Annotated in this window: 52 protein-coding genes and 1 tRNA gene (1 of these 53 cut by a window edge); 30 read left to right on the forward strand and 23 right to left on the reverse strand. The window is 71.4% G+C overall.

Going from position 1 to position 55,885, the window contains the following annotated elements:
* Positions 1–507 (forward strand): M10 family metallopeptidase C-terminal domain-containing protein (locus tag EOE48_RS15160; RefSeq protein WP_127730557.1); only part of this gene is annotated, 507 nt, incomplete at its 5' end.
* Between the two features lie 740 nt (positions 508–1,247).
* Entirely contained in the window at positions 1,248–4,289 is a 3,042-nt protein-coding gene (locus tag EOE48_RS15165; protein ID WP_187371430.1) for a family 16 glycosylhydrolase, read from the forward strand.
* 160 nt (positions 4,290–4,449) lie between these two features.
* On the opposite strand, the gene aptA is transcribed toward EOE48_RS15165, so the two are convergent.
* Positions 4,450–5,787 (reverse strand): omega-aminotransferase AptA, encoded by a 1,338-nt coding sequence (gene aptA / locus EOE48_RS15170; RefSeq protein ID WP_127730561.1) that lies wholly within the window; start codon positions 5,785–5,787, stop codon positions 4,450–4,452.
* Positions 5,788–5,947: 160 nt separating this feature from the next.
* Here aptA and EOE48_RS15175 point away from each other — a divergent pair, with 160 nt between their 5' ends.
* A complete protein-coding gene (locus EOE48_RS15175) occupies positions 5,948–6,499 on the forward strand; it encodes a cupin domain-containing protein (RefSeq protein ID WP_127730563.1) in 552 nt (183 codons plus the stop codon).
* A gap of 75 nt (positions 6,500–6,574) precedes the next feature.
* Here the strand turns inward: EOE48_RS15175 and EOE48_RS15180 are convergent.
* Positions 6,575–6,650: transfer RNA gene (locus EOE48_RS15180), tRNA-Ala, on the reverse strand.
* 116 nt (positions 6,651–6,766) lie between these two features.
* Between EOE48_RS15180 and EOE48_RS15185 the strand changes: the two genes are divergently transcribed.
* The 4 genes from EOE48_RS15185 to EOE48_RS29220 all read left to right on the forward strand — a co-directional run bounded on the left by EOE48_RS15185 (position 6,767) and on the right by EOE48_RS29220 (position 11,111).
* Positions 6,767–7,054, forward strand: coding sequence for a YggT family protein (locus EOE48_RS15185; RefSeq protein ID WP_127730565.1), 288 nt, complete (start codon positions 6,767–6,769; stop codon positions 7,052–7,054).
* Positions 7,055–7,073: 19 nt separating this feature from the next.
* On the forward strand, positions 7,074–7,382 hold the full coding sequence (locus EOE48_RS15190) for a DUF167 family protein (RefSeq protein ID WP_127730823.1): 309 nt from the start codon (positions 7,074–7,076) through the stop codon (positions 7,380–7,382).
* A gap of 109 nt (positions 7,383–7,491) precedes the next feature.
* Complete coding sequence (locus EOE48_RS15195; RefSeq protein ID WP_127730567.1) at positions 7,492–8,538, forward strand: MaoC family dehydratase; 1,047 nt, start codon at positions 7,492–7,494, stop codon at positions 8,536–8,538.
* Between the two features lie 752 nt (positions 8,539–9,290).
* A complete protein-coding gene (locus EOE48_RS29220) occupies positions 9,291–11,111 on the forward strand; it encodes a Hint domain-containing protein (RefSeq protein ID WP_127730569.1) in 1,821 nt (606 codons plus the stop codon).
* Positions 11,112–11,126: 15 nt separating this feature from the next.
* Here the strand turns inward: EOE48_RS29220 and mntR are convergent, their stop codons facing one another.
* A complete protein-coding gene (gene mntR / locus EOE48_RS15205) occupies positions 11,127–11,588 on the reverse strand; it encodes a manganese-binding transcriptional regulator MntR (RefSeq protein ID WP_127730571.1) in 462 nt (153 codons plus the stop codon).
* Between the two features lie 105 nt (positions 11,589–11,693).
* The gene (locus tag EOE48_RS15210) at positions 11,694–12,746 is read right to left on the reverse strand and encodes a hypothetical protein (protein ID WP_127730573.1); all 1,053 of its coding nucleotides are present in this window, start codon (positions 12,744–12,746) and stop codon (positions 11,694–11,696) included.
* Positions 12,747–13,294: 548 nt separating this feature from the next.
* Between EOE48_RS15210 and EOE48_RS15215 the strand changes: the two genes are divergently transcribed.
* From EOE48_RS15215 to EOE48_RS15245, 7 genes are all read left to right on the forward strand, one after another.
* Positions 13,295–14,335, forward strand: coding sequence for an ABC transporter substrate-binding protein (locus EOE48_RS15215; protein ID WP_127730574.1), 1,041 nt, complete (start codon positions 13,295–13,297; stop codon positions 14,333–14,335).
* Complete coding sequence (locus EOE48_RS15220) at positions 14,332–15,087, forward strand: ABC transporter permease (protein ID WP_127730576.1); 756 nt, start codon at positions 14,332–14,334, stop codon at positions 15,085–15,087. The genes EOE48_RS15215 and EOE48_RS15220 overlap by 4 nt, the downstream gene beginning before the upstream one ends.
* Entirely contained in the window at positions 15,075–15,833 is a 759-nt protein-coding gene (locus EOE48_RS15225) for an ABC transporter ATP-binding protein (protein ID WP_127730578.1), read from the forward strand. Before EOE48_RS15220 ends, EOE48_RS15225 begins: the two co-directional genes overlap by 13 nt.
* A 49-nt stretch (positions 15,834–15,882) precedes the next feature.
* Positions 15,883–16,608: a YoaK family protein gene (locus tag EOE48_RS15230; protein WP_127730580.1), complete on the forward strand. Its 726-nt coding sequence runs from the start codon at positions 15,883–15,885 to the stop codon at positions 16,606–16,608.
* A gap of 84 nt (positions 16,609–16,692) precedes the next feature.
* Entirely contained in the window at positions 16,693–16,908 is a 216-nt protein-coding gene (locus EOE48_RS15235; RefSeq protein WP_127730581.1) for a hypothetical protein, read from the forward strand.
* Positions 16,909–17,033: 125 nt separating this feature from the next.
* The gene (locus tag EOE48_RS15240) at positions 17,034–17,534 is read left to right on the forward strand and encodes a DUF3016 domain-containing protein (protein ID WP_127730584.1); all 501 of its coding nucleotides are present in this window, start codon (positions 17,034–17,036) and stop codon (positions 17,532–17,534) included.
* An 83-nt stretch (positions 17,535–17,617) separates the two neighbouring features.
* Complete coding sequence (locus tag EOE48_RS15245) at positions 17,618–17,929, forward strand: hypothetical protein (RefSeq protein WP_127730586.1); 312 nt, start codon at positions 17,618–17,620, stop codon at positions 17,927–17,929.
* Between the two features lie 165 nt (positions 17,930–18,094).
* On the opposite strand, the gene glpK is transcribed toward EOE48_RS15245, so the two are convergent.
* From glpK to glpD, 10 genes are all read right to left on the reverse strand, one after another.
* Complete coding sequence (gene glpK / locus EOE48_RS15250) at positions 18,095–19,588, reverse strand: glycerol kinase GlpK (RefSeq protein ID WP_127730588.1); 1,494 nt, start codon at positions 19,586–19,588, stop codon at positions 18,095–18,097.
* 11 nt (positions 19,589–19,599) lie between these two features.
* Positions 19,600–20,034: a type II toxin-antitoxin system VapC family toxin gene (locus EOE48_RS15255; RefSeq protein ID WP_127730590.1), complete on the reverse strand. Its 435-nt coding sequence runs from the start codon at positions 20,032–20,034 to the stop codon at positions 19,600–19,602.
* A complete protein-coding gene (locus tag EOE48_RS15260) occupies positions 20,031–20,270 on the reverse strand; it encodes a type II toxin-antitoxin system Phd/YefM family antitoxin (protein WP_127730592.1) in 240 nt (79 codons plus the stop codon). The genes EOE48_RS15255 and EOE48_RS15260 overlap by 4 nt, the downstream gene beginning before the upstream one ends.
* Before the next feature lie 92 nt (positions 20,271–20,362).
* Positions 20,363–22,108, reverse strand: a complete 1,746-nt coding sequence (locus EOE48_RS15265) for an ABC transporter substrate-binding protein (RefSeq protein ID WP_127730825.1) — start codon at positions 22,106–22,108, stop codon at positions 20,363–20,365.
* Positions 22,109–22,181: 73 nt separating this feature from the next.
* A complete protein-coding gene (locus EOE48_RS15270; protein ID WP_127730594.1) occupies positions 22,182–22,463 on the reverse strand; it encodes a DUF2160 domain-containing protein in 282 nt (93 codons plus the stop codon).
* A gap of 15 nt (positions 22,464–22,478) precedes the next feature.
* Complete coding sequence (locus EOE48_RS15275) at positions 22,479–23,276, reverse strand: carbohydrate ABC transporter permease (protein WP_127730596.1); 798 nt, start codon at positions 23,274–23,276, stop codon at positions 22,479–22,481.
* Complete coding sequence (locus EOE48_RS15280; protein ID WP_127730598.1) at positions 23,276–24,250, reverse strand: carbohydrate ABC transporter permease; 975 nt, start codon at positions 24,248–24,250, stop codon at positions 23,276–23,278. Before EOE48_RS15280 ends, EOE48_RS15275 begins: the two co-directional genes overlap by 1 nt.
* On the reverse strand, positions 24,247–25,341 hold the full coding sequence (locus EOE48_RS15285) for an ABC transporter ATP-binding protein (protein WP_127730600.1): 1,095 nt from the start codon (positions 25,339–25,341) through the stop codon (positions 24,247–24,249). The genes EOE48_RS15280 and EOE48_RS15285 overlap by 4 nt, the downstream gene beginning before the upstream one ends.
* Before the next feature lie 14 nt (positions 25,342–25,355).
* On the reverse strand, positions 25,356–26,441 hold the full coding sequence (locus tag EOE48_RS15290) for an ABC transporter ATP-binding protein (RefSeq protein WP_127730602.1): 1,086 nt from the start codon (positions 26,439–26,441) through the stop codon (positions 25,356–25,358).
* Between the two features lie 19 nt (positions 26,442–26,460).
* Positions 26,461–28,008 (reverse strand): glycerol-3-phosphate dehydrogenase, encoded by a 1,548-nt coding sequence (gene glpD, locus EOE48_RS15295; RefSeq protein WP_246154437.1) that lies wholly within the window; start codon positions 28,006–28,008, stop codon positions 26,461–26,463.
* A 397-nt stretch (positions 28,009–28,405) separates the two neighbouring features.
* Between glpD and EOE48_RS15300 the strand changes: the two genes are divergently transcribed.
* Positions 28,406–28,615, forward strand: coding sequence for a hypothetical protein (locus EOE48_RS15300; RefSeq protein WP_127730606.1), 210 nt, complete (start codon positions 28,406–28,408; stop codon positions 28,613–28,615).
* Between the two features lie 57 nt (positions 28,616–28,672).
* On the opposite strand, the gene EOE48_RS15305 is transcribed toward EOE48_RS15300, so the two are convergent.
* Positions 28,673–28,900, reverse strand: a complete 228-nt coding sequence (locus EOE48_RS15305; RefSeq protein ID WP_127730608.1) for a hypothetical protein — start codon at positions 28,898–28,900, stop codon at positions 28,673–28,675.
* A 201-nt stretch (positions 28,901–29,101) separates the two neighbouring features.
* Positions 29,102–30,229, reverse strand: coding sequence for a helix-turn-helix transcriptional regulator (locus tag EOE48_RS15310; protein WP_127730610.1), 1,128 nt, complete (start codon positions 30,227–30,229; stop codon positions 29,102–29,104).
* 384 nt (positions 30,230–30,613) lie between these two features.
* Here EOE48_RS15310 and EOE48_RS15315 point away from each other — a divergent pair, with 384 nt between their 5' ends.
* The gene (locus EOE48_RS15315; protein WP_127730612.1) at positions 30,614–35,767 is read left to right on the forward strand and encodes an Ig-like domain-containing protein; all 5,154 of its coding nucleotides are present in this window, start codon (positions 30,614–30,616) and stop codon (positions 35,765–35,767) included.
* Between the two features lie 45 nt (positions 35,768–35,812).
* Here the strand turns inward: EOE48_RS15315 and EOE48_RS15320 are convergent, their stop codons facing one another.
* Together EOE48_RS15320 and EOE48_RS15325 are read right to left on the reverse strand one after the other, a co-directional pair.
* A complete protein-coding gene (locus EOE48_RS15320; protein ID WP_127730614.1) occupies positions 35,813–36,952 on the reverse strand; it encodes an iron-containing alcohol dehydrogenase in 1,140 nt (379 codons plus the stop codon).
* 84 nt (positions 36,953–37,036) lie between these two features.
* Positions 37,037–38,080: a hypothetical protein gene (locus EOE48_RS15325; protein ID WP_127730616.1), complete on the reverse strand. Its 1,044-nt coding sequence runs from the start codon at positions 38,078–38,080 to the stop codon at positions 37,037–37,039.
* A gap of 290 nt (positions 38,081–38,370) precedes the next feature.
* Between EOE48_RS15325 and EOE48_RS15330 the strand changes: the two genes are divergently transcribed.
* Together EOE48_RS15330 and EOE48_RS15335 are read left to right on the forward strand one after the other, a co-directional pair.
* Positions 38,371–39,318, forward strand: coding sequence for a M20/M25/M40 family metallo-hydrolase (locus tag EOE48_RS15330; protein WP_127730618.1), 948 nt, complete (start codon positions 38,371–38,373; stop codon positions 39,316–39,318).
* Positions 39,319–39,450: 132 nt separating this feature from the next.
* Positions 39,451–40,197, forward strand: coding sequence for a YebC/PmpR family DNA-binding transcriptional regulator (locus tag EOE48_RS15335; RefSeq protein WP_127730620.1), 747 nt, complete (start codon positions 39,451–39,453; stop codon positions 40,195–40,197).
* A 163-nt stretch (positions 40,198–40,360) separates the two neighbouring features.
* Here the strand turns inward: EOE48_RS15335 and EOE48_RS15340 are convergent, their stop codons facing one another.
* A complete protein-coding gene (locus EOE48_RS15340; RefSeq protein WP_127730622.1) occupies positions 40,361–41,077 on the reverse strand; it encodes an RluA family pseudouridine synthase in 717 nt (238 codons plus the stop codon).
* Between the two features lie 87 nt (positions 41,078–41,164).
* Between EOE48_RS15340 and ftsY the strand changes: the two genes are divergently transcribed.
* The 5 genes from ftsY to EOE48_RS15365 all read left to right on the forward strand — a co-directional run bounded on the left by ftsY (position 41,165) and on the right by EOE48_RS15365 (position 45,767).
* Positions 41,165–42,406, forward strand: a complete 1,242-nt coding sequence (ftsY, locus tag EOE48_RS15345) for a signal recognition particle-docking protein FtsY (protein WP_127730624.1) — start codon at positions 41,165–41,167, stop codon at positions 42,404–42,406.
* A 38-nt stretch (positions 42,407–42,444) separates the two neighbouring features.
* Positions 42,445–43,053, forward strand: a complete 609-nt coding sequence (locus tag EOE48_RS15350; RefSeq protein ID WP_127730626.1) for a septation protein A — start codon at positions 42,445–42,447, stop codon at positions 43,051–43,053.
* A 40-nt stretch (positions 43,054–43,093) separates the two neighbouring features.
* On the forward strand, positions 43,094–43,861 hold the full coding sequence (locus tag EOE48_RS15355; protein ID WP_187371431.1) for an endonuclease III domain-containing protein: 768 nt from the start codon (positions 43,094–43,096) through the stop codon (positions 43,859–43,861).
* 140 nt (positions 43,862–44,001) lie between these two features.
* Positions 44,002–45,045: a tryptophan--tRNA ligase gene (trpS, locus tag EOE48_RS15360; RefSeq protein WP_127730628.1), complete on the forward strand. Its 1,044-nt coding sequence runs from the start codon at positions 44,002–44,004 to the stop codon at positions 45,043–45,045.
* A 20-nt stretch (positions 45,046–45,065) separates the two neighbouring features.
* Positions 45,066–45,767 (forward strand): haloacid dehalogenase type II, encoded by a 702-nt coding sequence (locus tag EOE48_RS15365; RefSeq protein WP_127730630.1) that lies wholly within the window; start codon positions 45,066–45,068, stop codon positions 45,765–45,767.
* 16 nt (positions 45,768–45,783) lie between these two features.
* Here EOE48_RS15365 and EOE48_RS15370 read toward each other — a convergent pair whose 3' ends face one another.
* A complete protein-coding gene (locus EOE48_RS15370) occupies positions 45,784–46,101 on the reverse strand; it encodes a hypothetical protein (RefSeq protein ID WP_246154441.1) in 318 nt (105 codons plus the stop codon).
* A gap of 101 nt (positions 46,102–46,202) precedes the next feature.
* On the opposite strand from EOE48_RS15370, the gene EOE48_RS15375 reads away from it, so the two are divergent.
* The 4 genes from EOE48_RS15375 (at position 46,203) to EOE48_RS15390 (ending at position 49,669) form a co-directional block, all read left to right on the forward strand.
* A complete protein-coding gene (locus tag EOE48_RS15375) occupies positions 46,203–46,805 on the forward strand; it encodes a hypothetical protein (protein ID WP_127730632.1) in 603 nt (200 codons plus the stop codon).
* A 390-nt stretch (positions 46,806–47,195) separates the two neighbouring features.
* Entirely contained in the window at positions 47,196–48,278 is a 1,083-nt protein-coding gene (locus EOE48_RS15380) for a transglycosylase SLT domain-containing protein (protein WP_127730634.1), read from the forward strand.
* A gap of 97 nt (positions 48,279–48,375) precedes the next feature.
* A complete protein-coding gene (locus tag EOE48_RS15385; protein WP_187371432.1) occupies positions 48,376–48,696 on the forward strand; it encodes a hypothetical protein in 321 nt (106 codons plus the stop codon).
* 166 nt (positions 48,697–48,862) lie between these two features.
* The gene (locus EOE48_RS15390) at positions 48,863–49,669 is read left to right on the forward strand and encodes a transglutaminase-like domain-containing protein (RefSeq protein ID WP_127730636.1); all 807 of its coding nucleotides are present in this window, start codon (positions 48,863–48,865) and stop codon (positions 49,667–49,669) included.
* A gap of 15 nt (positions 49,670–49,684) precedes the next feature.
* Here the strand turns inward: EOE48_RS15390 and EOE48_RS15395 are convergent, their stop codons facing one another.
* A complete protein-coding gene (locus tag EOE48_RS15395; protein WP_127730638.1) occupies positions 49,685–50,647 on the reverse strand; it encodes a C45 family autoproteolytic acyltransferase/hydrolase in 963 nt (320 codons plus the stop codon).
* A gap of 232 nt (positions 50,648–50,879) precedes the next feature.
* On the opposite strand from EOE48_RS15395, the gene EOE48_RS15400 reads away from it, so the two are divergent.
* Positions 50,880–51,524, forward strand: a complete 645-nt coding sequence (locus EOE48_RS15400) for a L,D-transpeptidase (RefSeq protein ID WP_127730640.1) — start codon at positions 50,880–50,882, stop codon at positions 51,522–51,524.
* Positions 51,525–51,612: 88 nt separating this feature from the next.
* Here the strand turns inward: EOE48_RS15400 and EOE48_RS15405 are convergent, their stop codons facing one another.
* A complete protein-coding gene (locus tag EOE48_RS15405) occupies positions 51,613–51,915 on the reverse strand; it encodes a hypothetical protein (RefSeq protein ID WP_127730642.1) in 303 nt (100 codons plus the stop codon).
* A gap of 160 nt (positions 51,916–52,075) precedes the next feature.
* On the opposite strand from EOE48_RS15405, the gene EOE48_RS15410 reads away from it, so the two are divergent.
* Positions 52,076–52,282, forward strand: coding sequence for a hypothetical protein (locus EOE48_RS15410; protein WP_127730644.1), 207 nt, complete (start codon positions 52,076–52,078; stop codon positions 52,280–52,282).
* Positions 52,283–52,467: 185 nt separating this feature from the next.
* Here the strand turns inward: EOE48_RS15410 and EOE48_RS15415 are convergent, their stop codons facing one another.
* Complete coding sequence (locus tag EOE48_RS15415; RefSeq protein ID WP_127730646.1) at positions 52,468–52,956, reverse strand: phasin; 489 nt, start codon at positions 52,954–52,956, stop codon at positions 52,468–52,470.
* Positions 52,957–53,188: 232 nt separating this feature from the next.
* Between EOE48_RS15415 and EOE48_RS15420 the strand changes: the two genes are divergently transcribed.
* Positions 53,189–55,885, forward strand: the 5' portion of a protein-coding gene (locus tag EOE48_RS15420; RefSeq protein WP_246154444.1) for a histidine kinase dimerization/phospho-acceptor domain-containing protein. The gene runs 291 nt beyond the window's last position; 2,697 of the gene's 2,988 nt are visible here — the first part of the coding sequence; the start codon lies at positions 53,189–53,191; the stop codon falls past the right edge of the window.

Raw genomic sequence — 55,885 nt, forward strand, 5'->3', positions numbered from 1 at the left:
GGCAGCGCGGCGGCCGACATCCTGCGCGGCGGCGGCGGCGGCGACACGCTGGCCGGCCTCAACGGCGCCGACCTGCTGTTCGGCGAGGACGGTGACGACCTGCTCCTCGGCGGAGCCGGCAGCGACATGCTCGACGGCGGAGCCGGCAACGACCGGCTGGCGGGCGGCGCCGGCTACGACCGGCTCACCGGCGGGGCCGGCGCCGACACCTTCGTGTTCGCCGCCGCGGACGGCAAGACCTCGTCCGACACGGTGACGGACTTCACGTCGGGGGTGGACAAGCTGGAGGTGCAGCTGTCGGGCCTCGTTGATCCGTCGCGCCTGTCGGGGATCCGGCTGCTGACCGGGATGGCGGTTCCGACGAGCGCGCCGTCGGCGGCGCTGTTCTACGAGACGGGCTCGGGCCGCCTGTGGTGGGAGCCGGGCGGGGCGGCGAGCGGCAACGTGCTGCTGGCGACCCTGTCGGGCACTCCGACGCTCACCGCCGGCGACGTCACCATCGTGTGAGGGAGCCGGAGGCTCCACACACCTGAGCGAGGTCGGTTTCCGCATCGCGAAGCGATGGCACGGCAATCGCCACGATCCCGCAGGGATCGCCGAGCGATCGATCGGACATCGTAGGATCGGACACTGGTGACCCGGCCGAGCGGCCGGGGGACGATGCGAAAGGCGCGGAGCCCGGCTCCGCGCCTTTCGTCGTTGGTACCAGCGGAAATTCGAGAGCAGAACCAAAGGTCATCTTCAATGACCGTTGGTATCGTGCGACCTCCGCATCATGCGTCGCAGCGGCAATCGACCGGATCGCGGCCGATGGTCGTGACGAAGTCGCCGTCGCCGGGACGAAGATCGCCGAGGCCGCGCCGGCCTCCGCGCCGGCGCGGATCTGCGGCTCATCTGTTGCAACGCCGACACGCGACATCCCGCGCGGCACGCGATCGCAGCTCATCGCCTCAAGATTGCGAGAGACTGTCATAAGTGAGTTGACACCGCCTGGAATTGCTGCGCGTTCTCTGCGAGTCATCGGGGACGATTCGGAAGCAGAGCGTTAGAGCTATTCGATTACAAGTTTTTGATCTCCCCGCGGGACGATCACAAGTTGTCAATCGTGCGTTCTGGCCGTGCCGGCATCGGTGAGATCTCCCGACGAATTGCGACGATCACGCGGTCAATCGAGGTCAGCGGTAGCTATGTCGGATACGCAGACGCCCATCTGGACCGCTCCGCCCCCGAGCGCGATCCCCGGTCCCATGGTCCGGGCCCGGGACGGCTTCAACGACCTTGTCGTCGGCACTCCGGACAACGACGCCCTCGCCGGCCTCAGCGGCGCCGACACCATGGTCGGCGGCCTCGGCGACGACACCTACTACGTCGACGATCCCGGCGACGTCGTCGACGAGGACGAGAACGGCGGCATCGACACGGTCATCTCGTACCTGCCGACCACGGTCCTGGCCCGGAACGTCGAGAACCTGACCCTGTCCGGGTCGAGCAACAAGTCCGGCTACGGCAACGCCCTCGCCAACATCGTCCGCGGCCACGCCGGCAACAACGTCCTCGACGGCGGGGCCGGCGACGACCTGCTCTACGGCGGCGGCGGCACCGACGTGTTCGTGGTCCGTGCCGGCAACGGCTCCGACGCCATCGGCGACTTCAAGGCCGGGCCGACCAGCGCGTCGATCGTCAGCCTCGTCGGCTACGGGCTCACCTCGTTCGACCAGATCAAGGCGGCGATGGTTCAGGACGACACCACCGTCGTCCTGAACCTCGGCAACGGCGAGACGCTGCGCTTCCTCAACCAGGCCGTCCAGAACTTCAGCGCCGACGACTTCAGGTCCGGCCTCGACACCTCGAAGTGGACCCAGACCTTCGGCGACGAGTTCGACACCTTCGACCGCTTCAACGGCGTCGACGGCACCTGGACGACCCGTTTCCCGCGGGACGGCTTCTCCGGCTTCACCAATCCGACCCGGGGCGAGCAGCAGGTCTACGTCGATTCCGAGTTTCGCGGCGCCCCGGCGAAGTCGGCGCCGGAGGCCCTCGGCCTGAACCCGTTCTCGGTGCAGGACGGCAGCCTGGAGATCACGGCGCGCGAGACTCCGGCCCAAGCCCTGTCCTGGGCCGGGAACCGCAAGTACTATTCCGGCCTGATCTCGAGCTTCTCGTCGTTCCAGCAGACCTACGGCTACTTCGAGATGCGCGCGAAGATGCCGGCCGGCCAGGCGCTGTGGCCGGCATTCTGGCTGCTCCCGGTCGACGGCGGCGCGATCACCGAACTCGACGTGGTCGAGATGCTCGGGCAGAGCCCGTTCAACTCCCTCGTGGCCGCGCATAGCGGCGTGACCGGCAAGCGCACGGCCGACACGTTCCTGAACCTGACCCCGGACCTCAACGCCGACTATCACACCTTCGGAATGGATTGGGGCCCGAAGACCATCACGTGGTACTTCGACGGCGTGGCCGTCGGCAGCGCCGCGACGCCGGCCGACCTCCAGAACCGGTCGATGTACATGATCGCCAACCTCGCGGTGGGCGGCAACTGGGCCGGCCTGCCGAATGCCGGGACGCTCGCCGACGATCCGAGCCTGCGCATCGACTACATCCGCGCCTACGCGACCGAGAACACCGTGTCGACCGGCGCGGTCCGGCGGTCCCGCGGCGGGGTGGACGGCGTCATCGACGACCTGTTCGGCACCGCCCTGAACGACAGCCTCTCCGGCAACGACCAGAACGACAAGCTCAGCGGCGCGGCCGGCGACGACACGCTCTCCGGCGGAGCCGACAACGACACGATCGGCGGCGGTGCCGGCAACGACGTGATCGACGGCGGCACCGGCATCGACGTCGCGCTCTACGCGGGCGACCTGTCGCGGCTGGTCGTCGTGCGCGACCTCGACACCGACGTCTACACGGTGATCGACACCGGCTCCGTCGACAACCAGGGCACCGATCAACTCACCGGGATCGAGACGCTGCGGTTCCGCAGGATCGACGACGTGTCGGGCGATGTCCTGGGTTCGACGGACGTCGCCCTCACCGACGCGGTCGACGCGGTGGTGCGGCGCAATCCCGACGGCAGCCGCGTCCTGACGGTCGGCGACGCCTCGGTGGCGCCGTTCCTGCCGGCGACGGCGGGCATCGACACCGTCGAGTTCACCGGCCGGGGCGTCATCCGGCTCGCCGACGGGTTCGAGACCCTCACCAGCACCGCGACGCCGTACGGCACCACGCTGATCGGCAACGCCGGCGCCAACACCCTGCGCAGCGGCCCCGGCGGAACGCGCTTCGTCGGCCTCGCCGGCGACGACCTGTTCGTCGGGTCGAGCCCGCTCGCCTCCGACACCGTCGATTACAGCCTGGACGCCGCCGACGGCGGGACCGCCGGCGTTTCCGTCAACCTGGCGGGAGGTCTCGCGACGGACGGTTTCGGCGGCCGCGACACCCTGGTCGGCATCGCCCATGCCACCGGCACCGCCTCCGGCGACACGATCGTCGGCTCGGGCTTGGCCAACGTCCTCCAGGGTCTCGGCGGCAACGACATGCTGTCGGGCGGTGCCGGCGACGACCGCCTCGACGGCGGCGCCGGCGACGACACCCTCGACGGCGGCGCCGGCGCAGACCAGCTCATCGGCGGCGACGGCGCCAACACCGCCTCCTACGCCTCCGCCGCAGCCGGCCTCACCGCCGACCTCGGCAATGCCGCCAACAACACCGGCGACGCCGCCGGCGACCGCTACAACCGCATCTCGGCCCTCGTCGGCTCGGGCTACGACGACAGCCTCACCGGCAGCGCGGCGGCCGACATCCTGCGCGGCGGCGGCGGCGGCGACACGCTGGCCGGCCTCAACGGCGCCGACCTGCTGTTCGGCGAGGACGGTGACGACCTGCTCCTCGGCGGAGCCGGCAGCGACACGATCGACGGCGGAGCCGGCAACGACCGGCTGGCGGGCGGCATCGGCTACGACCGGCTCACCGGCGGGGCGGGCGCCGACACCTTCGTGTTCGCCGCCGCGGACGGCAAGACCTCGATGGACACGGTGACGGACTTCACGTCGGGGGTGGACAAGCTGGAGGTGCAGCTGTCGGGCCTCGTCGATCCGTCGCGCCTGTCGGAGATCCGGCTGCTGACCGGGATGGCGGTTCCGACGAGCGCCCCGTCGGCGGCGCTGTTCTACGAGACGGGCTCGGGCCGCCTGTGGTGGGAGCCGGGCGGGGCGGCGAGCGGCAACGTGCTGCTGGCGACCCTGTCGGGCAACCCGACGCTGACCGCCGGCGACGTCACCATCGTCTGAATCCGTCTCGGGCAGAGCTCCGCTTCCCCCGCCCGAGCGGTCATCCCCCGCGCTGGCCGCACCGCTCCCGCGAGCCGTGCGGCCGTGTCGCGTCCGCGGCACGGCATCCACAGCCGGTCGTTGCCGTGGAGGCTCTCGTCGAACAGGTCGAGGATCGGGATCACGCCGCCCGCTTCAGCGCGTCGCCGAGCATCGACACCATAGTGTCGATGTCGGCGCGCTCGGCGATCAGCGGCGGCGACAGGGCGACGATGTCGCCGGTGACGCGGATCAGCAGGCCCTTCTCGAAGCAGTCGACGAACACGTCGTAGGCCCGCGACCCCGGCGCCCCGGCGCGCGGGTCGAGCTCGATGCCCGCGACCATGCCGATGGTGCGGACGTCGATGACGTGCGGCGCCCCGCGCAGGGAGTGCATCGCGTCGTGCCAGACCTCCTGCAGCTCCGTCGCGCGGGTGAGCAGCCCCTCCTCCTCGTAGATGTCGAGGGTGGCGAGGCCGGCCGCGCAGGCGACCGGGTGGCCGGAATAGGTGTAGCCGTGAAAGAGCTCGATCGCGCCCTCGGGCCCGTGCATCAGCGCGTCGTGGACGTGGCGGCCGGCGAAGACCGCGCCCATCGGGATCGTGCCGTTGGTGATGCCCTTGGCGGTGGTGACGAGGTCCGGGACGACGCCGAAATAGTCGGTGGCGAAGGGCGCGCCGAGGCGGCCGAAGCCGGTGATGACCTCGTCGAAGATCAGCAGGATGCCGTGGCGGGTGGCGATCTCGCGCAGGCGCTCGAGGTAGCCCAGCGGCGGCACCAGCACGCCGGTCGAGCCGGCCACCGGCTCGACGATCACCGCGGCGATCGTCTCGGCCCCGTGCAGGGCGACCATCCGCTCGAGGTCGTCGGCGAGCTCGGCGCCGTGCTCGGGCTGGCCGCGCACGAAGGCGTTGCGGGCGAGGTCGTGGGTGTGGCGCAGGTGGTCGGCCCCGGGCAGGAGCGGGAACACCCGGCGGTTGTTGACGAGGCCGCCGACCGTGATGCCGCCGAATCCGACCCCGTGGTAGCCGCGCTCGCGCCCGACGAGCCGGGTGCGGGTGCCCTGGCCGATGGCGCGCTGGTAGGCGAGCGCGATCTTGAGCGCGGTGTCGACCGATTCGGAGCCCGAGCCGGTGAAGAACACCCGGTCGAGGCGCTGTCCGTCCGGCCCCGGCGCCACGGCGGCCAGCCGCTCGGCGAAGGCGAAGGCGGCCGGGTGGCCCATCTGGAACGAGGGCGCGAAGTCGAGGGTGGCGAGCTGGCGCTCGACCGCCTCGGCGATCCGGCGGCGGCCGTGGCCGGCATTGACGCACCACAGCCCGGCGGTGCCGTCGAGGACGGTGCGGCCGTCGTCGGCGGTGTAGTGCATGCCCTCGGCCGCGACGAGCAGGCGCGGCGCGGCCTTGAACTGGCGGTTGGCCGTGAACGGCATCCAGTAGGCGTCGAGGCTCGGGCGGTTGGTGCGGATCGGGGCGTTCATCGGGGCGTTCCTGGTGGTCCCGCTCGCGGGATCGGTCGCCGCCAGACTCGCCGTTCCGGCGCGGCCAACAAGACCTTTTCTCGTCGGCCGCAAGCCTTTGACACGGCTCGGGGAGCGCCGCAGTGTTGCGGCTTGCGCAACACCCTCAACAGGAGCCGGGGTGAGCAACGACGAGGTGGGGGCGCGGCTGCGCCTCGTGCGAATCCGCTACGGCCTGTCGCAGCGGGCGCTGGCCAAGCGCGCCGGGGTGGTGAACTCGACGATCTCGCTGATCGAATCCGGGCAGAGCAACCCGTCGGTCGGGGCGCTCAAGCGCATCCTCGACGCGGTGCCGATCGGGCTGGCCGAGTTCTTCTCCCTGGCGCCGGAGCCGGCCGAGCGGGCGTTCTACGCCGCCGAGGACCTGGTGGAGATCGGCAAGGGCCGGATCTCCTACCGGCAGGTCGGCGACAGCCTGTTCGGCCGCGCGCTCCAGATCCTCCGGGAGCGCTACGAGCCCGGCGCCGATACCGGGCGGGTGCCGCTGGTCCATGACGGCGAGGAGGGCGGGATCGTGCTGTCGGGGCGGCTGGAGGTGACGGTCGGCGACGAGCGCCGCATCCTCGGACCGGGGGACGCCTACTACTTCACCAGCCGCCGGCCGCACCGTTTCCGCTGCGTCGGGCCGAACCCGTGCGAGGTGGTGAGCGCCTGCACGCCGCCGACGTTCTGAACGGTTCGATTGTTCGGGTTACCAACCGGTCTCACCAACCGCCGTCAGGAACGATCAACCGTTCCGCGGGGTGGTTGGTGGAGCTGAGGGGATTCGAACCCCTGACCTCCGCAGTGCGATTGCGGCGCTCTCCCATCTGAGCTACAGCCCCGTCCGGGGTGGGCGCCTTATGGACGGCCCTCCTCAGCGTGTCAATTCCCTTCCCGCATCGACCATGCGCTCCGCACCGCGCAGCGACGGGCCGGGCAACGAGGACCTACGCCGCGCATGCGCTCGCTTCTCTGGCTCATCGACAACATCATCACGATCTACGTCTACCTGCTGATCGCCAGCGCGGTGCTGAGCTGGCTCGTCGCGTTCAACGTGGTCAACGTGCGCAACCCGATCGTGTCGCAGATCGGCGACTTCCTGTTCCGGGTCACCGACCCCGTGCTGCGTCCGATCCGCCGCGTCCTGCCCAATCTCGGCGGCATCGACATCTCGCCGATCATCCTGGTCCTCGGGCTGTTCTTCCTGCGCAACCTGATGTTCGAGCTGTTCGCCGGCCTCGCCTGAACGCGTGAGCGCGCCCGCCCTGCCCTGGCAGGTCCGGCCCGAAGGGCTCGACCTGCGGGTGCGCGCCACGCCGCGGGGCGGGCGCGACGGGATCGACGGCATCGAGGTCCGGGCCGACGGCCTCGCCGTGCTGAAGGTCCGGGTCCGGGCGGCGCCGGAGGACGGCGCCGCCAACGCGGCGATCCGGGCCGTGCTGCGGCAGGCCCTCGGCTGCCCTGCCGCGGCGATACACCTCGCCGCCGGCGCCACCGCCCGGATCAAGACCTTCCGCATCGTCGGCGACGGCCCCGACCTCGCTCGCCGCCTCGCCGCCGCGGCCGGCGGCTGATCCGATGCGAGGATCGACGAAAGAACCTGTCGCGGCCTGACGCGCGTCATGCGACATCCGCTCTCGACAAGCGGGGCTGCGCGCGGCCCCTCCGCACCCAGGGGCGACGATGAAGACCAATCCGGGCCGCTTCTTCGAGGATTTCCGTCTCGGCGAGACCATCCGCCACGCCACGCCGCGCACCGTTACCGAGGGCGACGTGGCGCTCTACACCGCGCTCTATGGGCCGCGCTTCGCGGTGCAGTCCTCGGACGCCTTCGCGACCGGCTTCGGCTACCGGCGCGCGCCGCTCGACGATCTCCTGGTGTTCCACGTCGTGTTCGGCAAGACCGTGCCGGACATCTCGCTCAACGCGCTGGCCAATCTCGGCTATGCCGAGGGCCGCTTCCTGCGGCCGGTCTATCCGGGCGAGACCCTGTCCTCGGTCTCCGAGGTGATCGGCCTCAAGGAAAGCTCCAACCGCCAGACCGGCGTCGTGTACGTGCGCTCGACCGGGTACGACGCGGCGGGCGAGGCGGTGCTGAGCTATTGCCGCTGGGTGCTGGTGCGCAAGCGCGACCCCGCGGCGGCCATCGCCGCCGAGGCGGTGCCGGACCTCGCCAAGGCGGTGGCGCCGGCCGACCTCGCTGCCAGCCTGCCGCTCCTCGACCCGGCGGCCTACGACGCGGCGCTCGCCGGCAGCCCGCACCGGTTCGGCGACTATGCGCCGGGCGAGCGCATCGACCACGTCGACGGCATGACCGTCGAGGAGGCCGAGCACCAGATCGCCACCCGGCTGTTCCAGAACACCGCCAAGGTGCATTTCGACGCGCTGGCGACCAGGGACACCCGGTTCGGGCGCCGGCTGATCTATGGCGGCCACGTCATCTCGCTCGCCCGGGCCTTGAGCTTCAACGGGCTCGCCAACGCCTTCTCGATCGCCGGCATCAATGCCGGGCGCCACGTCGCGCCGCTGTTCTCCGGTGACACCGTCTACGCCTGGAGCGAGGTGCTCGACGTCGCCGACCTGCCCGGCCGCAGCGACGTCGGGGCGCTGCGCCTGCGCACCGTCGCGACCAAGAACCAGCCCTGCGGCGCCTTCCCGGACAAGGTCGGCGACGGGGTCGACCCGGCGGTGATCCTCGACCTCGACTACTGGGTGCTGATCCCGCGCTGAGGCGGCGCACCGGCGGCGGAGCCGGACAATCCCCTCGACCACGCCCGCCGGCCCAGCCCGGCGGGTTTCGGGCCTTCTGGCGCCGACCGCCTGCGTCCAGGCATCGGCCGCCGTCGTCCCGGTGGATCCCAGGTCGTCGAGAGCATTGCGCCGCAAAGGCACACCGCGTCCGACATTGTTGCTCAGTGTTGCGATGACGGAACCACGACGGTTCGATCGCAGAACGACGCCATCGATCGCTGCTTTGCCACAGGCTTGCAGCATCGTGGCGACAGCTCCGTAGGTATCAGATCGGCAGTACTATAAGTATTGGCCGGCCTCATCCGAAAAGATGATGTCGCAAAATTGGCACGTTCGAGTCACGTGCATCGGATGATGCGAGGATCCGGCTGGACCGGATCCTCATCATCCCGTTTAAATCGCGCCGAGAACCAATCCGATGGCCGATCGCCGCGCTCCGCCCGACCTGCGGGCGACGCGGTCCTCGACTTGCGCATGCATCCCATGACTACACCGGCGAGAATCCGCGATCGGCCCGCAAGTCATCCTCCCGGCACGGATCGCCGCGACCCTGCGGCATGCCTGCCCGGGCTGTCCCGCGGGCGGGTCTCGTCTCCGGCGACGATCCCACTCCGCGACGGCGGATCCCGGCCGGCGGCCGATGATCGACCCACCCCCGACTCGACGACGCCCCCGATCCACGATCCAGCCCGGGCCGGCCGACGCCGCGTCGCGCGGAGAGGACACAGCCGATGAGCATCACCCGCGCTTCGACCAACCCGGACGGATCCCAGAGCGACGGCTCGGCCAGCGGAGCCTCGATCTCCGGCGACGGCACCCTCGTCGCCTTCCAGAGCCAGGCGAGCGACCTCGTCGCCCCGGCCGCGGCGCCGCTGACCCTCGGCGTCTACGTCAAGAACCTGACCACGGGCGCGGTGACCCGGGCCTCGGAACTGGGCGACGGCACGCCGATCGACAGCTTCAATGTCGCGCCCTCGCTCGCCGCCGACGGCAGCGCCGTGGCGTTCCGGAGCAACCTCGGCATCCCCGGCGGATCGGCCCAGGCCGTCGTCAAGACTCTGGGAAGCGGCGCGTTCACCATCGCGTCGGCCGCCGCCGACGGCACCCGCGGGAACCAGGACACCTCGGACGTGTCGCTGTCGGGCGACGGCCGGACGGTCGCGTTCGCGAGCCGCAGCACGAATCTCCTGCCGAACGACACGAACGTCAGTTCCGACGTCTTCGTCAGGGACCTGATCACCGGCACGCTCACCCGCGTTTCGACCGCCGCCGACGGGACCCAGGCCGATGCCGGCAGCGTCCTCGCGTCGATGTCCGTCGACGGCCGCCACGTCGCCTTCCAGAGCGACGCCACCAACCTCGTGGCCGGCGACACCAATGGCGTCACCGACGTCTACGTCAAGAACCTGACCACCGGCGCGATCACCAGGGCCTCGACCGCCGCCGACGGCAGCCAGGGCAACGGCGTCAGCACCGGCGCCTCGCTGTCGCGCGACGGCAACCTCGTCGCCTTCGTCAGCCGCGCCGACAACCTCGTGGCGGGCGACACCAACCTCGGCGCCGACGTGTTCGTGAAGAACCTGACCACGGGCGCCATCACCCGCGTCTCCACCGCCAGCGACGGCACCCAGAGCAGCGGCGATGCCACCGGCATCGCCCGGATCTCCGCCGACGGAACCAAGGTCGCGTTCACCAGCTTCGCCGACAACCTCGTACCCGGCGACACCAACCTGTCGACCGACGTGTTCGTGAAGGACCTGACCACCGGCACGCTCACCCGCGTCTCCACCGCCGCCGACGGGACCCAGAGCAACGGCGCCAACTTCGTCAGCCCCACCCTGTCGTCCGACGGCAGCCGCGTCGCCTTCGACAGTCGCGCCACCAACCTCGTGCCCAACGACACCAACAGCGTCGACGACGTGTTCGTCGCCGACGTGATCTGCTTTGCCACCGGCACCCGCCTCCGCACGGCGCGCGGCGAGGTCGCGGTGGAGGAGCTTCGCGTCGGCGATCGCGCGGTCACGGTCGGCGGCGCGACGCGCCCGGTCCGCTGGATCGGCGCGCGCACCCTCGACGGCGGTGGCCGCCCCCTGGCCTTCAGCCAGCAGCCGGTGCGCATCCGCGCCGGAGCGTTCGGGGACGGCCTGCCCGTGCGCGACCTCCTGCTCTCGCCGGGCCACCCGGTGCTGGTCGGCGACCACCTCGTGCCGGTGATGAGCCTCGTCAACGGCACCAGCCTCGCCCGGATGCCGGTCGGGGCGGTGACCTACTGGCACGTCGAACTGGATGCCCACGACATCCTGCTCGCCGAAGGATTGCCGGCGGAGAGCTACCTCGATCTCGGCTCGCGTCCCTGGTTCGCCGGCTCCGACGCGCCGCTGCACGACCCGGAGTTCGTGCCGGCACAGGCGCCCGGCCGCTGCCGCCCGGTGGCTGTGGACGGCCCGGTGGTCGAGGCCGAGCGGCGGCGTCTCGACGCGATGTTCGCGGCCGACCTCGCGGGCGCGTGCGCCTGGGACGAATCCGGCGACCTTCCCTGGCTCACCGCCTGAACCGCGACCCGCCGCTCACGCGCCGGTACGCCCGGCGGTGAAGCGGCGGAAAGCCTCCAGGGTCTCGCGGCTGACATGGTGCTCGATGCCCTCGGCGTCGCAGCGCGCCACGTCGGGGCTGACGCCGAGGGCGAGCAGAAACCCCTCGACGATGCGGTGGCGCTCCCGCGCCTCGGCGGCGAGCGCCCGGCCGGCCTCGGTGAGAAAGACGCCGCGATAGGGGCGCTGCTGCACCAGCCCGTCCTCGGCGAGGCGCTTGAGCATCTTGGCGACGGTGGGCTGGGCGACGCCGAGGCGGGCGGCGATGTCGACCTGCCGCGCCTCGCCGCCGTCGCCGATGAGGTCGGCGATCAGCTCGACGTAATCCTCGACCAGTTCGAGCCGGCGCGCCTCGCGGACCTGACGGAAGCCGGCGGAATGCCGCTCGGCATCGACCAGGGCGGATTCGTCGGAATGGTCGCGGGTCAGGTCCTGCATGGATCGGGTCGTCCGCCTCGGGCACGGTCTGCGTTGCCCTGCCTTGTATCCGAGGACGCGAGCCGGCGGCAGGGGTTCCGCTGGGGAGGCCGCCGCCGGCCCCGATCACGCCGCCCGCGCCACCGGCCGCGGCCGGGCCGGGGCGCCGGTCCATTCGGTGTGCGGCGGGAGACCCTCGCCCTTCAGCACGATGGCGAGCGGGCCGAGGCGGGCGTCGTCGCCGATCCGGGTGTCGTACAGCACCGTCGTCAGGGCGCCGACGCTGACGCCGCGCCCGACCGCGATCGTCCCGACCTTCATCACCCGGTCCTCGAACAGGTGGGTCCGCAGGTTGGCGGTGGCGTTGATCGCCGCGTGATCGCCGATGCGCACGCAGTCGAACTCCGTGAGGTCGGTACTGTCGAGGAAGACCCCGTGCCCGACCCGGGCGCCGAACAGCCGCAGGGCGACCGGCAGCATCGGCGTGCCGCGCAGGGCGTCGAGCAGGATCGCCCCGGCGGTGCCCCAGTACAGCGTGGTCACCGCCTCGGTGCGCAGGGCCCACCACGACCACAGGCCGCGGTGGCCCGGGGTGTAGCGGCCCATCGTCAGCCACTTCACGGCGAGCACCGTCCCGGCCAGCAGCAGCGCGCAGGCCGTGCCGGTGGCGACGAAGATCAGCGCGAAGGGGCCGGCGCCCTGCGACCGCACCGCGGGCAGGAGGACGTATTCCGCCGCGTAGGTGCCCAGCGTGATGAACATCATCGTCGGCATCGAGGCGCTGAACAGCTCGAACACCGCCCGCAGCCATCGGCGCCACGCCGGGGGCCGGAAGGTGGTGGCGCCGGCCGCGCCCTCGACGCGCTGGCGCACCGGCAGGCGCAGCGGCGGGCTGCCGAACCGGATCTCGCCCGGCGCCATCGCGTCGGCCGGCGGCTTCGACTTGATGCCGATGAGGCAGCCGTCGGGGATGTCGGCGCCCGGCGGCAGCACCGAATCGTTGCCGAGGAAGACCCGCGCGCCGGTGCGGACGCGCCGGGTCGTCATCCAGCCGCGGCGGATCTCCTCGTCGCCGACCACCTCGTCGGCGACGAAGCACTGGTCGCCGATCTCGATCGTGTCGAAGCGGTCGGCGCGGGCCTCCAGCTCGGCATCGGTGATCCGCTCGTCGCCGGACACGATCGCGGCGTGGTCCGGGCGCCGGCGGGGCGAGGCGGCGACGATCTCGCTCAGGAGCTCGTCGCGCAGCAGCGACGGGTCCCGCGGTCCCCGCAGGACGCTCCGGTAGACGAGATCGGGGCGGATGGTCGTGGCCGGGCCTCTCCTTGCCGGTGACGGGCGCCGCGGCGCCCGCGGACCGGCCGCGCCGGGTCCGTCCCGACGCGCCCGTCCGTCGAGCCCGGTCTTGCCGGAGACGGGTTGAGGGACTCCGACCGCTCCACCGGCCGTGGGGTATCCGCGACGCGAACGGGCCGGTTCGTCGCGGCGGTGGTGGAGCGCGGGTTTCGGGCGGGGGGACAAATCGAGGGGGGGCGGCAGGGCAGCGTTCACCATCGGGCCCCGGCGGGGCGAAGCCGGACTTTCTCTCGCAGGCGCGAGAGAGATAATCATCTTCTATGTTATCCGTGATATATGGGATAATATTCTAATTTTTCGGGGTTTCTTGTCTTCGCGTCGCGGAATGGCCTAAGGCCACGCTCCTCTCCCTTCCGCTCCACCGGCCCGCCATGACCTTCACGCGACGCGACATCCTGGGTGCAGGCGCGACCCTCGCCGCCGGTGCGGCCCTCGCCCGGCCGGGGCCGGCACGGGCGCAGGCCCGCACTGCGCCGCTGCGGGTCGGTGTGATCCCGATCCTCGCCGCCGCGCCGGTCTTCGTCGCCGAGCGCGAGGGCTGGCTCAAGGAGGCCGGGATCGCGCTCCAGGTCACGACCTTCGAGTCGGGCCCCAACATGATCCAGGCCCTCGCCTCGGGCACTCTGGACGTCTACGTCGCCGGCGTGGCGCCGCTCGGCGTCGCCCGCTCCCGCGGTATCGACGTCAAGGTCGTGGCCGCCACCGCCGTCGAGGAGAACGTCTTCGTCGCCGGGGCGCGCCTCGCCCGCCACTTCGAGCCCGGCGTGGCGCCGGCCGAAGCGTTCCGCCGTTACCGCGCCGCCGCCGGCGCCCCGGCCCGGCTCGCCACCCAGCCCCTCGGCTCGGTGCCCAACACGACGCTCCAGCACTGGCTGTGGGAGGTCGCCAAGGCCGACCCGAAGGACGTCTCGATCGTCTCGATGGGGATCGACGCGACCCAGCAGGCGATCCTGGCCGGCGCCGTCGAGGGCGGCACCCTGCGCGAGCCGGCCGTCGCGATCGTCACCGGCCGCGACCCGGCGATCCGCCTCGTGGCGCTCGGCGGCGCGATGTTCCCCGACCAGCCGGGCACCGTGGTGGCCGTCACCCGCGCGGTCCTCGACCGCGAGCCCGCGACCGCCGAGGCCCTGGTGTCGGGCGTGGTGCGGGCCGTGGACCTGATCCGGCGCGAGCCCGACCGGGTCGCGCCGATCGTCGAGGCGGCGCTCGGCAAGGGCCTCGTCGACGGCGCCACGATCCGCCGGGCGCTGGCCTCGCCAGCGACCCGCTTCGCCGCCGATCCCCGCGCCATCGTCGCGGCGACCGCCGCGATGCAGCGCTATCAGGTGAAGATCGGCGCCCTCGACCGCGAGGTCCCCCTCGACGGCCTGTTCGAGCCGCGCTTCTACGAGCGCGCGGTCGCCGGCCGGTGAGGCGGCGGCGCACCGCGGCCCTGCTCCCGCTCGCCGGGCTCGCCGCCTTCTTCTGCCTCTGGGAGGCGGTCCCGCGCGCCGGGCTCGTCAACCCGGCCTTCCTGCCGCCGCCCTCGGCGGTGCCCGAGGCGTTCCTGCGCGAGTTGCGCTCCGGCCAGTGGCTCGCCGCCATCGGCGGCAGCCTCGGCCACTATCTCCTGGGCCTCGGGCTCGGCATCGGCCTCGGGCTCGCGGCCGGCACCCTCACCGGCCTGTTCCGCACCGCGGAAGGGCTGACCGCCTGGGTGGTGCGGGTGCTGCGCCCGGTGCCGGGCCTCGCCTGGGTCCCGTTCGCGATCATCTGGTTCGGGGTCAGCCCGGCGGCGGCGGTGTTCATCGTCGCGGTCGGGGTGTTCTGGATCGTCTACTTCGCCAGCCACGGAGCGATCCGGGGGGTCGACCGCGACCTCGTCGAGCTCGCCGAGGCGTTCGGCTTCCGCTCGGCGCCCGAGCGGCTCGTCAAGGTGGTGTGGCCGGCCGCCGTGCCGGGCATCCTGGTCGGGGTGCGCACCGCCATCGGGCAGGCCTGGATGGCGGTGGTGGCGGCCGAGATCTTCGGCGTCGCCGGGCTCGGCCAGCGGATGATGCAGGCCTCGACCCTGCTCGCGACCGAGATCGTGGTCGTCTACATGCTCACCATGGCGCTGCTCTACGGCGTGTTCGACGCCGCCTTCACCGCCCTCCAGCGCCGGATGCTGCGATGGCGGGCCTGATCGGGATCCGGGGCCTCGCCCTGGCCTTCACCCGCGACGGCACCCGCACGACGGTGCTGTCGGACCTCGACCTCGACATCGTGCCGGGGGAGTTCCTGGCCATCGTCGGGGCCTCGGGCGTCGGCAAGTCGACGCTGCTGCGGGTGATCGCCGGCCTCGTGCCGCCGAGCGCCGGCACCGTGACGGTGAGCCCGCCCGAGCCCGGGCGGCGCGCCGTCGCCCTGGTGTTCCAGGATTCGCGCCTGCTGCCGTGGCGGCGGGTGGTCGACAACGTCGCGTTCGGGCTCGAGAAGCTGCGGCTGACGCGGGCCGAGCGGCGCCGGCGGGCGCTCGCCGCCCTCGAGCGGGTCGGGCTGGCCGACCTCGCCGCCCGCTGGCCGTTCCAGCTCTCCGGCGGCCAGCGCCAGCGGGTCGCCCTCGCCCGGGCTCTGGCGGTCGAGCCGCACGTGCTGCTGATGGACGAGCCGTTCTCGGCCCTCGACGCGCTCACCCGCGAGAGCCTCCAGGACGAGCTCACCCGGCTGCGCCGCGCCTCCGGCCAGACCGTCCTGTTCGTCACCCACGACATCGAGGAGGCGGTCCATCTCGCCGACCGGGTCGTGGTGCTGGCGGGCAAGCCGGGCCGCATCGTGGCGACCCACGCCCTCGCGGCGCCCCAGCCCCGCGACCGGACAGACCCGGCCGTGCAGGAGGCCGCGCAGCGGATCCGCAGGGATCTCGCCGATCCCCGCCGGCTGCCGGCCTGAGACCCAGGCATCTTCCCCGGCCTCCGTGCCGCCCGCTACAAGCGGAGCCATGCTGATCCACGAGGGCCTCGCGCGCACGCCCCAGGCCGACCGGCGGCTGGCGTGGTCGCTCGCCGGTACCGCCGGGGCGCTCAACGCCGCCGGCTTCGACGCCGTCGGGCTGTTCTCCTCGAACATGACCGGCCACGTCTCGACGCTCGCCGACCATCTCGGCCTCGGCGACCTGCGGCTCGCCGCCCAGGCGCTCGTCCTCGTCGCCGCCTTCGTGCTCGGCGCGATGGCCTCGACCCTGCTCATCAATCTCGGGCGCCGCCGGCGCATCCGCGGGGTCTACGCCTACAGCATCCTGGCCGAGGCGGTGCTGCTGGCATTACTCGGCGGCCTCGACCTGCGGGGGGCGCCGGGGGTGCGCGGGTTCGGCCTCATCCTCGGCCTCAGCCTGCTGCTGGGTTTGCAGAACGCCGTGGTGACCCGCCTGTCCGGGGCCCGGGTGCGCACCACCCACGTCACCGGCATGGTCACCGACATCGGCATCGGGCTCGCCAACCTCATCGACCAGCGCGGCGATCCCGCCTCGCCGGAGGCGGTCCGCAACCGCGAGACGCTGCGGCTGCACGGCGTCACGGTCGCGGCGTTCCTGGCCGGCGGGGTCGTCGGCGTCGTCGCCTACCGGCTGGCGGGGGCGTGGCTGCTGCTCGCCGCCGCCGCCTTCCTGGCCGCCCTCGCCGCACCCGGCATCCGGGCGGCGCGGCGGCAGGACCCGGCCGATTCGTGACGCCGGATCCGCGTGCGCGCCGCCGCCGGGACGTGTATCAACGGCGTCCGGCCCGGCGGGCCGCGATCGGGAGGCGAAGCCCCAATGTTCAGCAGCACCAGCGCCCCGACCCTGCGCAACGACCTGGGCGTCGAGGAAACCACCGAATCCGACAACGTCGTCCGCTGGGACGGAGAGCGCCTCTACGTCGAGCAGGACATCTACCACAACGGCCAGCTCGTCCACCGCAAGTACCGCCGCACCATCACAGAGCCGGTGGCCCGGGCGCTGCTCGCGATCATCAACCGGGCCAAGCAGTGAGACGAGATCCGGAAGACGACGTCCGAATCTCGTATCACCAGCCCGCGCGGCGCATGAGCGAAGCCGGAATCCGCATGGCGACGCGATCCCGTAGGGATCGCCTGAGGCAATCAATCGGATTTCGTATGAGCCGGAGGAGGGCCGGAGCGCTTCTCGCCCTCGCCCTGCTGGCCCCGGTCCCCGCCGGGGCCCAGGCTCCGCTGAGCCTGCGCTTCGTCATGCCCGAGCGCTACACCGACGCGGAGAACCGGTGGGGCTCGGGCCTGTCGCTGCGGGTGACCCTGGCGGAGGTCGAACGCATCGTCCGCGACCTCGTCCGGCGCCTGCCGCCCGGCGAGACGCTGGCGGTCGAGGTGCTCGACATCGACCTCGCCGGGTTCGAGCGGCCGGGGGCCGGCACCGGCCTGCGGGTGGTCACCGACGTGAGCCCGCCGCGCTTCCGCCTGCGCTACACCCTGACCCGGCGCGGCCGCCCGGTGCTGTCGGCGCAGGAGACGGTGAGCGACATCAATTTCCTGCTGCGGGCCCGCACCCTGTCGTCGGCCTCGGGCCTCGCCTACGAGCGCGAGCTGCTGCGCGGCTGGTTCGAGGACCGGATCCTCCGGCGCCAGCCGCCGCCGGCCTGAACCGGGCGATCTTCCGGCTGGCCCGGGCGTTGGGTTGGGGCGTACCGGCGGCCCGACCGCCGCCGGATCCAGGAGTGATGCCCATGACGGTCTCTCGTCGTCCCCTCGCCCTCGCCCTCGCCGTTCTGCTGCTCGCAGGGACCGCGCCCGCCCTCGCCCAGGGAGGCGGGGCCGCAGGGTCCGGCACCGGCCGCGGTGCGGACCCGTCGAGCCCGAGCAGCACCGGCGCGAGCGGCCAGTCCGGCGCCTCCCGGCAGGGCGGCGCGGGGGCCGGACACGGCAGCCTGACCACCGGCACCACCGGCCCGTCGAGCGGAGGATCCGGCCCGGGCCAGCCGGCCGGCAGCGCCACCGGGGCCGGCGAGCCCGGGGCGCGCGGCGCCACCGGCCGCTGAGCGGGCAGGCGGTCCGCCTGCGGCATTCGCGCCGGCCCCCTCACCGCGGCGCCCGCGCCACCCCAGATCAGTCGCAGCGGCGGTGGATTTCAGGATCCTTGCCGCTGGTCCCGGGCTCGAGCATCGGTCTTCCGCCCCGTTGGCCTGGCTCGCCCGGGACCGTTCCTACCGCCCGACGAGGCACGACACCGCCTTGCGCCACCCGGCCAGACGGCGCTCTCGCACCCGCTCCTCCATCGCCGGGGCGAACCGGCGCTCCAGCCGCCAATGGTCGGCGAAGTGCTCGGGCTCGGGATAGATCCCGACCGCGAGGCCGGCGAGATAGGCCGCCCCCATCGCCGTCGTCTCCTTGATGACCGGGCGGTCGACCGGGGCGGCGAGCAGGTCGGCGAGGCGCTGCATCGTCCAGTCCGACGCGACCATGCCGCCATCGACCCGGAGCACCGTGTCGCGGCCGTCGCCGTCGGGCCAGTCGGCCCGCATCGCGTCGAGAAGGTCGGCGGTCTGGTAGCACACGCTCTCCAGGGCGGCGCGGGCGAGTTCCGCCGGGCCGGTGCCGCGGGTGAGCCCGAACAGAGCCCCGCGGGCGTCGGGCTCCCAGTGCGGCGCACCGAGGCCGACGAAGGCCGGCACGAGGTAGACGTCCTGGGCCGGGTCGGCGCGCTCGGCCAGCTCCCCGGTCTCGGCGGCCGAGCCGATGACCTTCAGGCCGTCGCGCAGCCACTGCACCGCGGCGCCGGCGACGAAGATCGAGCCCTCCAGCGCGTAGGTGCGCTGCCCCCCGATCTGGTACGCGATGGTGGTGAGCAGCTTGTTCTTCGAGGCGACCGGCTGGGCGCCGGTATTGAGCAGCGCGAAGCAGCCGGTGCCGTAGGTCGACTTGACCATGCCGGGCCGGAAGCAGGCCTGCCCCACGGTGGCGGCCTGCTGGTCGCCGGCGACGCCGCGGATCGGGATCGCGGCCCCGAACAGCTCCGGGTCGGTGGTGCCGAAATCGCCCGAGGAGTCGCGCACCTCCGGCAGCATCGCGGCGGGCACGCCCAGCAGCCCCATCAGCTCCTCGTCCCAGGCGCCGCGATGGATGTCGTAGAGCAGGGTGCGCGAGGCGTTGGTGGCGTCGGTGACGTGGAGCCGGCCGCCGGTGAGGCGCCACAGCAAATAGGAGTCGACCGTGCCGAAGGCGAGTTCCCCGGCCTCGGCCCGGGCGCGGGCGCCCGGCACGTTGTCGAGGATCCAGGCGATCTTGGTGCCGGAGAAGTACGGGTCGAGGATCAGCCCGGTCCGGGCGGAGAACAGCGGCTCGTGCCCGTCCGCCTTGAGCCGGGCGCAGATCGCGGCCGAGCGGCGGTCCTGCCAGACGATCGCGCGGTGCACCGCCTCGCCGGTGCTCCGGTCCCACACCACCGTCGTCTCGCGCTGGTTGGTGATGCCGATCGCCGCCACGTCGCCGGCCCCGGCGCCGGCCTGCTTCAGCGCCGCCCGGCAGGTGTCGAGGGTGGTGCGCCAGAGGTCCTCCGGCTCGTGCTCGACCCAGCCCGAGGCCGGGAAGTGCTGCGGAAACTCCGCCTGCGCGCTGGCCGCGATCGCGGTGTCGGGCCGGAACAGCAGGGCGCGCGAGGAGGTGGTGCCCTGGTCGATGGCGAGGATGAGGGAGGACATGGATCGGCTCGTCAGAGGGGTGGCGGTTCCATCGTGGTCAGGCCGAGGCCGGCGGCCGCCCGGGCGAGCCGCGCGTCGAAGGTCGCGAAGGGCAGGCCCGTGACCTGCAGCAGCGCGAGGTGCAGGGCGTCGGGCCCGCGCACGCCGAGGGTCGCGTCCTCGACGATGATTCGGGCGAGGGCGAACATCTGCCGGGTGATGGTCAGCGGGCGGCCGCGGGCTTGGCGCCAGATCGTGAAGACTCTGACCACCTCCCGCGCCTCGTCCACCTTCGCCCTTCGCTCACGGACCAGCCGGGACAGTGTCGCCGAGAATTCCAGCACGACGAGGTCGGAGAGGACGGGCTGAACCGCCGGATCGTGCAGCCATGCCTCGATCCGGAGGCTCTCCGCTTCCTTCACGAAGGCGGGAAGCAGGATGTTGGTGTCGCAATAGATGCGGCTCACACGCCTTCATCCCGCATCTCGCGGACGAGCGCGGTGAAGTCGACGGGCTCGGAGAGGGTCACGCGATTGGCGCGCAGCCAGTCGATCTCCTCCTTCGTCATCGGCCGAGGCTCGGCCGGCACGAGCTGGATCAGATCCTCGTCGAGGCGGGTGATGATGACCTCCTCGCCCTCCGTCGCCTTGGCGAGCAGTTCGGGCAGGCGGGCGATGGCGTCTTCGAGTGAGTAGTAGGCCATGACAACCTCCGTGGCAGCGTCGGTTGCCAGGATAGCGGAACCCGGCCGCGCGGAAAGGAGAGCCGGAGCTGGAAGCCCCGGCTCTCTGGCGGTCAGCTGCGCTTGGGCGGCGAGGCCGGCCAGCTCTTGATGAGGGTGTCGTAGTCGACCGTCTCACCCTTCGGCTTCTCGTCGGCGAGCTTGCGCTGCGGCGCCAGCGTGCCGTCCTTCTTGGCCTGCTCGTACCAGTGCTCGGCCGAGGTCTTCGGGTTCAGCTTCGGGCCGCACTCGCCCTGGACCTTCGAGCGCTCCAGGCGCGCCATCACGTCGTCCTGGGCGTTGGCGAGCGCGTCCATCGCCGCCTGCGGGGTCTTGGCGCCCGAGGAGGCGTCGCCGATGTTCTGCCACCAGAGCTGGGCGAGCTTGGGGTAGTCCGGCACGTTGACGCCGGTCGGGGTCCACTGCACGCGGGCCGGCGAGCGGTAGAACTCGACGAGGCCGCCGAGCTTCGGCGCCCGCTCGGTGAAGGACTTGTCCCAGATGTCGCTCTCGCGGATGAAGGTGAGGCCGACGTGGCTCTTCTTCAGGCTGACGGACTTGGAGACGATGAACTGCTGGTAAAGCCACGCCGCCTTGCGCCGCTCCAGGGGGGTCGACTTCAGCAGGGTGAGCGAACCGGCATCCTGGTAGCCGAGCTTCATGCCGTCCTTCCAGTACGGCCCCTTCGGCGAGGGCGCCATGCGCCACTTCGGCGTGCCGTCCTGGTTCACCACCGGCAGCCCGGGCTTGACCATGTCGGCGGTGAAGGCGGTGTACCAGAACATCTGCTGGGCGACGTTGCCCTGCGAGGGCACCGGGCCCGACTCCGAGAAGGTCATGCCGGCGGCCTGGGGCGGGGCGTACTTCTTGAGCCAGTCGACGTACTTGGTGACCGAGTAGACCGCGGCCGGGCCGTTGGTGTCGCCGCCGCGCTCGATCGACGAGCCGACCGGGCGGCAGCCCTCCATGCGGATGCCCCACTCGTCGACCGGCTTGCCGTTCGGGATGCCGCGGTCGCCGTTGCCGGCCATCGACAGCCACGCATCGGTGAAGCGCCAGCCCAGGCTGGGGTCCTTCTTGCCGTAGTCCATGTGGCCATAGACCTTGACGCCGTCGATCTCCTTCACGTCGTTGGTGAAGAACTCGGCGATGTCCTCGTAGGCCGACCAGTTGACCGGCACGCCCAGCTCGTAGCCGTACTTGGCCTTGAACTTCTCCTTGAGGTCGGGGCGGGTGAACCAGTCGTAGCGGAACCAGTACAGATTGGCGAACTGCTGGTCGGGAAGCTGGTAGAGCTTGCCGTCCGGGCCCGTGCCGAACGACCTGCCGATGAAGTCGTCGAGGTCGAGGGTCGGCGAGGTGACGTCCTTGCCCTCGCCCTGCATGAAGTCCGACAGGGCGACGGTCTGGCCGTAGCGGAAATGGGTGCCGACGAGGTCGGAATCGTTGATCCAGCCGTCGTAGATGTTCTTGCCCGACTGCATCTGGGTCTGGATCTTCTCGACCACGTCGCCCTCCTGCAGGAGGTCGTGGCGCAGCTTGATCCCGGTGATCTCAGAGAACGCCTTGGCCAGCGTGCGGGCCTCGTATTCGTGCGTGGTGATGGTCTCGGAGACGAAGTTGATCTCCATGCCGGCGAAGGGCTTCGCCGCATCGACGAACCACTGCATCTCCTTGAGCTGCTCCTCCTTCGACAGGGTCGAGGGCTGGAACTCGGTGTCGACCCAGCGCTTGGCCTCCTCCATCCCGGCCAGGGCCGGTCCGGCGGCGAGGCCGAGCGCGAGGGCGCTCGCGGCGGTGAGCAGGGCGTGGCGTTTCATCATCGTTGTCCTCCCTCGGTGGTGACCGACCCGCCTGATGCCGGCTGGCTGCCGGACGTGGCGACGGGCCTTCTTAAGCGAAGCGGAACATCACCGCCCCGTAAACGAGCGAGAGCGCGAGCGCCCATTCGAGGCTCGGGCCGACGAGGCCGAGCCACGCGAGGTTGATGAAGGCGGCGCCGACGAGCGTCAGGAACAGCCGGTCGCCCCGCGTGGTCGGGATGCGCAGGATCCCGACCCGCTCGGTCTCCGGCCGCGACACCGCGAGCGCGGTCATCAGGGCGAGCAGGCCGGCGATGACCGCGAAGAAGGTCGCGGTCTGCCACGTCCACGCCATCCAGGCGAAATCAGGCATCGCGTCGTCTCCCGATCACACCCGGCCGAGGGCGAAGCCCTTGGCGATGTAGTTGCGCACGAACCAGATCACGAGCGCCCCCGGAACGATGGTCAGAACGCCCGCCGCCGCCAGCAGGCCCCAATCCATGCCGGCGGCCGAGACCGTGCGGGTCATGGTGGCGGCGATCGGCTTGGCGTCGACCGAGGTCAGCGTGCGGGCGAGCAGCAGTTCGACCCACGAGAACATGAAGCAGAAGAACGCCGCGACCCCGATGCCCGACGCGATCAGCGGCATGAAGATCCTGATGAAGAAGCGCGGGAACGAGTAGCCGTCGATCGCCGCGGTCTCGTCGATCTCCCGCGGCACGCCCGACATGAAGCCTTCGAGAATCCACACCGCCAGCGGCACGTTGAACAGGCAATGCGCCAGCGCCACCGCCCACGGCGTGTCGAACAGCCCGACCGCGGAATAGAGGTTGAAGAACGGCAGCGCGAACACCGCCGGCGGCGCCATCCGGTTCGACAGCAGCCAGAAGAACAGGTGCTTGTCGCCGATGAAGCTGTAGCGCGAGAAGGCGTAGGCCGCCGGCAGCGCGAGCCCGATCGACAGCACCGTGTTGATCGCGACGTAGGACAGCGAGTTGAGATAGCCGCCGTACCAGCTCGGGTCGGTGAAGATCCGGATGTAGTTGTCGAACGTGATGGCCTGCGGCCACAGCGTCATGCTGGTGTTGATCTCCTGGTTGGTCTTCAGGCTCATGTTGACGAGCCAGTAGATCGGCAACATCAGGAACAGGAGGTAGAGCGTCATCACGACGTGGCGCCCACGCATCAGGCGGCCCTCCGGTCGAGTTCGATGGTGGTGGCGGGCGGCAGGCTGCCGGAGGCGGCGTGGTCGGCCGGGTCGCCCTCGGCGGTGCTCGGACGGGCGCCGGCATCGGCGTTGGTCATCACGGTGTAGAACACCCAGCACACCGCCAGGATGATGAGGTTGTAGACCAGCGACATCGCCGCCGCCCGGCCGAGGTCGAACTGGCCGAGCGCCAGCTTGACGAGGTCGATCGACAGGAAGGTGGTGGCGTTGCCGGGCCCGCCGCCGGTGAGCACGAACGGCTCGGTGTAGATCATGAACGAATCCATGAACCGCAGCAGCACGGCGATCAGCAGGACGCGGCGCATCTTCGGCAACTGGATGGTGCGGAACACCGCCCACCGGGTCGCGCCGTCGATGCGCGCGGCCTGATAATAGGCGTCGGGAATCGACTTCAGGCCGGCATAGCACAGCAGCGCGACGAGGCTGGTCCAGTGCCAGACGTCCATCACCACGATCGTCGCCCAGGCGGCGAGCGCGTTGCCGGCGTAATTGTAGTCGAGCCCGAGCCGGTTGAGGAACGCGCCGAGCAGCCCGATGTCGGTGCGGGCGAAGACCTGCCAGATCGTGCCGACGACGTTCCACGGGATCAGCAGCGGCAGCGCCATCAGCACGAGGCAGAACGCGACCGAGCGGCCCTCCCGCGGCATCGACAACGCCACCACGATGCCGAGCGGCACCTCGATGGCGAGGATGATCGCGGAAAACAGCAGGTTGCGCCACAGCGAGTCGAAGAACCGCTCGCCGAACTGGCTCGACGGGTCGAGCAGCTCCTGGAACCAGCCGAGGCCGTTCCAGAAGAACTGGTTGTTCCCGAACGTGTCCTGGACCGAGTAGTTGACCACGGTCATCAGCGGCAGCACCGCCGAGAACGCCACGACCGCGAAGACCGGCAGGACGAGGAGCCAGGCGCGCTGGTTGACGGTCTTGGTCATGCGGCGCCTCCGGGCAGGCCGGGCACCAGGGCGCCGTCGGCGTAGATGTGGATCTGGCGCGGATCGAGGGCGAGCGACGCCTCGTCGCCGTCGACCGAAAGCCCCTCCGGCACCGTCGCGACCAGGGGCCGCCCGCCGAGCTCGACCCGGGCGAGGCGCTGGCGGCCGATGTCGTCGATCCGCCGCACCCGCACCGGCAGGCCGGGACCGCGGGGAGCGAGCCGGACGTATTCCGGCCGCACGCCGAGTTCGATCCGCCGATCCGCCGGCAGGTCCGGATAGGCGCGGGCGAGCGGGATCGCGTGGCCCTCGACCAGGGCGGTGCCGCCCTCGACCCGGGCCGGCAGCAGGTTCATGCCGGGCGAGCCGATGAAGTGGCCGACGAAGGTGTGGGCCGGGCGCTCGAACAGCTCGTCGGGGGTGCCGGTCTGAACGACGGCGCCGTCGTGCATCACCACCACGGTGTCGGCGAAGGTCAGCGCCTCGGTCTGGTCGTGGGTGACGTAGATCATCGTCAGGTCGAGCTTGCGGTGCAGTTCCTTGAGCGTCGAGCGGAGCTGCCATTTCAGGTGCGGGTCGATGACGGTGAGCGGCTCGTCGAACAGGATCGCGGCCACGTCCGGGCGCACGAGGCCGCGGCCGAGGGAGATCTTCTGCTTCATGTCGGCCGTCAGGTTGTTGGCCCGGCGGTCGAGGACGGAGGCGAGGTCGAGGAGGCCCGCGATCTCCTCGACCCGCGAGCGGATGTCGGCCGCCGGAACCCGCCGGTTCTTGAGCGGGAAGGCGAGGTTCTCGCGCACCGTCATGGTGTCGTAGACCACCGGGAACTGGAACACCTGGGCGATGTTGCGCCCTTCGGTCGGCACCGTGGTGACGTCGCGGTCGTCGAACAGGATGCGCCCGCGGGTGGGCACGACCAGCCCCGAGATGATGTTGAGCAGGGTGGACTTGCCGCAGCCCGACGGACCGAGCAGCGCGTAGGCGCCGCCCTGGCGCCAGACGTGGTCGATCTCCTTCAGCGCATAGTCCTGCGGGCCCTTCGGGTCCGGCCCGTAGGCGTGGGCGAGGTGGTCGAGGGTGATGCGGGCCATGGAGACGAGATCCTTCAGGCCGCTTCGGGCAGGTCGAGGGCCGCTGTGCGCCCGGCCGCGTCGAACAGCAGGGCGTGGCGCGGGTCGAGCCAGGCGGTGACGGCGGTGCCGGGTTCGAGCCGGCGCACGCCGGGCAGAAGCGCGATCAGCCGGGCCTCGCCGGCATCGACGTGAATGAAGCTCTCCGACCCGGTGATCTCCGAGACCGACACGGTCGCGGGCAGCGCGATCGCGTCGCCCGCCAGCGGGTCGAGGGCGAGGTGGTGGGCGCGGAAACCGAGCGTGTAGGTGCCGTCCGGCACGGTCGCGAGGGTGCCGGCGGCCCGGGCCTGCCCGCCGGTCGGCAGGGTCACGCGGCCGTTGGCCTTGACCACCGTGAGCGTGTTGAGCGGCGGGTCGGAATAGACCCGGGCGGTGGTGAGGTCGTGCGGCCGGCGGTAGACCTCCGGCGCCGGGCCGAGTTGTGTCACCCGCCCGCGGTCGAGGGTGGCGGTGCGCCCGCCGAGCAGCAGCGCCTCGGCCGGCTCGGTGGTGGCGTAGACGAAGATCGCCCCGGTTTCGGCGAAGATCCGCGGCAGCTCCTCGCGCAGTTCCTCGCGCAGCTTGTAGTCGAGGTTGGCCAGCGGCTCGTCCATCAGCACGAGGTCGGCGCGCTTGACCAGCGCGCGGGCCACCGCGGTGCGCTGCTGCTGGCCGCCGGAGAGTTCGAGCGGCCGGCGCTGGAGATAGGGTTCGAGCTTGAGCAGCCGCGCCGCCTCGCGCACCCGGGTCTCGATCTCGGCCTTCGGCAGACGGACGACCCGCAGGGGCGAGGCGATGTTCTCGAACACGCTCAGCGACGGGTAGTTGATGAACTGCTGGTAGACCATCGCGACGTTGCGGCGCTGCACCGGTTGGCCGGTGACGTCCCGCCCGTCGACGAGGACCCGGCCGGAGGTCGGCGCCTCCAGCCCGGCCATCAGGCGCATCAGGGTGGTCTTGCCGGCGAGCGTCCGGCCGAGCAGCACGGTCAGCGAGCCCTTGGGCAGGGCGAGGCTGACGTCGCGGATGTGCGTCTCGGCCCCGACCTGCTTCGAGACGTTGTCCAGGATCAGCGTCATGGCGCGTCCTCCCCTTCCGTCAGGCGGCGCTCGGGGCCGCGTCGCGCCGCATGAAGGCGTCGAGCGCGGCGGCCTCGTCGGGCGAGACCCGCAAGCCCAGCTTCGAGCGGCGCCACAGCACGTCCTCGGCGCTCATGGCCCATTCCCGCCGCATCAGGTGCGCGACTTCGCGCTCGGTCAAGTCGGCGCCGAAGACGCGGCCGAGATCGGCCATCGTGCGGGCGCCCTGGAGGATGGCGCGGGCGTCGGTGCCGTAGGCCCGCACCAGCCGCTCGACCAGCGGGCGCGGCAGGCCCGGATGCCGGCCGGCGAGGTCGGCGACCAGGGCGTCGTAGCCGTCGGGCGGGAAGTCGCCGCCCGGCAGCGGGGCGCCTCCGGTCCAGGACGGCCGGCGCGCCGCCGGCAGGTGGTCCTTCAGGCGCTCCAGCGCCGATTCGGCGAGGCGGCGGTAGGTGGTGATCTTGCCGCCGAACACCGACAGCATCGGCGGCTGGCCGTCCGGCGCGTCGAGGGTCAGCACGTAGTCGCGGGTGGCTTCCTGTGCCTTCGAGGCGCCGTCGTCGTAGAGCGGGCGCACGCCGGAATAGGTCCACACCACCTCGTCGCGGGTGACGGGATCGCGGAAATACTCGCTCGCGGCGGCGCAGAGATACGCGATCTCCTCCTCGCTCGCCTTCACCTCGGCCGGGTTGCCGGCGTAGTCGCGGTCGGTGGTGCCGATCAGCGTGAAGTCGCGCTCGTAGGGGATCGCGAAGATGATGCGCTGGTCGGCGTTCTGGAAGATGTAGGCGCGGTCGTGCCGAAAGAGGCGCCGCACGACGATGTGGCTGCCCTGGACGAGGCGCACGCCCGAGGCGGAATTGGCCCGCACCACGCCGGTGAGCACGTCGGCGACCCAGGGGCCGGCGGCGTTGACGAGGACGCGGGCCCGCACGGTCTCGCGCCGGCCGGTCTCGCGATCCTCGACCGCCAGTTCCCACACGCCGTCGCCGCGGGTCGCGCCGGCGACGCGGGTGCGCGTGCGGACCACCGCCCCGCGCTCGGCGGCGTCGCGGGCGTTGAGCGCGACGAGGCGGGAATCCTCGACCCAGCAGTCGGAATACTCGAAGGCGCGGCGCAGGCCCGGCTTCAACGGCTCGCCGGCGGGGTCGCGGGTGAGGTCGAGAGTGCGGGTGCCGGGCAGGCGCTTGCGGCCGCCGAGGTTGTCGTAGAGCAGCAGGCCGAGGCGCAGCAGCCAGCCCGGGCGCAGGCCCTCGAGGTGCGGCAGCACGAAGCGCAGCGGCCAGACGATGTGCGGCGCCATCGCCCACAGCACCTCGCGCTCCATCAGGGCCTCGCGCACGAGGCGGAACTCGTAGTGTTCGAGGTAGCGCAGGCCGCCGTGGATCAGCTTGGTCGAGGTCGAGGAGGTGCCCGACGCGAGGTCGTTCTGCTCCAGCAGCACCACCGAGGCGCCCCGGCCGACCGCGTCTCGGGCGATGCCGCAGCCGTTGATGCCCCCGCCGATCACCGCGAGGTCGAACACGCCGCGCTCGTCGCGGCCGGGCTGCTGGCGCCTCTCGGCCAAGGCCACCTCCCTGTCGTCGTCCGGGCCGCTCGGCCCGTGTTTCGTCCATTGCAGCGACCATAAGGCAGGCGCGCGTCCCAGCGCAACCGAAAACGAAAGGAAAAGCGAAGAAACGAAAGTCCATGACTTTCGATTGGCGCATCTGCCCGGTTCCGGTCGCGGTCCCGAGCGGGGCCGATGTGCGCCAGCACACGCGCGCGCGGGCACGATCCGGTGTAGTGTAGCCAAGTGGGAAACCGCCTTGCGCCGGAAACGGATCGGGCGGGTTCTCGACCGCAGAGGACACGGCACAGCTTCGAGGACGGCCTCACCCGCGATCCGGGCCGTTCCGACATCGTCGCATCCGCCATCGCGCGGCGGAGGCGTCGCCTTCCCTAGGGCAGAGCAGGAGGACGACATGACGGCGCTCTACATCGGCAGCATCCGCACCCGGGGCGGCTACCGTCCGCCGGTCACGGTCCGGGCCGAGTCGAAGGACGAGGCGCGCCACTACCTCTCCGCGCGCTATCCGTGCGACCGGATCGAGGCCGTCCTGCCCGCACGCTACTGGCCGCCCTGCTCGGATACCGGCCGCGACCGCGGCGACATCCGCGAGCATCACGGCTGAGCCGGGTGCACGGGTTCCCGGGGCGGCGCTTCGCCCTCAAGGCGACAGGATTCGCCTCTACGGCGACAGGATGATCTCCGCCAGGGCGAGCGCCTTGGCCTGCATCGCCTCGGTCTTCGGCGTCGGCGGATCGACGTCGGTCGCGGCGCGGCGGACCTCCGCCAGGAGGCCGTCGCGGACCGCCGGATCCCGCCGGGCCAGCTCCCGCATCATCGCCACCACGACCAGTTCGAGCGCGTTCACCCGCGCCTCGACGTCGTCCTCGAACGTCACCGGCACACTCATCCCGACCGCCTCCCGTTCCGCGCCACCCGGTGATACCAACGGTCGTTGAAAACGACCTTTGGTTCCGTTCTCGAATTTTCACCAAGCCTCTGGCTTGGCATCGAAAATTTGAGATGGATCAATGGCCCGATGCGTCAGCATCTTGGGCCGTTGGTATGAGAACGTGGCAGGACCCGATTCCGTTCGCCGGGGCGGGGCCGCTCAGCCCTCTGCGCCCGGCTCCGGCGCGCGCCGGAGGAACAGGCGCCCGAACAGGGCCGCGAGCTCGTTCTGGCGCGACACCCCGGTCTTCTCGAACACCCGTTTCAGCACGGTGCGCACCGTGCTCTCGGCGATGGCGAGCGCCTCGGCGGCCTCGCTCGGCGAGCGGCCCGCCCCGATCAGCGCGGCGAGCCGCGCCTCGCCGAGGGTGAGCCCGAAGGCATCGCGCAGCACCGCCGCGTCGTAGGGGCGCTTCTCGTCCGGTGCCGAGACCAGCACGATGGCGGCGGCCGAACTCAGGTCCGCGGCCCGGCCGTCGAGGCGCACCGGCAGGATCTGCAGGATGAGGCTCGAGTCGCCGTTCGGCACGATCAGCGCCTCGCAGGCGCCGCCGGCGGATCCCGCGAGCGCGGCGAAGCGCGCCGCGAAGGCGGGCTGGCCCTGCGGATCGCGCACCCGCAACTGGCCGCCGGCATCGGTCAGGCCGTGTCCCAGCATCGCGCGGGCGGTCCGGTTGGCGAACAGGATCCGCTGCCGGGCATCGAGCACCAGGGCGCCGCAGGCGATGCGGTCGAGGGCCCAGGCGAAGCCGAGCCGCTCGGTCTGCGCGTCCATCAGGCGGATCGACAGGCTCAGCGACCGCTCGACGTGGCGGCTCAGGGCGACGAACCGCTCCTGCTCGGCCTCGTCGAAGGGCGAGCGGTCGATCGCCCGGATCACCGTGAGGACCACCGCGACGTCCGGCACCGGCGACACCGCGGCCCCCATCGACCAGCGCAGGCCGCGGGGCGCGAGGAAGTCGCGGTAGATCGGCAGGGTCCGGATCTCCTCCTCGGTGAAGTGCATCTGGTCGGTCTGGACGTCCCGCCGCCCGCTCGCGCTCGCCGCGAAGGCCCGCGCGGCGCGGACGTCGCGGTGCTGCCAGTCGCGGTCGTAATCCTCGACCATCCCGTTCAGCGACGGCGACACGATCGTGCCGATCCGCCCGTCGCCGCGGTGGAACAGCAGCGTGCCGCCCCGCGCCCCGACGGTCTCGGCGATCCGCTGGAGCACCTCCGGCCAGCGATCCGGCTCGGGAGCCGCCCCGTAGATGATCTCGACGATCTCGTTCCAGAGCCTGTCGATCATCGATCCGGCAGCGAGCCTCCGTCTGCGGCCGGAGCGCGCCTCGTCCGGCCGGTGGTGCAACCATACGGCGATCTCCGGCGCCGCGGTAGCGGGCGCCTCACCAATACTCCTAGACCTCGTGGTCTAATCCGCTTCGGCAAAAAATTCTCCTCCGTACCACAGATGGGGTATGGGCACTCTCAGGAATACAAATATAAGATAGTTCGTTGGTTAAAACACGTTTTGACTTATATTATAGTTTATCTGAGACATCTTTATGCAAACAAGATCATGTTGACGGGCGTCGTGCCCGGAAAAAACTGTGACATCCAGACGAAGCCGGAAGGCGCGAACCGAAACATCGGGGGCGCCCGCGCGGCTCTGCGACACGAGGGGGAGACGGCCATGACGACGACCGCACCAGCCGGAGGCATCGCGCTCACGGGGGCGACCCGGAGCTTCGGACTCGCCGGGCGCACGAGCCGCGACCACGTCACCGCCGGCCTCGCCGACGGCCGCGGCGTGCTGCTGTGGCTCGACGACGACAACGCGGGCGCGCCCTACCGGCTCCTGGCGCAGTTCGTCGACGCGGGCGGCGCGGCCGCCGGCGATCCGTTCGTCGTCAGCTCGGTCGAGACCGATGCGGGCGGAACCCCGCACCAGCCCCAGGTCGCGGCGCTGGCGGGCGGCGGCTTCGTCGTCAGCTTCAACGAGTACCTGCCGCCGCCAGAGCCGTGGTCTCCCGGCAGCAACCGCATCCGCAGCCGGATCGTCGGCGCCGACGGCTCCCTCGGGGCGAGCGTGGTCACGGTCGCGTCGGACGCCCCGAACGTCGTTCCGGGCAGCGTCGACAATCCGGCGGTGGCCGCACTCGCCGATGGCGGCTTCATCGTGGCCGGCGACGGCACCCTGATCGGCCCGAGCGGTGGGGTCGCGAATACCGGCCTCGTCGCCACCCGCTACACCGCGTCGGGCGCGGTCGCCGGCACCGTGCCCATCGGTAGCCTCGACCCGACCCGCGACTATCCGGATCCGAACTACTACCCGCAGGTCGCCGGCCTTCAGGGCGGCGGCTACGCCCTGTCGTGGTTCCACTTCGGGGACTGGAACGGCTCGCGCGTCATGAGCCTGCACCTCCAGGCGTTCGGGCCGGGCGACCGCGCCGCCGGCCCGGTCCTCGATCTCGGCCTGCTCGAAACCAATGACCCGCGGCAGGTCAGCCTCGCGGGCCTGTCGGACGGGCGGCTGGCGGTGGCGTGGTCGAACGGGTCGAGCGACACCTCGCACGTCCGCGTCCAGATCGTCGGCGCCGACGGCAGCCTCGTCGGCTCGCCGATGATCGTCGACACCACCGCCGACACCGCCCATCTGCGGCCGAAGGTGGCGGCCACCGCCGGCGGCGGCTTCGTGGTCGAGTGGGAGGAGTTCGCCTTCTCGGGGCCGAACCGCATCAACGCCTACGACATCCACGCCCGCGCCTTCGACGCCGCCGGGCGGCCCATCGGGGCGGAGGCGGCCCTCGCCGCCACCACCGGCGACGAGCGCATCGCGACGGCGAGCCCGCTCGCCGACGGCACCCTGCTGGTGGGCTGGGAAGGCGCCGGCGGGATCACCCTCGGCACCGCCTCGGTCGCGCCGCCGCCATCCGTGTGGCGCTCGGGCGCGCAGGGTGATGCCGGCACCGCCGCCAACTGGGTCGACGGGATCGGCCCGGTCGCCGGTGGCGACGTGGTCATCGTCGACGACGCGGCGATCCTCGGCACCGACCCGAACGCCCATTCGGCGGCGTTCTTCAACGGGCCCTACGCGCTCCACGCGATCAGCGCCGACTTCTCGAAGGGGGCCAGCGGCGGCGTCCTCGGGCTCGACGGGCCGATCACCCTCTCGGGCGCCCTGACGATGAAGGGCAGCCCGACCTACGGGCAGACCGGCAGGTCCTGGCTCGACCTGGGCAATTCCGACCTCACCGTCGCGGGCGGCCTCGACCTCGACGCCGGCACCGAGATCCTCGCGCAGGCGGCGACGGTCCACGGGACGGTCCGGACCGACGGCCTCGTCAACATCGGCGGCGGCGGCCAGGAGGGCAGCCGCCTCACCATCGACGGCGATCTGACCGGCGCCGGCATGGCGATGGTGGGCACAAACGGCGTGCTCGACCTCGACGGGGCCAGCGACGCGAGGGTCTACCTCACCGGCGGGACGCTGCGCCTCGACCAGGGCCGGGCGATGACCGGCACGGTCACGGTCGACGAGGCTCACGACTGGGCGCCGATGTCGAGCCTCGACCTCCGGGGCGGCGGATTCGGCGGCAGCCTGCAATTCTTCGCCGGTTCGGTCCTCGACCTCGTCGGCGTCGACACCGCGCGCTACAGCAGCGACGGCACGCGCCTGCACATCACCGAGACCGACGGCGACACCCTCGACCTCACCGCGCTGTACCTCCAGGGCGGCAGCGGTCCGCAGGACGTCGATCCGGCGACCTACGTCAATCCCGCCCGCATCGGCGCGGTGCTGACCGGCGACGGCCGGGGCGGGACGCTGGTGAGCTTCCAGCAGGGTACGACCGCGACCTGGACCGGCGGCGACTGGTCCGACGCCCGCAACTGGCAGGACGGCGCCGTCGCCCGCGGCTTCGACGACGTGGTCACCACCGGTTCCGGCGGCCGGACCATCTCCGGATCCGTCTCGGCCGCGAGCCTGACCCTGTCGGGCTCCGCCACGGCGACGCTCGCGGCGACCGGCGCCCTGTCCCTGGGCGACAGCCTCGTCGTCACGGCGAGCACGGGCTACCGCCACGGCCTCGTCCTCGAGGGCGGCAGCGTCAGCGCCGCCGGGGGCATCCGGGTCGGCCGGGGGGGCTTCATCGACACCTTCTACGACGGCGGGGTCCGGCCCGGCGGCGCCGCGACGCTGCGCGGCGCAGTGGTCAACGACGGCGCCATCGACGCGCTGCCCTCGGGCAGCCTCACCATCGACGGGCCGGTCTCCGGCACCGGCATCCTGTCGGTGGGGTACGACGCGACCCTCGACCTCAAGGGCGCGGTCGGCAACACCATCCAGGCCTATGGCGGAACCCTGGTGCTGGAGGACGCCGCCCGGGTCACCGGCACGATCTGGTCGATGGGCGGCAGCTACACCCTCGACCTTCGCGGGAGCACCGGCTTCGGCGGCACGCTGGTGATCGGCAGCCCGGCGACCCGGATCGACCTTGCCGGCGTCACCGCGGCGAGCTTCGACGGCGACAGCCTCCACGTCACCACCGCGGCGGGGGTCTCGTTCGACCTGCACACGGTGTTCGACCGCAATGCCTCCCCCGGCGGCGCGGTGCCGACGGCGTCGGATCCCGCCTTCACGCTGGTCAGCCACGACGACGGCCATGGCGGGACGCTGGTGGCGTTCCAGTCGATCGTCGAGCACGCGCCGGTGGCCGGGTCGACGACGGTTCCGATCGTTCCGTGGCTGCCCGGGTCACCGCCGCCGCCGATCTCCCTGTCCGCCTCCGACGAGGACGGCGACCCCGTGACCCTGACGGGCGTCACCGCCCGCGGCGTGCCGGCGTCGGGCGATCCGATGCCCGGGAGCCTCTCGACGCAGGGCCGCTACGGCACCCTGATGGCCCCGGGGCTGAACGGCGGGGCGTCCTACATGGCGTCCTCCTATGGCGACGCGCCCCTCGGCCAGCACCCGACCGACGTGTTCGACTACACGGTGAGCGACGGCCGCCCGGGCGGCACCGCGACCGGCACGGTCACGATCGTCCTCGACCGCGCCCCGACGGCGGCCGACGACCGCGCGACCGTCACCGGACGGACGCTCGCCGTCGCGGCGGCGCAGGGCGTGCTCGCCAACGACGGCGACCCGGACGGCGACGCGCTGTTCGTGAACGGGGTCTTCGCCGGCACCGATCCCTTCGGCCAGTTCGTCCAGTCGGCGGAATCGCTCCTGACCGGCCGCTACGGCGACCTCACCCTGCACCGGGACGGGTCGTACAGCTACGCCGCCCACGCCGACGCGCCGGTGGGCGCCCACGACGTGTTCACCTACCTCCTCGGCGAGACCATCGCGCTGCCCGGCTCCGGGAGCTGGCAGACCCCGTGGACGAGCGACACGAACGGCCAGCCGATGGCGGTGCTCGACATCGTGGTCGGCGCCACGCCCAACCCGGCCCCGACCGGCCTGCCGATGACCGGGACGCCCGGCGGCACCGCGAAGGTCGCGACCTCCGCCTACGGCCCGCTCGTCCTGCGCTACGACGCGGCCGGCCAGCTCGCCCTGGTGCGGGCGAGCGCCCCGGACGGCTCCACCGACACCTGGACCTATGCCGGCGGCAAGGCCGTGAAGGAGACGCAGCTCCACGCCGACCGGACGAGCGACGTCTTCCTGTCGGGGATCACCGGCAAGCCCTACACCGCCGAGCACGGCCGCTACGACGCGGCCGGCGCCCTGGTCGAGCAGAGCCGCACCTTCGCCGGCGGCGAGCGCCAGACCTTCGCGATCGAGAACGGGGTCAGGACGACCTCGCAGTTCGACGCGAGCGGGATGCTGACCTCGCGGGGCGTGGTCTATCCCGACCGCTCGGTCGCGACCCGGACCTACGTCGCCGTGGCGGGGCAGCCGGTGCTCGCGAGCGAGACGATCAAGTATCCGTCCGGCGGGACCGAGTTCTCGACGGCCCGGCTCTACAACGGCGACGGCGAGGTCACCCGCGAGACCCAGGTCCATGCCGACGGCACCCGCGACGTTTACCTGCCGGGGATCGCGGGCAAACCCTATACCGCCGAGCACGACCGCTACGCCGCCAGCGGCGCGCTGACGCGCCAGACCCGCACCTATGGCGGCCAGGACCTGCAGACCTTCCTGCTCGACGGCGACGGCCGCAAGGTCACCGACCAGTACGACGCCGCCGGGCACCTCACGCTGCACGCGGTGCTGGAATCGAACGGCGTCAGCGAGACCTCGACCTACGTCGGCGGCCTGCTGAGCCGGGAGATCACCCAGTATCCGGCCGGCCCGGTGCTGTCGGAGACGCGGGCCTACGTCGCCCAGGGCGGCGCTCCGGTGCTGACCGCCGACGCGGTGCTCAACCGGGACGGCACGCAAGTGGTCACCGGCGGGGACCTGACCGACTACCTCAGGGGCGGCGCGTCTGCCGACACGCTGACCGGCGGCGGCGGCAACGACCGGCTCACCGGAGGCGCCGGCGCCGACACCTTCGTGCTCGGTGCGCCGGCGAGCAACGGCCTCGACCGGATCACCGACTTCGTCACCGGCACCGACGCCATCGGCGTCAGGGCCGACGATTACGGCCTCGTCCTCGGCCACGGCCTCACCGCGGGCGGCGGCCTCGACCCGGACTACTTCGCCCTCGTCACCGGGAAGGCCCCGAACGGAACCCAGGCCCACGGCCAGTTCCTGCTCAGCGCCTCCAACGCCACCCTGTACTGGGACGCGGACGGCAGCGGCGCCGGGGCGGCGGTGGCGCTCGCCGCCTTCACGGTCCCGGCCGGCACCGGGGCCGGGGCCGTGCTGCACGGCACCGACTTCCACCTCGTCGCCTGACCGGGCGACCCCGGAGCCGTCCGCGGCTCCGGGGACCCCGGCGCCTCACGCGCCCCCGAGGGCGGCGGCGAACAGGGCGCGGAAATCCTCGGCCCCGACCGGGCGGCCGTTGGTCGCCGTCGAGTGATCCTCGACCGCCCAGGAAATCAGCCCCTCGCACTCCTCGGCCGTGACGCCCATCTCGGCCAGGGTCCCCGGCAGGCCGAGGTCGCGGTTGAGGTCGTCGATCGCGGCGGCGAGGTCGGCGCCGGGCGAAAGGCCCATGGCGTGGCGCAGGGCGACGTATTGCGCCTCGCAGGCCGGCGCGTTGAAGCGCAGGAGATGGGGCAGGATCACCGCGTTGAGCGTGCCGTGGTGCAGCGGCCGGCTCTGGCGCCCGCCGAGGGCGTGCGACATCGAGTGGACCGCGCCGAGCCCCTTCTGGAAGGTCATCCCGCCCTCGAGGGCGGCCATCATCATGTCCTCGCGGGCGTCGAGGTCGCGCCCGTCCGCCACTGCCCGGCGCAGCGACCGCATCGCCCGCGTCAGGCCGTCGAGGGCGATCGCCTCCGCCGGCGGGTTGTCGCGCGGGCTGAGATACGTCTCGATGCAGTGGGTCACCGCATCCATGCCGGTCGCGGCGGTGAGGCCCGGCGGCAGGCCGACCGTGAGCTCGGGATCGCACAGGGCGAGGTTCGGGATCAGGGACGGCGCGATCAGCCCGAGCTTGCGCCCGTCCGCCATCGTGATGAGGGCGGCGCGGCCGACCTCGCTGCCGGTGCCGGCGGTGGTCGGGACCGCGATCACCGGCGGCTGGCCGGGGCGGATGCGCGGGATGCCGCCGAGGATCGCGGCATACTGCGACAGCGGCTCGGCATGGGTGACGAGGAGGGCCACCGCCTTGGCGAGGTCGAGGGGCGAGCCGCCGCCGAGCGCCACCACCCCGTCGCAGCCGGCCTCGCGGTAGCGGTCGCGGGCGGCGAGCACCGCCGCCTCGGTCGGGTTCTCGGGCGTGGCGTCGAACACCGCCGTCGCATCCGAAAGCCCGGCGGCGTCGAGGAGCCGTGCCACCAGCCCGGCGGCGACGACGCCGCGATCGGTGACGACCAGCGGCCGCGACACCCCGAGGAGCGCGAGTTCCTCCGGCAGCAGGCGCAGCGCCCCGCGCCCGAACTGGATGCGGGTGAGATAGGTGATGAGCCCCATAATCGACCTCCTTGATGCAGAATTTAAAGGAAGATATTTATTTTATATTTGTCATAGTTTGTAATCTATATTATTTTTCAGATATCACACGCCGTAAATCAAGTTGTTTAATTGCGTTTCTATTTCTGCTTCATGTTCTTTGAAATTTCTCCAGAGTATTCGCATCGTCTTAAAGTCATGTTTCTGATCGTCAGTGAGGCCTTGCAAATCTGTGGTCCAGCTTTCTCCGCGATAAAGATCGCTGGGAAGATGAAAGATCTTATTTCGAACATCGACAAAAATATCAGCAATATCACAAATTGACTCAAGAGTGCATCTATATAAAGTAAATTTATTCTGCCACTCGCTCCAAATTATAGATTCTTTCCTATTTTTTATATTAAAATAGAGATCTTCTTGAGTGCTTTCTAAAATAGCTTTTTTGGTTATGTAAGAATTATAAGCAATATACGCGCGCAGCGCTAATTTGATTGATCTGTCTCGATCTTTGCTCTGCACGGACAGTAAATTGATTTTTTCGCGAACGTCGGCTGCTATTTCGCCTAATTTTTTGTTTGAATTTTCGATATATTCACGATTTTTATCGATCTTTATATCAATTTGTTCGAAGCGGTTTTTCGCGTTTGCAATATTAGGGAATTCAAGTGTGTGAAGTATGCCATACTTTCCGACTTCAGGCTTCAGCATTGCTTCTAAATCGGTGATGCGACTTGAGAGTTGACCAATCAAACTGTTAGATTCGTTGAATGAAAGGCTGTTTTTGTTGACATCTTGAATCTTGATGAGGTCTCTGTAAATTTCCCTCAGACTCTTATCTAATTTTTGCTCCATAAGAAATATTTTATTTTGGATTTCTTTGTGTGCAACGAATAAAGAGGTACCTTTGCCATTGTGATAGTATCGTATACAGGCAAGTGTCACACCTATTATAAGCGACAATAAGGAAGCGGCAAGCAAAGATGTTAAAATAATTGCGCCAAATCCATAGTTGTTTATTGCTTGTATATTGTAGACGGAAGGCCCAACTATCGTAAAAATTGCAAGAAGTAGCGAGAAAAAACTAGACCAATCACTTATTCTACTTACGGGTTGATCCGTTTTATCAAAAAATCTTGCGAGCAGCTTCATTCGTCTCATCTTTTTGCTTCTATGTCTCTATATTGTCAGATCTTCAAAGATAATATCAAAAGCGGTGTGCCAGAATACATAAGTCGGTACGGCCGCCAAATGCGAACGACGTCGAAATGCTTGATAAATTCCAGATTTTAAATGATGCGTATTCATGCAAGGAAGGCCATATGTTGGCTTCTCACCTGGGAACTGTGCTGATTGGCAAGGGGCGCGAGGGCGCGAGTTGCCTTCAATCTCGTCGGGAACATATTGGTATTATCAGACCATAAAGGTGCAAGGAGTTTTTGATGGGACATGATCCCGCCCCCGCCGGCGAGTCCGACCCGGGCGAGGCCGTCGCCGGGATCGGCCGCTGGCTCGCCGTCGAGAGCCCGACCGACTGCGCGTCGGGCGTCGACCGGATGATGGACCTCGTCGCCGCCGAGGCCGGCGCCGCCGGCATCGCCTGCGAGCGCATCCCCGGCCGCGACGGGCTCGGCGACCATCTGCGCCTGCGCGCCGGGCCGCTTCGCGACGAGCCCGGGATCCTCGTCCTGTCGCATCTCGACACCGTGCACCCGGTCGGGACGCTGGCCGCCGACCTGCCGGTGCGGGTCGAGGGCGACCGGCTCTACGGGCCGGGCGTCTACGACATGAAGGGGGGCGCCTGGCTGGCGTTCCAGGGCTTCCTCGCCGCCGCCCGGGGCGGCGCGGCCCATTCCGGCAGCCGCCACGCCGACGGCCGCAACGCGATCCGCGAGGCGGCCCGGCTGATCCTCGCCATCGAGGCGATGACCGACTACGAGCGCGGCATCACCACGACGGTCGGGACGATCCAGGGCGGCACCGCCCAGAACGTGATCCCGCAGCATTGCCGCTTCAGCGTCGACCTGCGGGTGGTCGGCGCCGCGGACGGCCGGGCCTGCGAGGCGGCGATCCTCGGACTGACGGCGAGCCCCGACTTCTCGCTCGCGGTCACCGGCGGCATGAACCGCCCGCCCTACGCCAAGGATGCCGGAGGCGAGCGTCTCTACGCCCATGCCCGCGACCTCGCGGCGGAACTCGGCCACGACCTCGGCGAGGTGCCGCTGACCGGCGGCGGCTCGGACGGCAACTTCACGGCGGCCCTCGGCATCCCGACCCTCGACGGCCTCGGCATCGACGGCGACGGCGCCCACACCTTGAGCGAGTACGCCCTGATCTCCTCGATCGCGCCGCGGCGGCTCCTGATGCGGCGGCTGCTGGAGACGCTGTGACCGCGCACACTCCGCGGCGATTGTCTTCCGCTGCGGCGCGCGCCTATAACCCGGCCTGATCTCGACCCGCGGCGTCGAGGGCCTCCCCTCACCGGCGGCCTCCGCGCGGGCGACGGCATTTCGGGGAGAGCCATGGCCGGGCATTCGCAGTTCAAGAACATCATGCACCGCAAGGGGCGGGTCGACGCCGTCCGCTCCAAGCTGTTCAGCAAGCTCGCCCGGGAAATCACCGTCGCGGCGAAGCTCGGCACGCCCGATCCGGCGATGAACCCGCGCCTGCGCGCCGCCGTCCTGGCGGCCCGGGCCGAGAACATGCCCAAGGACAACATCGAGCGGGCGATCAAGAAGGCGGTCGGCGGCGAGGGCGAGAACTACGAGGAGATCCGCTACGAGGGCTACGGCCCCGGCGGCGCCGCGGTGATCGTCGAGGCGCAGACCGACAACCGCAACCGCACCGCCTCCGACGTGCGCTCGGCCTTCACGAAGGCCGGCGGCAGCCTCGCCGAGACCGGCGCGGTGTCGTTCATGTTCGACCGCGTCGGGCTGATCGCCTTCCCGGCCGCCGTCGCCGACGCCGACGCGATGCTGGAGGCGGCGATCGAGGCCGGTGCCGACGACGTGAAGTCCGACGAGACCGGCCACGAGGTCACTTGCGAGCAGACCGCCTTCGGCGAGGTCGCCCGCGCCCTCGAAGCCCGGTTCGGCGAGCCGACCCGCACCGCCCTGGTCTGGCGGCCGCAGAACACCGTCGAGGTCGACGACGAGACCGGCGAGAAGCTGATCCGCCTCGTCGAGGTGATCGAGGACCAGGACGACGTCCAGAACGTGTTCGTGAACTTCGCCGTCTCCGACGCCCTGATGGCCAGGATGCAGGGCTGATCCGGTTTTCGGACGATTCTTTCCGGATTCCATATCACCAGCCCGCGCGGTGGAGCCTCCGGCTCCACGCACCTGAGCGAAGCCGAAATCCGCATCGCGAAGCGATGGCTTGGCAATCGCCACGATCCCGCGGGGATCGCCGAGCGATCGATCGAAAACCCCGTCAAGCGGGTCCCGGTCCGCAGGCGTCGAGTGCCGCCTGCATGTGCGCCGGCGTCGGCGCCTCGACCCGGACCGGCGGCCGCGACGGGTAGAGCGGCAGGTCCAGGGCGCGGGCGTGCAGGTGCAGGCCCGGGCCGCCCTGGCGCGGGGCACGGCCGTAGATCGTGTCGCCGAGGATCGGCCAGCCCATCGCGGCGCAGTGCACGCGCAACTGGTGGGTGCGCCCCGTGACCGGCCGCAACTCGACCCAGGCGCGGCCCGCGCGATCGCGGCCGAGGACGCGCCAGCGGGTCAGCGACGGGTCGCCGGCCGGATCGACCTTCATCCACCAGCTTCGTGGATCGTCGGAGCGGCGGGCGAGCGGCAGGTCGATCGCGCCGGATTCCTCCTCCGGCTCGCCCTCCACCACCGCCCAGTAGGTCTTGTCGACCCGGTGGCCGGAAAACAGCTTGCCGAGCTTCGCCAGCGCCTTCGGGTGGCGGCCGAGCACGAGGCAGCCGGAGGTGTCGCGGTCGAGGCGGTGGGCGGCCTCGGGCCGGCGCGGCAGCCCGAACCGCAGGGCGTCGAGGTGCCGGACGAGGGTGTCGCCGCCGCCGGGGCCGGGATGGACCGGCAGTCCGGCCGGCTTGTCGATCACCAGCATCAGGGCGTCGCGGTAGAGCAGACGGGCGAGGATGTCGTCGCCGGCCGCCGGCTCAGGTCCTTGATTCAGACGCATTTTCCCAAGTGCCGACCAAGCGCCGAAGCGGTTTCCCCTGGCGCCCGAAATGCTCTAGATCCTGCCCCGGTTCGGGAGCAAGTGCGGATGAGCAACGAGAAGAAGCCGGGGTGGCTCGGACGCCTGTTCGGGCGGCGCGACGACGCGCCGGCCGAGACGCCCTCCCCCGACACCGTCTCGCCGTCCGAGGGCACGCCCGACTACGTCACCGAGGTCGAGACGCCGCCCGCCCCCCCGACCGTCACCGAGGCCTCGCCGGAGACCGAGCCCGAGCGCGACCTGCCCGACGAACTCGCCGGGGCCGACCTCCAGCCGATCGACGACCGCGCCGACGATCCGGAGGTGCCCGTCGCGCCCGAGCCGGAGCCCGCGCCGCTGGTCGCGGCCCCCGTCGAGGAGGGCGAGAAGCGCGGCTGGTGGAGCCGGCTCACCGGCGGCCTGCGCCGGACCTCCTCGGCGCTGTCGGATCGGGTCACCGGGCTGTTCACCAAGCGCAAGCTCGACGCCGACACGCTGGAGGAACTCGAGGACGCGCTGATCCAGGCCGATTTCGGCGTCGAGACCGCGATGCGGATCTCCGAGGCGGTCGGCCAGGGGCGCTACGACAAGGGCATCGCCCCCGACGAGGTGCGGGCGATCCTCGCCACCGAGGTCGAGCGGGCGCTGACGCCGGTGGCCAAGCCCCTGGAGATCGCGGCCGGCCCCAAGCCGTTCGTGCTGCTGATGGTCGGCGTCAACGGCGCCGGCAAGACCACGACGATCGGCAAGCTGACCCAGAAGTTCCGGGCCGAGGGCCGCAGCGTGATGCTGGCCGCCGGCGACACCTTCCGGGCGGCGGCGGTCGAGCAGCTCAAGGTCTGGGGCGAGCGCACCGGCGCGCCGGTGGTGACGAGGCCCGCCGGCGCCGACGCCGCCGGCCTCGCCTACGACGCCCTGGAAGCGGCGCGGGCCGCCGGCACCGACATCCTGATGATCGACACCGCCGGCCGGCTCCAGAACAAGACCGGGCTGATGGCGGAGCTGGAGAAGATCGTCCGGGTGATCCGCAAGGTCGACGAGACCGCGCCGCACGCGGTGCTGCTCGTCCTCGACGCCACCGTCGGCCAGAACGCGATGAGCCAGGTCGAGCTGTTCCAGAAGACCGCCGGCGTCACCGGGCTGGTGATGACCAAGCTCGACGGCACGGCCCGCGGCGGCATCCTGGTGGCGCTCGCCGCGAAGTTCGGCCTGCCGGTGCATTTCATCGGCGTCGGCGAGGGCGTGGCCGACCTCGAAGCGTTCTCGGCCCGCGACTTCGCCCGCGCCATCGCCGGCCTCGACAAGGATTGAGCGCCGTCTCGCAACCCTTCCCCACCGACGCGACACCCATGCACATCGAATCCGTCCCGCCCAAGACCCACCTGCCGCCGCTGACCAAGCTCGCCCTCGAACTCGGGCCGCTCGCGGTGTTCTTCTTCGGCAATGCCTATGCCGACCGCTTCGGCGTGCAGCCGGACCAGCGCCTGTTCGTCGCCACCGGCCTGTTCATCGCCGCGACGCTCGCCGCCCTCACCGTGCACTGGCTCCTGGTGCGCCGCCTGCCGATCATGCCGCTCGTCTCCGGCGTCATCGTGGTGGTGTTCGGCGGGCTGACCCTGCTGCTCCAGGACGAGCTGTTCATCAAGCTCAAGCCGACGATCGTGAACTGCCTGTTCGGCGCCGTGCTGCTCGGTGGCCTCGCCTTCGGCAGGTCGCTGCTGTCGATCGTCCTCGACAGCGTGTTCGACCTCGACGCGGAGGGCTGGCGCAAGCTGACCTTCCGCTGGGGCCTGTTCTTCTTCGTGCTGGCGGCGCTGAACGAGATCGTGTGGCGCACCCAGACCACCGATTTCTGGGTCTCGTTCAAGGTCTTCGGCATCATGCCGCTGACGATCCTGTTCGCGCTGGCCCAGACGCCGCTGCTGCTGCGACACGAGCGCAAGGCCGACAAGGCGTAAACATCGGGAACCAGGGGTCGGGGCGGCGGATTCCGCTCCGATGACGACCGACCCGGCGACACCCGATCTCCCCGTCAAGGCCATGCTGTCCGAGAAGGCGATGGCGATCCACCGCCGCCTGTGCGGCGTCTACGGCTGCCCGATCCCGTACTTCCACAGCCTCGACCCGGTGAGCGAACTGGTCTCGTCGCTGCTGTCGCACCGGACCCGCAACGCCGAGTCCGGCCGCGCCTTCAAGGCCCTGCGCGCCCGCTACCCCGACTGGGACGCGGTGCTGGCCGCGCCGACCGCCGAGATCGAGGAGACGATCGCCGGCGTGACGTGGCCGGAGCTGAAGGCGCCGCGGATCCAGGCGGTCCTGCGCGCGGTGCGCGAGCGCTCGGGCGGGCTCGACCTCGGCTTCCTGAAGGACCTGACCGTCCCGGAGGCGCGGGCGTGGCTGGAGGCGATTCCCGGCGTCGGTCCGAAGACCAGCGCCGCGGTGCTGTCGTTCAGCGTGCTGCGGATGCCGGCCCTGCCGGTCGACAGCCACCATCACCGGGTGGCGCAGCGCACCGGCCTGATCGGCCCGAAGGTCGATGTCGGGCCCGCCCACGCGATCCTGCGGGCGCAACTGCCGGCGGACTGGGACGCGCAATCGCTCTACGACTACCACGAGGTGCTGATGCTGCACGGGCAGCGCTGCTGCCACTACCGCAACCTGGCCTGCGGCGCCTGCGCGGTGCTCGACCTCTGCCCGACCGGGCAGGCGCGCCGCCCCGCGGCCCGGGCCGCGGCGACCCGCGACTTGGGACATCCGGCGGCTTGACCGCCCTGGGACATCCGGCGGCGTGACCGCCCCGGGACATCCCGCGGCTTGACCGCTTCGGGCCGATCGCGCCAGAAGCCCGCACCCGCGGAATGACCGGAGGCTCGGCCGCAGGGATTGCGCAGGGAGACAAGGCGCCGATGCCCGCGTTCCAGGAACTCGTCTTCTCCGGCGTGCAGCCGACCGGCAACCTGCACCTCGGCAACTATCTCGGGGCGATCCGGCGGTTCGTCGCGCTGCAGAACCAGGACGCGCAGTGCCTGTACTGCGTGGTCGACCTGCACGCGATCACCGTGCGGCAGGACCCGGCCGAGCTGATCCGCCACATCCGCGAGGTCACCGCCGCCTTCCTCGCCGCCGGCATCGACCCGACGCGCTCGATCGTGTTCAACCAGAGCCAGGTGCCGCAGCACGCCGAACTGGCCTGGATCTTCAACTGCGTCGCCCGCCTCGGCTGGCTCAACCGGATGACCCAGTTCAAGGAGAAGGCCGGCAAGGACCGCGAGAACGCGAGCATCGGCCTCTACGACTACCCGGTGCTGATGGCGGCCGACATCCTGGCCTACCGCGCCACCAAGGTGCCGGTCGGCGAGGACCAGAAGCAGCACCTCGAACTCACCCGCGACATCGCGCAGAAGTTCAACACCGACTACGCCGCGGCGATCGCCGCGCACGGGCACGGCGAGGCGTTCTTCCCGCTCACCGACCCGCTGATCGGCGGGCCGGCCGCCCGGGTGATGTCGCTCCGCGACGGCGCGAAGAAGATGTCGAAGTCGGACCCGTCCGACTATTCGCGCATCAACCTCACGGACGATTCCGACGCCATCGCCCAGAAGGTGCGCAAGGCCAAGACCGACGCCGAGCCCCTGCCCTCCGAGATCGCCGGCCTCGCCGGCCGGCCCGAGGCCGACAACCTCGTGGGCATCTTCGCGGGGCTCAGCGACATCACCCGCGAGGACGTGCTGCGCGACTTCGGCGGCGCCCAGTTCTCGTCGTTCAAGGGCGCGCTGGTCGACCTCGCGGTCGAGCGGCTCGGGCCGATCGGCGGCGAGATGAAGCGCCTCGTCGCCGACGAGGCCCATATCGACGCGGTGCTGGCCGACGGCGCCGCGCGGGCGGAGGCGATCGCGCGCCCCAACATCGAGGCGGTCAAGGACATCGTCGGCTTCGTGCGCCGGCGCTGACGACGCGGGAGGACCCGGCCATGGCGATCCACGCCCTGATCTTCGACGTGTTCGGCACCCTGCTCGACTGGCACGGCGGCGTCGCTCGCGAGGCGTCGCGGCTGCTCGCCCCGGTCCGCCCCGACATCGACGGCGGTGCCTTCGCGCGGGCGTGGCGCGACCGCTACCAGCCGGCGATGGAGCCGGTCCGCCGCGGCGAGCGGGCCTGGACCGACCTCGACACCCTGCACGCCGAGGGACTCGACGGCGTGCTGGCGCAGTTTGGGGTCGAGGGGCTGACGCCGGAGATCAAGCGGGAGCTGGTCCTGGCCTGGCACCGGCTCGATGCGTGGCCCGAGGTGCCGGCGGCGCTGACGCGGCTGCGCGGCGGCTTCCTGCTGGCGCCGTGCTCCAACGCCCATGTCCGCCTCGCCATCGCGCATGCCCGCCGCAACGCCCTGCCCTGGGACGCGATCCTGGGCGCCGAGTTCGCTCGCGACTACAAGCCGAAGCCCGCCGTCTACCTGCGGGCCGCCGAGGCCCTGGGGCTGCCTCCCGGCGAGGTGATGATGGTGGCGGCCCACACCTCGGACCTCGTGGCGGCGGCCGGCTGCGGGCTGGCCACCGCCCACATCGCCCGCCCGGACGAGAACGGGCCCGGCACCGGCGAGGCGGCCCCCGCCGCCCCGGTCGACGTCGCCGCCTCCGATCTCGCCGACCTCGCCCGCCGGCTCGGCTGCTGAGCGGGCGGGCCCGCCCTCAGGCGTGCGCCCGCGCCGGCGTCGGGTGCGAGCGCGCGTAGAGGCTGGCCCCGGCATCGGCGCCGACGACCCGCATCAGCGCGGCCTCGTCGCAGGTGCCGGCGATCCGCAGTCCGAGCCGCTGGAGATGATCCTTGTCGGTGCAGTAGGCGGCGAGCCGGGCGCGGCCGGTCTCGGGCATCCGGGCGACCATCGAGGTCAGCTCGTCCTCGCTCGCCCGGTGCAGGGCGGCGAGCAGTTCGAGCGGAATCGGATACTGCGCGAACGCGGAGTGTTGCGACCGGGCGGCGGATTGGGACATGGCTTCCTGGGGCATGGCTTCCTCTCGGCGCGGTGATGGCCGCGAGGATCGGCGGTCATGGTTAGCGAAAGCTTAAGCCGTTTGCCCGGGGGACGGCACAGGCCGGCTGCGGTTGAATGCGGCGCACGAGCCGGATGGCCGAGGCGACGGGAGTGACGGACGGCACGATGCAGGGACCCCACCACGACGAAGCGGAGGTGCGCCGCGCCCTGGACGCCTGCCTGAGATCGACGCCGTTCGTCCGCTCGCCGAAGCTCGCCGCGTTCCTGACCTTCGTCGTCGAGGAGGAACTCGCCGGCCGCGGCGACGAGGTCAAGGCCTACACCATCGCGGTGCGCGCCCTCGGGCGCAGCCCCGGCTTCGATCCGGTCAACGATCCGAGCGTGCGCGTCGAGGCGGGCCGGCTGCGCCGGGCCCTCGACGACGCCTACACCCATCACGTCGAGGCGGGCGTTCTGCGCATCCGCATCCCGACCGGCGGCTACCGGCCGGTGTTCCAGCCGGTCCCGTCGGGCGCTCCGAAACCGAGACCGGCGCCCGTCCAGGAGAGCCCGGTCGCCCCGCCGCGGCGGCCGTTCTTCGACTCGCGCGGGCAGGTCCTGGTGGTGGTCCTGCTGTCGGTCATCATCGCGCTGCTCTGCGCCCAGGTCGGGGTGACGCTGTGGCTGTACCTGCAGCGCCCGGCGGTGACGCGGACCGGTCAGGTCTGGCTGGACTGACCGGGACCGGTCGGGCCTCCCTCCCGCCCTCGCCCACGGGGTTTTCCACGGGGATCGCCGTTCCCTCGCCGCTGCCGGAGCGGTCGCGCGGCTGATAGGCTGAAGGGTCGGCCCTGGAGGACCGGGGCGGACGGCCGCCCCGAGGACGCCCTTCGACCGGTCGAGTCCGGCCAACGCTCCATCGCGGCGGCTCATGGCCAAGGTCGTTCGAGGCATCGCATACGGCCGAGCTTGCGCGATGCTGGGCCGTGCCGTCGGCTGAACGCTCCCTGACCCCGGTGAAGCTTGGCGGGAGGCGCGGGCGGGGCGTGCGCGGGCCGCCGTCATGTCGCCACAACTACCCGGCTCTGTGCGGTCACGATACAGCAACGATCCGGACCGGGAACCGACATGCGACAGCGAGCGAGTGGGACTCCGCGCCGGGCCGAGCGCTGGCCGTCTCCACAGGGTCGGGACGTCCTGGCTCTCGGCGGCGCGGCGCGCCCCGCTCCGGGGGGCTTCCCGGTCATCGCCCGCGCGGCGCTGATCGCCGGGTGCCTCGCCGCCGGGCTGTCGGCGGTGCTGCACCATTGCGGTCCCGACATGCTCACCGTCCGCCCTTCCGTCACGCTGATGGCGGACCTGCTGGTGATGCCGCGGCCGAAGGTGCAGACGCTGCCGAAGGAGACCGCCCGGATCGCCGCGCCGGTCTCGATGCCGGTCCACGACCTCGACACCGCCCTCGGCTCGGAGGGCGTCGACCGGGTGTCCTACGACGACCTGATCTCGGCCAGTTCCGGCGGCGACCCCAACGAGGTGCTGGCCTTCGGGCCGATGAAGATCCGCCGCCACCTCGTGCAGACCATCGTGCGCGCCGCCGTCACGGTGAAGACCGACCCGGTGCTGCTGATGGCGGTGGCCGACAAGGAATCGAGCTTCATCACCGAGGTCCAGGCCAAGACCTCGTCGGCGACCGGCCTGTACCAGTTCATCGAGCGGACCTGGCTCCAGGTGATGCGGGAATTCGGCCCCCAATACGGGTACGCCCGCGAGGCCGGCCTGATCGGCGACGACCTGTCGGTCGCGGAATCCGGCGAGCGTGCCCGGATCCTCGACCTGCGCCGCGATCCTTCGCTGTCGGCGGTGATGGCCGGCGAGATGCTGAAGCGCGACAGCGCCCGGATCGCCGCCCGGATCGGCCGCGAGCTGACCCTCGGCGAGACCTACCTCGCGCACTTCCTCGGCCCGGACGACGCCGAGCGCTTCATGGCCAAGGTCGTGGAGGAGCCGAAGGCCGAGGCGGCGGCGCTGCTGCCCAAGCCCGCCCGCGCCAACCGGCCGATCTTCTACGAGCGCGTCGGGCGCCGGAAGGCGCGCAGCCTGTCCGTGGCGCAGGTCCACGAGAAGTTCGAGTCGATGATGAGCACCCGCGGCGCCCGCTACCGCGACGTCGGCAGCCTGTTCGGCGCCCTCGCCTACGCCGGCACCCCCTGAGCGTTGGCAACCGCCCGCCGCGGACCTAGCTTGTACCGGTACCGCCCGCCATCGCACCGGCACGCGGGTGGAGATCCAGGCACGGGAGGGGACAGGCATGACGAGGAACCGTTCGGACGCCGCGGAGCCCGGCAGCGCCAAGCCCGGCAGCGCCAAGACCGGATCCGGCAAGCCCCGCAGCGCCTACGAGCAGGAATCCTACGCGCAGGAATACGCCCGCACCGCCGGCGATCAGGCGGCGTTCTTCCGCGAGCAGGTCGAGCGCCGGCGCCGCGAGGCCGAACAGGCCCGCGCCTTCGCCGACCTCTCCGGAGACCGGGGCGACGAGGCGGCGCGGGCGCGCCGTCTCGACATCCTCGGCGACCACGAGGCCGCGGTGGCCGAGACCTTCGAGGCGCGGGCCCGACGCCCGAACTGATCCCCCGGCCGCTCCCGGCGCCGCCGTCGTCACGACGATGACCAGATCGTCGACTTTTCGGTCGGATCCTGCCGTTTTTTCGGGCAGGCCCGCCGCTCACCTCGGTCACGTCGCGCGTTACTCTGGGAACCTCGGCCCGAGGGCCGGTGCAGACGGGAGTGCGGCGATGAGGATCCGGACCGGCTACGCGATCAGCTTCGACTCGCCGGTGGCGACCCCGATGCTGCTGATGCTGAGCATCCACCCGTCCCGTCGCGGCGACCTCCTGACCCCGCACGAGATCCGGTTCGACCCGCCGATCCCGTCGCGCGACTACGCCGACGGGTTCGGCAACACCTGCACCCGCATCGTCGCCCCGCCGGGCCTGCTGACCATCTCGGCCGACTTCACGGTGGCGGATTCGGGACAGCCCGACCTCTACGCCCCCGACGCGCCGCAACTGCCGGTGGAGGACCTGCCCGACGACGTGCTGGTCTACCTGCTCGGCAGCCGCTACTGCGACACCGACAAGCTGTCCGAGACCGCATGGTCGCTGTTCGGCAACACGCCGCTCGGCTGGGCCCGGGTCCAGGCGATCGTCGACTACGTCCACCAGCGCATCACCTTCGGCTACGCCTACGCCGACGCGACCCGCACCGCCTTCGACGGCTACACCCAGCAGCGCGGGGTGTGCCGGGACTTCGCGCATCTGGCGGTGACGTTCTGCCGCTGCATGAACATCCCGGCGCGCTACTGCACCGGCTATCTCGGCGACATCGGCGTGCCGGCGGTCCCCGACCCGATGGACTTCTCGGCGTGGTTCGAGGTGTATCTCGGCGGCCAGTGGTACACCTTCGACGCGCGCCACAACACGCCGCGCATCGGCCGCATCGTCATGGCGCGGGGCCGCGACGCCACCGACGTCGCGATCACCAACAGCTTCGGCTTCAGCCGCCTCGCCGGCTTCCAGGTCCACACCGACGAGGTGTGGTGAGCCCGGGACCGGCGGTCAGGGTTCGAGGGCGCCGTAATCGTGGGTGTAGGCGCCCTCCGCGAACCCGGCGAAGGTCTGGGTCCAGCGATGGCCGGGCCAGAGATAGTCGACCCGGCCCTCCGCCGGCCGGTAGAGGGCGGTGTAGGCCGTGGTGAAGGCGGCCTTCCGGGAGTAGAGCGGCGGCGCGAGGAAGCGCGCCACCAGCGACGGCAGCGTGCCGGCCGGGTCGGCGAGGGCCTCGTCCAGCACCCGCTGGCGCAGGGCGGAGCGGGAGGCGGGCGAGGCGCGCTCCTGGTGGTTGGTGCAGGTCCGCTGCCGCGTCACCGCGGGCTGGCGCCGGGGCCCGAGGAAGACCGTGGCGTGGTCGCCCTCGCGGTCGAGGAGCGTGACGTTGTGCAACTGCGTGGCCGGGAGCCGGCACAGGGCCGCGACCGCCTCGCGGACCGAGCCGCAGGTCTCGAGCACGTAGCGCAGCATCAGGATGATCGCGAAGCCCTCGCCGCGCCGGGCGATCCCGCCGAGGGTGCAACTCGCGACCAGCCCGTCCTCGTTCATCCCGTCGAGGCAGCCGCCCCAGGGCCGCTGGCCCATCGCCAGGACCCGGCGCGACCACGCGGTCAGCTCGATGCGCCCGGTGATGACCGGCAGGGGGAAGTCGTAGTTGCGCACCAGGGCCGGGCCGCCGTCGCCGAGCCAGACCGCCTGGCTGCACCCCTGCGGGCGGGCCGCCGGGCGGTAGTGGCTGAGGACGCGGTGGGCGAGGTCGTCGTCGCCGACCAGCGCGCAGGCCTCGTCGTAGGGCGCCACCAGTTCGGGCATGTGCCGCAGCAGGGCGGCGCGGCAGGCGGCGGCCGAGGGCGGCTCGGAGGCCCCCTCCCCGAGATACCACCGCGCGGCCTCGTCGCGTCCGGCCCGGAAGCGGGCGAGCCATGCGGCGCCGGGGCGGTCCTCCCGGTGGGCCGTGAACGTCTTCTCCATCGCGGGGCGCCTACCCGGCCGTGACGGCGGTTCGATGGCCGCCACCCGGCGGGCCAGGGTTACCGGAATCCGCCGCGGGACCGGCGAATCCGAGCGGTCGGCAGCAGTCCCGGTGAACCTTGACCATAACGATTGTGTCGGTTTTGTGAGAAAGCCCCGCTTCGGCAAGGAACCCGAAAGGCCGCCGGGCATTCATACTGCAAAGGTAATAGCTGAGGTAGGACCTTCCACCATGAAGATCTCCGTCGTCGCCGGCGTCGTCGCCGCCTGTCTGCTCGGTTCGGCGGCAGCACAGGCCGCTCCCTACGACCCCTTCGGCGCGAGCCCGGCCGAGGATTACTACTCCAGCGGCGTCTATGGCGGGCAGACCGCCGATCCGAACTACGGATACGGCTACGGCCAGTCGAGCGGCGTGACCGATCAGGTCAAGGTCGCGCCGATCCCGCGCGAGCTGGTGCCGTTCGACGGCCGCTTCGCGCCGGGCACGATCGTGGTCTCGACCTCGGAGCGCCGGCTGTACTACGTGCTCGGCGACGGCATGGCGATCCGCTACGGCGTCGGCGTCGGCCGCCCCGGCTTCACCTGGTCGGGCACCAAGGCGATCACCGCCAAGCGCGAGTGGCCGTCCTGGACCCCCCCGAAGGAGATGCTGGCTCGCCGCCCCGACCTGCCGCGCTACATGGCCGGCGGCATCGACAACCCCCTCGGCGCCCGGGCGATGTATATCGGCGGCACCCTGTACCGGATCCACGGCTCGAACGAGCCGGACACGATCGGGCAGGCGGTGTCCTCGGGCTGCATCCGCATGACCAACGAGGACGTCACCGACCTCTACGAGCGGGTGCGGGTCGGCGCCAAGGTCGTGGTCCTCAACTGAGGACCGACTGTCCGAATCGACCGGGAAGGGCCGCCTCGCGCGGCCCTTCTCGCGTGAGCGCCCCGCCGCGACCGGCGGGGCGTCGGCGTCACGGCACCACGAGGCCCGCCGCCGGAGGCTGCGGCGAGCTGAACGACGCGATCGGCACGTCGCAGAAGCAGCGCACGCCGAGCGGGCGCGGGCCGGGGAGCGGGCAGGAGAAGGGCTGTGGCCCGGTGAAGCCGCGCTGCACCGCATCGCAATTGTAGCCGAGGCGGCGGCGGGGCCGGGGCGCCTCGTACTCGTCCTCGTAGCCGTAGCCCGGGCCGGGGCGGTACTGGGCCGCGGCCGGTCCGGCCAGCACGGCGACCGCGATCGCCGCCGACAATCCGGCGCGAACAATCCGTCGCATGTCTGCGTTTCCTTCTCGCGAGAGTGGACGCCGGGTCCGCGGATCGCGCGCGGGGTCCGCGGGCGCCGGAATCCTCGGCGTCCGGCGCCGCATCGGTAGCGGAACCGGCCCGGCCGGGCAACCGGATGCCCCCGGGCCCCGTCGCGAGGAGATCCTGGCCGTGACGACTTCAGGCGAGTGGCAACGCAACCTCGACGCGATCGTGACCCTGACCGAGGAGATCGCCCGGATCTCGCCCGACTGCGCCGACAAGGCGATGCAGATCGCGCGGCTGGTGCGCAGCCTCGACCCGCCGGCCCGCCGCGCGCCGCCGGAGGACGACGCCACCGAGGTGTGCGGCCTGCACCACGAGACCGATTTCGCGTGATCCCGCCATGACGGGAAGCCATGACGGGAAACGGCCGCGCCCGGAGGGACGCGGCCGTGGAAGCCGGGTTGCGCGGCAGCGGATGCGGCGAAGTCCCGGTCAGCGTCGTGGACCGTGCCGCGACGATGCCGGGTGGTTGGCCGAAATCGGGCCTCGGCCGTTCCGCGCGACGCGCGGCCGCCGGATCAGGAGTTGACGTCGCGCACCGTGTTGGCGGCGTCGTTGGCGGTGCTCTTGGCCGCGTCGGCGCCCTGGTTCATCGCGTGGCGCGCGGTCTCGACGCCCTGCTGCATCGCACTCTTGGCCTTCTCGGCGCTCTGCTGCATCGCGGTCTGGGTGAGCGAGCCGAACTCCTTGGCCTGCGACTGCATCGCGGCGAACTGGCTGCGCACGAACTCGGCCTGATGCTGCATCGCCTCCTGGATGTCGCGCGAGCGCACCAGCTTCTGGGCGAGGTCGAAGGCCGCGTTCACGTTCTGCTCGGCGAAGCTGAAGCCGCGGGTCGACACGGTCTGCGCGTTCGAGCGGGCCATGTCGGCCGAGCCCTGGAGCGTGTCGGCGGTCTTGCGGGCGGCGCCCATGAACGAATCGAACGCCTTGCGGGCCTGATCGACGCTCTTCTCGGCGAAGTCGCGCATCTCGGTGGGGATCTCGTAGTTCGGTGTCGTGCTCATGTCGTCTCCTCAACCTCCGATTGGCACGTCGTTGTGCGCTGCACAATAACACGGTTCCGCCGGCCGGGCTACCTCATGCCCGAGCGTTAACGTTAATTCTCCACTAACGCGCCGACTGCGCACTTCGTGCCGGTGCGGGACGGCTTCGTTTGCGTTAAATCGGCAAGTGCATGGCGGCGGACCGACGCGCCCGGTCTGCCCTGCGGCCTCCATGGACGAAGAAGGAGCGGCAGTGGACGGGAACGAGCGCTTCGCGACAGTGGTCGGCGACCTGAGGATACTGCGGGAGTTCGGCGGGTCCGGCGAGGCGCCGGGGCGCCCGATCCTGCTGCTCGACCACGGCTGCGCACGATTGCTGCACGCCACGCCGGAGGCGCGGGTCCTCGCCGGCCGGATCGGCGACGCGGAGGGGCGGATCGATCCGGCCCTCGCCCTGCCCCGGCAGTTGCGCGCCGCGGCCGCCGCGGCGCCGGAGGGCGCCCGGCCGCGCCTGGACCGCCTGCGGCTCGACGCCTCCCGTCTCGCGCCGCCGCTGCTCTGCGCCAGCCTGCCGGTGCGGCTGCCCGAGGGCGGGACGGGGATCGCCGTCGCGGTCGTCGATCCGCTGCCGGCGGCGCGGCCCCGCCGCCCGCTGCCCGCATCCGAGCCGGTCCCGCCGGCCGCGCCGGAGACGGTCGCCCCCGCACCGGGCCGGGCCCCCTCGCCGCCGGAGCGTCTCGCCGGGCGCGGCCCGGTCCGCTTCCTGTGGCGCAGCGACGCCGACGGCCGCCTGACCGAGGCCGGTGCCCCGTTCGGCGAGCTGATCGGGCGCGGTGCGCTGGGGCAATCGTGGCGCCGGCTGCTCGCCGGGGCGGTCGTCTCGCCGGACGGCAGCCTCGCGGAGGCGCTGGAGCGGCGCCGGACCTTCCGGGCGATCCCGGTATCGTGGCGGCTCGACGACGCGCCGTTCGCGGTGACGGTCGACCTGTCGGGCGCGCCGCGCCTTGGCGAGGGCCGCGCCTTCGCGGGCTTCGGCGGCTTCGGGGTCATCCATGCCGACCGCGTGGCCCCGGCCCCTCCGGCGGACCCTCGGTCGACGGCCGCGCCGCCGCAGCGGCCGAGCCTGCGCGAGCGCGCCGCCGCGGTGATCGCGTTCGGTCGCAGCGAGGACGGGACCGCCGCGTCGCCGGTGCGGCCTCCCTCCCCTCCCGCGCGCCCCGCTCCGGCCGACCTGCCGGCCTTCGCCACGCTGGCCGGCGCCACGATGGCCGACTTCGCCAACATCGTCGTCGCCCCCCTGACCCAGCTCGGCCTCGGCTGGGGCTTCGGCCTGATGCAGCTCGATGCGGACCGGCCCGCCCCCCTCGCCGGATCGGGTCCGGCGCCGTCCGGCACCGCGCAGGCTCCGCCTGCCGACCCGCCGGAGGCGGCGGTGTCCGCGGCCGAGGCCGCGCCCGCCGCGGCAGCGGAGCCCGCGGCCGAACCGCCCGCCCCCCCCGCTCCGGACCCGCTCCCCGCACCGGCCGTCGAGGCGGTGGCGAGCGGTCCGTCCGCCGCCGAGGCCGCTCCGCCCGATCCGCGCCAGCTCTCGATGAACGAGCACGCGGCGTTCCGGGAGATCGCCCGGGCGCTGGGCGCGCGCTTCGCCGGCGACCGGGACGAGGCCGCCCCCGACGACGCGGCGCCGGAGCCGCCCACGGCGGGCGGCGCCGTGATGCCGTTCCGCAGCGCCGGCGCCCTCGCCCGCCAGCCCGACCGCACCACCGCGGCGCCCTGGGCCGACCGGCTGATCGACCGCCTGCCGGTCGGCGTCCTCGTCCATCGCGGCGACGAGATCCTGCTCGCCAACCGCACCCTGCTGACCCTGACCGGCTACGACAGCCCGGCCTCGCTGGCCGCGGCGGGCGGTCCCGGGGCGCTGTTCAAGGGCCGGGAGCCCGCCAGCCTGCCGGCCGAGGAGGAGACGCCGCCGCTCTGCCTCGCCCGCCGCGAGGGCGGTGCGGTGCCGGTCCAGGTCGTGGTCGCGCCGGTCGACGTCAACGGCTCGGCCGCGAGCCTGCTGACGGTGCGCCTCGTGCCCGACGCCGACGAGGCGTCCCGTCTCGCCGCCGCCGAGACCGGCCTCGCGGCGAGCGACGGCCGGCTGCGGGAGATCCAGGCGGTCCTCGATGCGGTGGCCGACGGCATCGTCATCCTCGACGGCGAGGGCCGGATCCTCAGCCTCAACCGCGGCGCCACCGCCCTGCTGGGCTTCGAGACCCGCGAGGTCGCGGGCGACGATGTCGGGCTGCTGTTCACCGCCGAGAGCCGCGTCGCCGCCCGCGCCGCCCTGCACCGCGCCCGCGGCGGGTCCTCCGGCGAGGCCGAGGAGGTGATCGGGCAGGCCCGCGACGGCACGCTGCCGCTGCTGCTCTCGGTCTCGGCCCTCGCCGCCGGGGACGAGTCCCGCTTCGCCGTGGTGCTGCGCGACGTCTCGGACCTGAAGCGGACCGAGCGCGACCTCGCCAGGGCGCGGCGCGACGCCGAGCGGGCGAGCAACGAGCGGCTCGATTTCCTCGCCACGGTCAGCCACGAGGTCCGCACGCCGCTCAACGCGATCATCGGCTTCGCCGAGATGATGCTCGACGAGCAGTACGGCCCCCTCGGCAGCGACCGCTACCGCGACTACCTGCGCGACATCCGGGTCTCGGGCGAGCACGTCGTCGGCCTCGTCGACGACCTCCTCGACCTCGCGCGGATCGAGGCCGGGCGGATCGAGCTGAGCTTCGCCGGCCTCGTGCTCAACGACCTCGTCGCCGAATGCGTGGCGCTGATGCAGCCGCTCGCCGCCCGCCAGCGGGTGGTGGTGCGCACGAGCTTCTCACCCGCCCTGCGCCCGGTCCTGGCCGATGCCCGCTCCCTGCGGCAGGCGACGATGAACGTCATCGCCAACGCGATCACCTACACCGAG

Origin of the sequence: Methylobacterium oryzihabitans (assembly GCF_004004555.2) — a bacterium.
Classification (GTDB): domain Bacteria; phylum Pseudomonadota; class Alphaproteobacteria; order Rhizobiales; family Beijerinckiaceae; genus Methylobacterium; species Methylobacterium oryzihabitans.

What these genes read in the sequence shown, in the direction of transcription:
- EOE48_RS15300 (WP_127730606.1), top strand. Translation starts at nt 28,406, where the DNA reads ATGACGGCGCTCTACATCGGCAGCATCCGCACCCGGGGCGGCTACCGT.
- mntR (WP_127730571.1), bottom strand. Translation starts at nt 11,588, where the DNA reads ATGCAGGACCTGACCCGCGACCATTCCGACGAATCCGCCCTGGTCGAT.
- EOE48_RS15290 (WP_127730602.1), bottom strand. Translation starts at nt 26,441, where the DNA reads ATGACGCTGATCCTGGACAACGTCTCGAAGCAGGTCGGGGCCGAGACG.
- EOE48_RS15265 (WP_127730825.1), bottom strand. Translation starts at nt 22,108, where the DNA reads ATGAAACGCCACGCCCTGCTCACCGCCGCGAGCGCCCTCGCGCTCGGC.
- EOE48_RS15325 (WP_127730616.1), bottom strand. Translation starts at nt 38,080, where the DNA reads ATGAAGCTGCTCGCAAGATTTTTTGATAAAACGGATCAACCCGTAAGT.
- EOE48_RS15240 (WP_127730584.1), top strand. Translation starts at nt 17,034, where the DNA reads ATGAGCCGGAGGAGGGCCGGAGCGCTTCTCGCCCTCGCCCTGCTGGCC.
- EOE48_RS29220 (WP_127730569.1), top strand. Translation starts at nt 9,291, where the DNA reads ATGAGCATCACCCGCGCTTCGACCAACCCGGACGGATCCCAGAGCGAC.
- EOE48_RS15275 (WP_127730596.1), bottom strand. Translation starts at nt 23,276, where the DNA reads ATGCGTGGGCGCCACGTCGTGATGACGCTCTACCTCCTGTTCCTGATG.
- EOE48_RS15415 (WP_127730646.1), bottom strand. Translation starts at nt 52,956, where the DNA reads ATGAGCACGACACCGAACTACGAGATCCCCACCGAGATGCGCGACTTC.
- glpK (WP_127730588.1), bottom strand. Translation starts at nt 19,588, where the DNA reads ATGTCCTCCCTCATCCTCGCCATCGACCAGGGCACCACCTCCTCGCGC.
- EOE48_RS15340 (WP_127730622.1), bottom strand. Translation starts at nt 41,077, where the DNA reads ATGCGTCTGAATCAAGGACCTGAGCCGGCGGCCGGCGACGACATCCTC.
- EOE48_RS15390 (WP_127730636.1), top strand. Translation starts at nt 48,863, where the DNA reads ATGAGGATCCGGACCGGCTACGCGATCAGCTTCGACTCGCCGGTGGCG.
- EOE48_RS15380 (WP_127730634.1), top strand. Translation starts at nt 47,196, where the DNA reads ATGCGACAGCGAGCGAGTGGGACTCCGCGCCGGGCCGAGCGCTGGCCG.
- EOE48_RS15225 (WP_127730578.1), top strand. Translation starts at nt 15,075, where the DNA reads ATGGCGGGCCTGATCGGGATCCGGGGCCTCGCCCTGGCCTTCACCCGC.
- ftsY (WP_127730624.1), top strand. Translation starts at nt 41,165, where the DNA reads ATGAGCAACGAGAAGAAGCCGGGGTGGCTCGGACGCCTGTTCGGGCGG.
- EOE48_RS15400 (WP_127730640.1), top strand. Translation starts at nt 50,880, where the DNA reads ATGAAGATCTCCGTCGTCGCCGGCGTCGTCGCCGCCTGTCTGCTCGGT.
- EOE48_RS15385 (WP_187371432.1), top strand. Translation starts at nt 48,376, where the DNA reads ATGACGAGGAACCGTTCGGACGCCGCGGAGCCCGGCAGCGCCAAGCCC.
- EOE48_RS15245 (WP_127730586.1), top strand. Translation starts at nt 17,618, where the DNA reads ATGACGGTCTCTCGTCGTCCCCTCGCCCTCGCCCTCGCCGTTCTGCTG.
- EOE48_RS15230 (WP_127730580.1), top strand. Translation starts at nt 15,883, where the DNA reads ATGCTGATCCACGAGGGCCTCGCGCGCACGCCCCAGGCCGACCGGCGG.
- EOE48_RS15305 (WP_127730608.1), bottom strand. Translation starts at nt 28,900, where the DNA reads ATGAGTGTGCCGGTGACGTTCGAGGACGACGTCGAGGCGCGGGTGAAC.
- EOE48_RS15370 (WP_246154441.1), bottom strand. Translation starts at nt 46,101, where the DNA reads ATGCCCCAGGAAGCCATGTCCCAATCCGCCGCCCGGTCGCAACACTCC.
- EOE48_RS15395 (WP_127730638.1), bottom strand. Translation starts at nt 50,647, where the DNA reads ATGGAGAAGACGTTCACGGCCCACCGGGAGGACCGCCCCGGCGCCGCA.
- EOE48_RS15375 (WP_127730632.1), top strand. Translation starts at nt 46,203, where the DNA reads ATGCGGCGCACGAGCCGGATGGCCGAGGCGACGGGAGTGACGGACGGC.
- EOE48_RS15315 (WP_127730612.1), top strand. Translation starts at nt 30,614, where the DNA reads ATGACGACGACCGCACCAGCCGGAGGCATCGCGCTCACGGGGGCGACC.
- EOE48_RS15335 (WP_127730620.1), top strand. Translation starts at nt 39,451, where the DNA reads ATGGCCGGGCATTCGCAGTTCAAGAACATCATGCACCGCAAGGGGCGG.
- EOE48_RS15260 (WP_127730592.1), bottom strand. Translation starts at nt 20,270, where the DNA reads ATGGCCTACTACTCACTCGAAGACGCCATCGCCCGCCTGCCCGAACTG.
- trpS (WP_127730628.1), top strand. Translation starts at nt 44,002, where the DNA reads ATGCCCGCGTTCCAGGAACTCGTCTTCTCCGGCGTGCAGCCGACCGGC.
- EOE48_RS15310 (WP_127730610.1), bottom strand. Translation starts at nt 30,229, where the DNA reads ATGATCGACAGGCTCTGGAACGAGATCGTCGAGATCATCTACGGGGCG.
- EOE48_RS15330 (WP_127730618.1), top strand. Translation starts at nt 38,371, where the DNA reads ATGGGACATGATCCCGCCCCCGCCGGCGAGTCCGACCCGGGCGAGGCC.
- EOE48_RS15355 (WP_187371431.1), top strand. Translation starts at nt 43,094, where the DNA reads ATGACGACCGACCCGGCGACACCCGATCTCCCCGTCAAGGCCATGCTG.
- EOE48_RS15285 (WP_127730600.1), bottom strand. Translation starts at nt 25,341, where the DNA reads ATGGCCCGCATCACCCTCGACCACCTCGCCCACGCCTACGGGCCGGAC.
- EOE48_RS15350 (WP_127730626.1), top strand. Translation starts at nt 42,445, where the DNA reads ATGCACATCGAATCCGTCCCGCCCAAGACCCACCTGCCGCCGCTGACC.
- EOE48_RS15215 (WP_127730574.1), top strand. Translation starts at nt 13,295, where the DNA reads ATGACCTTCACGCGACGCGACATCCTGGGTGCAGGCGCGACCCTCGCC.
- EOE48_RS15195 (WP_127730567.1), top strand. Translation starts at nt 7,492, where the DNA reads ATGAAGACCAATCCGGGCCGCTTCTTCGAGGATTTCCGTCTCGGCGAG.
- EOE48_RS15270 (WP_127730594.1), bottom strand. Translation starts at nt 22,463, where the DNA reads ATGCCTGATTTCGCCTGGATGGCGTGGACGTGGCAGACCGCGACCTTC.
- EOE48_RS15320 (WP_127730614.1), bottom strand. Translation starts at nt 36,952, where the DNA reads ATGGGGCTCATCACCTATCTCACCCGCATCCAGTTCGGGCGCGGGGCG.
- EOE48_RS15185 (WP_127730565.1), top strand. Translation starts at nt 6,767, where the DNA reads ATGCGCTCGCTTCTCTGGCTCATCGACAACATCATCACGATCTACGTC.
- EOE48_RS15235 (WP_127730581.1), top strand. Translation starts at nt 16,693, where the DNA reads ATGTTCAGCAGCACCAGCGCCCCGACCCTGCGCAACGACCTGGGCGTC.
- EOE48_RS15365 (WP_127730630.1), top strand. Translation starts at nt 45,066, where the DNA reads ATGGCGATCCACGCCCTGATCTTCGACGTGTTCGGCACCCTGCTCGAC.
- EOE48_RS15405 (WP_127730642.1), bottom strand. Translation starts at nt 51,915, where the DNA reads ATGCGACGGATTGTTCGCGCCGGATTGTCGGCGGCGATCGCGGTCGCC.
- aptA (WP_127730561.1), bottom strand. Translation starts at nt 5,787, where the DNA reads ATGAACGCCCCGATCCGCACCAACCGCCCGAGCCTCGACGCCTACTGG.
- EOE48_RS15165 (WP_187371430.1), top strand. Translation starts at nt 1,248, where the DNA reads ATGGTCCGGGCCCGGGACGGCTTCAACGACCTTGTCGTCGGCACTCCG.
- EOE48_RS15280 (WP_127730598.1), bottom strand. Translation starts at nt 24,250, where the DNA reads ATGACCAAGACCGTCAACCAGCGCGCCTGGCTCCTCGTCCTGCCGGTC.